Source organism: Kitasatospora sp. NPDC085895, from assembly GCF_040702125.1.
Lineage (GTDB): Bacteria > Actinomycetota > Actinomycetes > Streptomycetales > Streptomycetaceae > Kitasatospora > Kitasatospora arboriphila.
Genome location: NZ_JBFBJY010000032.1, coordinates 1 through 55,279 on the forward strand (window position 1 = coordinate 1; position 55,279 = coordinate 55,279).

The following is a 55,279-nucleotide window of genomic DNA, read 5'->3' on the forward strand; positions in this document are numbered from 1 at the left end:
ACGGCGTGTGGCCCCCGTGGATTGGATCCACGGGGGCCACTCGCCGTACGGGGGTGGTTTGTTCACCGGTGGCCGGTGAGGGCGTGGACGACGGCGGCCATGACGCGTTCGGCGGTCGCGCCGTCGAACAGCAGCCGCCGGTAGACCAGGTCGATGAGCAGCCGGTTGCCGAGGTCGGTGACCCACAGGCTCATGTCGAAGAGGGCGTCGACGTGGTCCGGTCCGATCTCGCTGCCGGTCATGCCGGCCAGTCGTGGCGTCTGCCGGGTCTGGAAGGAGAGGAAGACCTGCGCCCGCTCGTGCGGGAACGGCGACGAGGAGGGGTCGGCAGCCTCGACGATCGAGGCGAAGGGGATCTCCTGGTGGTCGAGCAGCCAGGCGGCGCCCGACCGGACCTGCCGGACGAGCCCGGCGAAGTCGTCGGTCCGCGGCCCGGGCACCACGAGCGGCAGCACGTTGGTGAAGTTGCCGACGGTGTCCTCGAATCCGTCGATCGGGCGGCCCGCGCACGGCGTCATGAAGGACAGGTCCCCGTCGGCGCCCATGCGGCGGAACTCGGCGAGCAGGCCGGCGCCGGCCAGCACGAAGGGGCTCGCCCGCAGCTCCCGCATCCGCTGGCGCATGTCCCGGTGGCCGCCGGGGCCGACGACCGTGGTGAGCCGGCCGCCGTCGTTGGTCCGTTCCGAGGTGTCGAAGTCACGGGGGACGACCATCTCGGGGACGCCGTTCGGGAGGCGTTCCGTCCATGCCCGCAGGAGTGCCTCACCGCGGGCTCCGCCGACGAGGTCGCGCTGGTACGCCGCGAATTCGATCAGGGTTCCCTGCGGGAATTCCGGCTGCTTGTTCCGGAATGCCTCGGGATCCACATAGGCGGACACCAGGTCGGCCATCATCAATTCTGCCGATATTCCGTCGGAGACGATGTGGTCCGCAGACAGGGTGACGATGTGCGAGTTCTCGGAGTCGGTGAGGAGCTGCCCGCGCAGGAGTGCTCCGGAACTCAGGTCGAAACTCCGTTCGGTCTCCCGCTGCAGGTGTTCCCGCGCCTCCGCGGTGGGCGCCCCGTCGCTGCTCAGCGGCCGGCAGCGGACGATCTCCAGCGGGACGTCGACCTCCCCCTCGGGCAGCACGGACTGCTCCGGATCGCCGCCTTCGACCAGCCGGAACCGTGTGCGCAGGGCCGGATGGCGGTCGGACACGCAGCCGAGGGCGGCCCGGAGGCGTTCGACGTCCAGGTCGGCGCCCGTGAAGACATGGGAGAGCGAGAGCGTCATGGTGCGCCGGCGGTCGTCATTGTTGAGACCGAATCGGCGGAGCCGGCTCTCCATCCGGATCGTCACCGGGTGCCAGGTTGATTCGAGTTGATTCATTGTCTTTTCAGAGACCTTTCCCTGCCGGTATGATGAGGACATGGCAGAACAGTTTATTCAGAGTGGCGACGCCGTCATTTGGGCGGATATTTCCGGCGCCGGGGCGCCGATTCTTCTTTCGCACGGCGGCCCGGGCCTGTGCGACAACCTCGGCGGACTCGCCGGGATGCTGGACGGCATCCGGACGACCGTCCGCTACGACCAGCGGGGCTGCCACCGTTCGACGGCCGGCTCGGCCCCCTTGTCGGTCGCCGCCCTGATCGAGGACATGGAGACGATCCGGCGCAGCCTCGGTGTGGAGCGATGGGTCGTCGGTGGCCACTCGTGGGGCGCCAACCTCTCGCTCCTCTACGCGCTGGAGCACCCGGAGCGCACCGAGGCGCTGGTCTACCTCAGCGGCGGGGGGATCGACCCCAACCGCGTGGGGTCCTCGCTCGAACAGCGCAGGAGCCGCCTGACCGAAGCCGAGTGGGACGAGCTCCAGGCCGCGCTCGCCGACCCCGCGCCGGCCGGCTCCGAGGAGCACCGACAGAACCAGCTCACCGCCGCCCGGCTGTTCTGGCTCTCGGACTTCTCCGACCGCTCCGCGGCACCCGACTTCCGCACCGCGCCGCTGTTCCCCGTCCCCCGGGACGGCGCGGTCTTCAACGCCGTCATCACGGACTTCAAGGCCAGGGTGCGGGACGGGGGTCTCCCGGAGCGGATGGCCGAACTCGACGTTCCCGCACTGGTGCTGCGCGGCCAGGACGACCCCATCGATCCCGCCCTCGTCCGCGAGATCGCCGACCGGCTGCCCCGCAGCACCTACGTGGAACTCGAAGGGGTCGGCCACACCCCGTGGCTGGAGCGGCCCGAGCTGCTGGAGGAGGCCCTGCTCGGCTTCCTCGCGAAGCTGGGGTAGCGGTACGCCGACGCGGTTGCCGGCGGCAGTCGTCCTGCCGCCGGCAACCGCGTTCCCGACGCCGCGGGCGTCAGCCGAGCAGTTCGATCTCAAGGACGTCGCCGACCTCGGCACCGAGCTCGGGCAGCCCGTAGTGACGGACGCAGCCCAGCTCGAACATGCCGAGCGAGCTGCCCGGGAACAGCGACCAGGTGCCGGTGTCGAGACCGATCATCCGGTGCGCGTACACCGCCTCGACGCTGCGTCCCTTCACGGTCACCCGGTAGCGGGCGCCCTCCTCGGTGCTCGGCAGGCCGCCGGTGAACTTCATGCTGCCGAAGTTGTCGATGTGCGCGATCGTGCCGTCGGCCAGGTCGAGGCGCACGATCTCGGACTCGTCGAGCGGAGTGCCGAGGTCGCTCAGCGGGACGCCGAGCGCGGCCTGCGCGGCCAGCGGGGCGGTCACCGACCGGCCGGCGAAGGACACGAACTTCTTGCCCTCGCCGTAGTGGGCGGAGACGTCGTAGAGCTCGGCGCAGCCCAAGTCCCGGGTCAGCCAGTCGAAGATGCCGGTGTTGCGGCCGATGAAGACGAGGTCCTTCTTCAGGGTCCGGCCGATGATCGCCTTCGGACGCTCCTTCAGCGGGCCGAGCGTCGACAGCAGGACCGTCCCGTCCGGATAGCAGTCGGCCATCAGGCGCATGGCGAGGTTGCCGTTGATCGCGGAGAACGCGGGCAGGATCGGAACGAAGGGCTCGACGGAGACGTCGGCGTCGCCCACGGTGCTGATCAGCGTGCCGCGCAGCTCGTTCGCCGCGATGTCCACGCAGTCCGTGACGGTGACGATGTGGTTGGTCATTTTCTCTGTTCCTCGTTCGTGGCGGGTGGTCAGGCGGACTGGCGGGTCTTGCGGAGCGCGCCGGTGAAGGTGATGCGGTCCAGGTCGATCCGGTGGTTTCCCTGCTCGCGCTTGGTGAACAGGTAGTCCCGGGCCTTGACGTCGACCTCGTACTCCAGGGGCACGAGCTCGGTGGCCCTGATGCCGTGCCGCTCCAGCTCGCGGCGCTTGTTCGGGTTGTTCGAGATCAGCCGGGCCTCGCCGGTGATCCCCAGGTCGTCGAGTGCCTCCATCGCCGCCGTGTAGTCGCGCGGGTCGGGCTCGTGCCCGAGGCGGGCGAAGGCCTCGTACGTGTTGATGCCCTCGGTGCGCTGGAGCTCCATCGCCTCGGTCTTGCCGGCGATCCCCAGGCCGCGCCCCTCCTGGTACAGGTAGACGACGACGCCGTGGCCGTCCTTGCCGATCAGGTCGAGGGCGCTGGTGAGCTGCTGCTTGCAGTCGCAGTCGCTGGAGCCCAGGGCCTCGCCGAACAGGCAGGACGAGTGGATCCGCACCAGTGGCGGAGTGCCGGAGACGTCCTTCAGCCGCCCGATCGACAGGCAGGTGCCGGCCGAGGTCTCGTGGACGCTCACCTTGAGCGAGTGTTCGGCGATGTCCAGCACGGTGGACGCAACGATGGTCATTCTCTCTCCGAGACAGGTGTGCCACATGCGTGGGGTTGGGTCGGCAGCGCCCCCGGGGGCTGCCGGTTCGGTTCAGCGGACGAGCCGCTGCAGGAGTTCGAGATCGATCCGGTGCAGCGACGGCAGGACGGTGCGCCCGGGACCGTGCGCGATCGGCGCCACGGACGGCACCACGATCACCGGGCATCCGGCCGCCTCGGCCGCCAGGACACCGGTGATGGAGTCCTCCACGGCGACGCAGTGCCGCGGCTGCGCACCGAGGTCCGTGGCGGCGGCGACGTACGGATCCGGGCAGGGCTTGTTCCGCCGGACGTCGTCGCCCGAGACGGACACCGCGAAGCGGTCGCGCCCCAGGGCAGCCAGGACGAGGTCGGCGACGTCGCGCCGCGAGGCGGTGACGAGGGCGACCGGGATGCCGGAGTCGGCCAGCAGCGACAGGAGTTCCACGGCGCCCGGCATCAGAGGGATCTGCTCGTCCAGCCGGCGCAGGAACCGCTCGCCGATCAGTGCGGCGAGTTCGGACGGGCCGATGTCGACCCCGGTCGTGCGCAGCAGGTACTCGACGACCCGCTCCATCGGCCCGCCCGTCACGTGGCCGCGGGCCTTCTCGTCGAGCCGGTGGCCCCACTCGGCGAACAGGGCGACCTCGGTCTGCCACCAGAGGTCCTCGGTGTCCACCAAAGTGCCGTCCATGTCCACCAGGACGGCGCTGGGGACGCCGCGCAGCGCGGTGCGGACGCCGGCCGGGGCGCCCGTCACCACAGCGGATAGACGTTGCCCTGGTTGGCGCGGCGGTCGGCGGCGCCCCCACCGCCTGCGGCGGCGCCGGACGCGCGGGCGGTCAGTCCGGCGTGCAGGACCAGGATCCAGTCGAGCACTCTCAGCATCACAGTTCCTCCGTGATTCGTCGGGCGGCCTGTTCGTAGCCGTCGTCGGTCAGGTGGACGCGGTCGACGAAGGACCAGCCCTCGAACGACGCGGCCTCAAGGTCGAGGAAGCGCACGCCCAGACCGAGGCAGGCCGCCTCCATCGAGGCCGCGAACCAGGGCCACGAGGCGAGCGCGAAGTCACGCACCCGCTCCCACCGGGGGCCCTGCCGCCGGTCGTGCACGCCGAGCAGCTGCTGCTCCTGCGGCACCGCCGTGCGGGAGCGCGCCTCGGCGAACGGCTGGAGGCAGAACAGGACCTTCTCCGGGCCGGTCATCCGGACGAGCAGCGACAGGTCCCGGACCTGCCGGGCGAGCGCGCGGTCCCGCCGGTCCGCCAAGGTCGGCCCGTGCGGGGCGGGAGCGGCCGGGGAGGGCCGCCGGGCCTGCGCTCCACGCCCGAACGCGCTACGGAGCCGGTCAAGGGCGGCCCCGCCTCCCGGGCGCTCCCCGTTCAGCTGCTCCACCAGGTCGTGGACCGGAACGGAGCCGACTGCGGCCACCGCTTCCTCGAAGAACAGCGGACCGTAGACCTGGTCCGGGCCGGTGCTCTGCAGCTCCGCCACCAGGTTGTTGACGCCGCTGCAGAGCACCACGACTGGGGCCTGCGCCGCGAACGGCAGCACCGACGACAGTTCCTGGCCGGAGTTGCCCGCCCTGATGCCGAGGTTCAGCCACGGCTCGGACCTGCTGCGTGCCAGGTGCGCGGCGATGGTGGTCCCGTCGCCGCTCGCCCCGACCCCGAAGCTGAACGACCCCCCCAGCAGAATCCCGGCCAGTGCGGACGGGGCACTGGCGGTGTCCGTCCAGCCGCCGCGCCACGGGGTGCGGCGGAAGCCCTCGGCGTCGGTGCTGACGACCGTCCCCCGCGCGCCCCGCGGCGCGGAGAGCCCGACGTACGGGTGCACGTGGGGTTCCAGCGCGTCGTAGGCGCGCATCTGCGGGGCCAGCGCGTAGCGGGTGTGCAGGACGGCGGGATCAGTCCTTCGAAACGACATGGTTACCCATCACCAGCAGGTCGAGGCCGCTGCGCATGAAGGTCGACAGGGCGTCCTCGGGCGCCGCGACCATCGGCTCGCCCTTGAGGTTGAAGGAGGTGTTGAGCACCACGGGGGTGCCGGTGTGGGTGCCGACCTCGTCGACCAGGCGGGCCAGCAGCGGGCTGGAGTCCTCGTGGACGGTCTGCACGCGTGCGGTGCCGAAGTGGCTGGCCGCCGGCAGGACCTTCTCGCCCCGCTCGCTGACCGGCATCACCATGAGCATGAACCGTGCCGGGTCCTGTTCGACCGGGCCGTCGAACAGCTCTGCCGCGGCACGCTCGGCCACCGCCGGGGCGAACGGGCGGAACTGCTCGCGGAACTTCACCTTCTCGTTGATCAGGTGCTTCATCTCGACCCTGCGCGGGTCGGCGAGGATCGACCGGTTGCCCAGGGCCCGCGGGCCCCATTCGAACCGGCCCTGGAACCATCCGACGACCTTGCCCGCGGCGATCTGCTCGGCCACGGCGACGGGCAGCTTGTCGTCGTCGTAGACGGTGGATTCGACGCCCCACTGGCGGACGGCCTCGGCGATGGCGCCCTCGCCGTACTCCGCGCCCAGGTAGGCGTCACGGCCGACGTAGCGGCGGCGTCCGCCGAGGACCACGTTGTAGACGTGGAGAGCGGCACCGAGCGCGCCGCCCGAGTCGCCGGGGGCCGGAGGGATGTAGAGGTTCTCGAAGGGCGTCCGTTCCAGGACCGCGGTGTTGGCGAGGCCGTTCAGGGCGACGCCGCCGGCGAGGGCGAGGTTCTTCGACGGGTGTGCCCGGTGGGCGGCGTCCGCCATCGCCACCACGGCGTCCTCGCAGAGCCGCTGCACGCTCGCCGCCACGTCGGCGTAGAACCGGCTGTACCGTCCGGCCGAGCCCTCGGCGGCGGTGTTGAACGGAACGGCAGGGTCGCGGGGGTCGGAGCCGAGCAGCTCGATCAGCCGGGGCGAGAAGGAGCGGAGGCTGGAGCGGTGGAACTCGAAGTACCGCATGTCCAGCCGGATCGAGCCGTCGTCGCCGATCCGGCAGATCCGGCTGAGCTCGTCGACGTACCTGGCCTCCCCGTAGGCGGCCATGCCCATGACCTTGAACTCGCCCTCGTTCACCTCGAACCCGAGGTAGTCGGTCATGCTGGAGTAGAAGAGGCCGAGCGAGTGCGGGAACTCCAGGCCGTGGGTGATCCGCAGGGAGTTGCGGCCACCGTCGAAGTCGGAGCGTGCACTGCCGAAGGTCGCAGTGTTCCACTCGCCGACGCCGTCGATGGTCAGCACTGCCGCGTCCTGGAAGGGCGAGGCGAAGAAGGCGCTGGCGGCGTGCGATTCGTGGTGGTCGCAGAAGAGCACGGAGTCCGGCTTCACGCCGAGTTCCCGGACGATGGTGGAGCGGATCCACAGCCGCTCGGAGGCCCAGGAACGGAGGCTGCGGGCAGTGGTCGCGGCGCTGGCCGGCAGGGTAGCCGCGGCCGTCGCCAGGGTGCGCCCGAGCTTGGTCAACGGCCGCTCGTAGAAAGCGACGTGGTCGAGGTCCGCGGCCTTCATACCGGCCTGGCGCAGGCAGAACTCGATGGCCTTCGAGGGGAACGAGGCGTCGTGCTTGCGCCGGGTGAACCGTTCCTCCTCGGCGGCGGCGACGACCTGGCCGTCGACGACCAGCGCGGCGGCGGCGTCGTGGAAGTGGCACGAGATGCCGAGTACAGCTGTCATGACATCCTCCTCATGCGGCGGACGGTCGGCGGGGTGTGGGGCAGCGGCTTCCATCCGCTGCCGGCGGGCGAACCGGCGCTGTCGGCGGACAGCCGCAGCCGCTTCACCGACCGCGTCCTCGCGATCAGCCCGCAGGTCGCCAATGTTCCTGTGACCAGCACGAATGTGACGGCTACGCGTCGCACTGCACTCTCCTGTGTCGACTTCACTGTGTTGTCCGGCCGATGGGGACGGCGTTGTCGGCCATGGCAGTCAGGAGGTCGGGGTAGGACCACCCGATAGCCTCCGCCGCCATGCCGGCCAGGTTGGTCATGTGCTCTCGGCCCGGGCGGCCCGGACCGGTCATGTTGGGTTTGAGGTTGATGTCGAAGAGCCGGACACGGCCCTGCGCGTCCTGCCGGCAGTCGATGCGTATCGGAGCGGTGATCCCGATGCGGTGGGCGGCCTCCTCGCACGACCGCAGGGCTTCGCCCAGTGCGTGGGTGGTCCGGACGGGAGTGCTGTTCGACGAGACGGGCACCCGACCGCTGTAGGGAAGCACGCCGTCCTGGTGGCCGGTCCGGCCGATCGGCGGCAGTGCCCACGGCTTGGCCACCTGACCGGTGCCGTCCGGCGTGCGGTATCGGCCCGGGGGCATGACCGTGACGGTCCACTCGTCGCCGGGCAAGAACTCCTCGATCAGATAGCGGTTTCCGTAGCGGGAGACCGGTCGACCGTCCGGGGCGGTCGCACCGGACGCGGCCAGGGCCTCGATGTGCGCGACCGCCTCCGCGGCCGAGCCGACGACCAGGACGCCGTCGCTGCCGCGGCCGCGCAGCGGCTTGACCACGACCGGGAACGTCCAGTGCCCGTCCGTCAGCACGGATTCGACCGACCGCGCGGCCGAGCCGGCCGCCGGGCCGAGGTCCACCACTGACTGCCGCGGCACCGGCAGGCCGGCCTCCCGGCACATCAGGTGGCAGACGCGCTTGTCCTCGAAGCGCTCGACCGTCCGAAGCCCCTGGCCGACGACCTTCAGGTCGGTCCGTGCCGCGAACCCGGACAGCGGATGGGACCGGAAGAGGGTGGTGTTCGCCCAGACGACGCGGGCACCGGCTGCGACCGCGTCTGCGATACCGGCCGCTGCATCCGGATAGGCCCAGTCGCCGTCTTGGCCGGGTCGCGGACTGGAGCACGGGGTTACGACGGCGTGGCCGCGCCGGAGGAGTGCGTGGGCGATGTCCGCGGCGGAGTCGAGGTAGCCCTGCGGGTTCGCCGGCTTGACTGCGCCGTCCAGGACAGGGGGCGCGATCGCCTGGTGAATCACGGCCACCGGTTCGCCGACCACGGATGCGGGGGCGACAGAGCCCCACAGAAGTTCACCCCGCGAGGCGGACATCGCCCACCTGTCGCGTCGCCGTGAAACCGAACTCGAGCTGCTGGTCGCCGTTGCCCATGAAGTTCGCCCGCAGCATCCGTCGCCGCCCGGTGGTGGCGTCGAATGCCGTCCGGCCGTGCAGGATCGCGCAGTTGTCGATCAGCAGCACGTCGCCGCGGCGCAGGGTCGTCGTGAGCTGCAGGTCGGGGGTCGAGACGATGTCCGAGAGCACCCGGACGGCGTGCGCCGCGGCCCCGGTCGCGTGCGTGGTCGAGTGGTCGTCCTTGCGGAAGCAGATCCCCACCTGGCCGGCGACGCCCGAGAACGCGGCCTTGCGTGCGATCGCACCGTTGCGGGTGATCGTCAGGGCGTCCGGCTCATAGAGCGAGTCAAGGAGGTAACCTCCCTTTTCCAGAACGCGGTTGTGCGCGGTCGCGGCGCTCACCAGGATCGAGTCCCCGCCGGACGCTTCGGCGTACTCGCAGGCCAGAAGAACGATCCGGGGCGGGTCGTCGCTGTACGCACCGTCCGTGTGAGGTGGGTGCTCATCAGGCATGGTGCCCAGAAAACCCGGCGGATTGCCGGTCGGCTCGATCACCGAAATACCGTTCGGTTCAGAACGCTGGTGATGCCAGATCGTCCCCAGCGACTTCTCCAGCCCCAGGATCTCTTCCACCGTGGGCGGCTCCGGGAGCTCCAGGATCACCGCGCCGTAGGTGTTGAAGCGGTGTACGGCCTCCTGCGGCAGCCTGCTGCCCAGCCGGCCGACCCGGACCCGAAGGGCGGTGTCCGTCAGAGAGGAAGCGTCAAAAGCGACTGATCCACCCATGTTCTCGTTCTCCTCAACGTGATCGCGGCAGGGCCAGACGGGGCCGTACGGCCTCCAGTCACTGGCCCCAGGTCAGGTCCTCGGCCACAACGGCCGATGCCAGCCCCACCCGGGACCCGTCGGAATTCGAGAAATGGCCGGCAAGAAACACGGAAGCCGCAAGAAAGGTAAGGACTGCGGCGCGGATCATGCGGGGGGAGAACATCGTGGGCTCCTTCCTGATTTCCCTTTCGGCGCTTCTCTCGCTCCGAACGGGTCTTTCCTTCGGTGCCCATCACTATGGACCGCCGGCTAGAAGGGGTGGAAGGGATCCCGGCTGGCCGAATCCGTCCATGGCATAACGTGTCCACGGCCCGACGCGGCGATGAGAGGGACTTCCGATCGGACGAGCGACCACCCGCGCAGTGCGGGCACGGACTCGATTGCCCGCCGGCAGACCGCGGCGGCGGTCCGCTCGGCAGCGACCAGCGAGGACGCAAGGACGTAGAGGCCAAGAACCGGCCCGCCTGCAGCGTCCGCGTGGACGCTCACATGCTCGACCGCTTCGTCCGGTCCGGCACCACGCGCGACCAACTCGCCGATGTCGTCGGGGAACGTGGCGTGCGGTACCGGAAGAAATTTTGCATGAACGAGATACATGCCCCTCATACTGTCCGGCGGCAATCCTGTACACACCGACCCAAGCTGGACAATTTATGCAGTTGCATAAACCGGCCTCCCGCGTGACACTCCTGCCCGAGTATCTTTGACACGCGCACGCCTAAGCACACTGCACAGCCGGGGGACCAATGCTCGACTCGCTGGGACTGGATCTGTATACAGAGCGGGTATATCGGGCGATGCTCCTCCGTCCCGAGGCGGGCTTGGCCGCACTCGCCGGCATGTTGAACCTGTCGGAGCAGGACGTCCGGCTCTGCCTCGACCAGCTCAGTTCCCTGGCACTGGTCACCCCGTCCAGCGGTCCGGCGATCGGCTTCCGGGCGGTCAACCCCGAGCGGGGCATGGAGCTACTGCTCGCGCGCCAGCAGGCGGAGATCGCAGCGCAGCAGATGAAGCTGGAGGCTTCGCGCGCTGCCGCAGCGCAACTCATCGCCGAGTGCTCCACGGCCGGTCCGCTCGTTTCCGGGCCCGACAGCGAGCACCTGAATGGTCCGGAGGCCATTCGGGACCGACTGGCGGATCTCGGCCGTACGGTGAAGGAAGAGGTGATGACCTTCGCGCCCGGGGGCGCGCACACGGCGGAAGACCTCGCCGCGAGCAGGGAGCCGAACAGCGCGCTGATCCGCCGCGGTGTGCTGATGCGCACCGTCTACCTGGACAGCGTCCGGAACCACCAGCCCACCCGGGACCACGTGAACTGGCTCCACTCCCTGGGAGCGCAGGTCCGGACGACAGTCACCCTTCCGGTCCGGATGATCATCCTTGACCGATGTCAGGCTGTGCTGCCCAACGACACCGCGGACGCGAGCGTGGGTGCGGTGGTCCTGCATGGGCAAGGCATCGTGGCGGCGCTCTGTGCGTTGTTCGAAAGCGTATGGGCCGCAGCCACCCCGCTCGGGTCATCGCCCTCAGCCGTCCAGGAGCCGTTGCCACCCCAAGAACGCGAGGTCTTGCGCCTTCTCGCCCAGGGGTTGACGGACGAAGCCATCGCCAACCGGCTGGGTGTCTCGCCGCGTACCGCCCGTCGCATCGCTGCCGACCTCATGACCCGCCTCGAAGCCCGCAGCCGCTTCGAAGCCGGCGTTCATGCCGTCCAGAACGGATGGCTGCCCGCTTCCCGGTGACGCCGGCAGCGGATGCCGGGCAGGATCTCCGGACGCCACTGCTCCCCGCCCGAGTACGCGCAGCCTGAGGCGCTGGTCTCACCGTACGTACGCCTACTCGGGCGCCACCACCATGCCACCACGCCGCCGAGCAGGCGGGGCCCGAGGTGACGCCGGATCAGCCGGCCCCGCACCACCGAGCAGGGTGCTGCCCCAGCAGGACGACCACGCCGAGCCGCACCTGGTTGTGCCTGGGAGGGTTCCTCCGCGCGGCTGGGCGCCCACAGCGGGTACCTGCGCCGGGCGACCGACTTCAAGGAGCCAGGTGCCGGGCCGCAGGCCGACCCTCGTACGTCTGACCGAACTAGGCCGGGGCGAGTTGGAGGACGGCGATGCCTGCCACCACCACCGCCCCGGCGGCCATCCGGGCCACCCCGAGCCGCTCCCGGAAGACCAGGGCGCCGATCACCGCGGCGATCACGATGCTGGTCTCCCGCAGTGCGGCGATCGTCGCCAGGTCGCCGTGCGCCTGGGCCCACACCACCAGCCCGTACGCGGCGAGGGAGAGCACCCCGCCGGTGACGCCCTGCACCCAGCCGGGGCCGGGCTCGCAGAACAGCGAGGGGCCGCGCAGCAGCACGGCGGTGAGCAGCATGCCGGCGCCCTGCAGGACGAACAGCCAGGCGATGTAGCCGAGCACGGTGGTGGAGGTCCGCACGCCCGTCCCGTCGACCACGGTGTACCCGGCGATCATCGCGCCGGTGCCCAGGGCCGCGGCCACCGCGGGCAGTTGGGCGCGGCCGGGTACGCCGTCGGCCAGCGCCAACCCGGCCAGTCCTGCGGAGATCACCAGGATGCCGGCCCACTGGCCGGTGCCGAGCGGGCGGCCGAGCACCAGCACCGAGAGGGCGGCCACCAGCCAGGGTGCGGTGCCGCGGGCGAGCGGGTACATCTGCCCGAAGTCGCCCAGCCGGTAGGCTTGCAGGAGCAGCAGTTGGTAGAGCACCTGGAGCACCGCGGAGGCGGCCAGGTAGGGCCAGGCGCGGGCGTCGGGCAGCGGGGCGAGGCAGGCGAGCAGGACGCCGCCGCCGAGGAAGGCCGCGTTGATGAGGGCGAAGCCGACCACCTTGTCGGGGAGGGCGTGGGCCAGGGCGTTCCACACCGCGTGGAGTGCGGCCGCCACCAGTACGACCACCGGCACCATTGTTGCGTCCATGCCCGCTCCCGTCCCCGTCGCAGACGTCCGAGGGTACCAACCTGTGCGAACGTGACGAATCATCAGCGCGGCTGCGGGAAGATCGCGTTACGGTCACGGTCCTGCCAGGATGGCGGCATGTCCACCACCACCGGGCCCGTTCCCGCCCTGCCCGCGCAGCCCGCCCCGGCGGACGGCGGCGCCGACCCGGCCGGCCGGCCCGCACCGGCCCAAGGGCCTGCCGAGGCCGAGCGGCCCGCCGCGGTCGAACGGCCGGACGAGGGCGGGCACATGATCGTCTGCGGTCAGGACACCCTCGCCCTCCGGCTCGCCGTCGAACTCACCACGCTGTACGGCCGCCGGGTCACCGTGGTGGTGCGCTCCCTCCGGGAGGGCCAGAGCCCGCAGATCGCCGCGCTGGCCGAAGAACGGCGGCTGCCCGTCCGGGTGGTGGAGGCCGCCGAGCCGAGCACCGCGGTGCTCGCCGAGGCCGGCATCCGGGAGGCCGCCGCGCTGGCGCTGACCGGCTCCGACGACCAGGCCAACGTGCAGGCCGCGCTGCGGGCCCGCCGGCTCAACCCCGGGGTCCGGCTGGTGCTGCGGGTCTACAACCGGCGGCTCGGCCGCCGGGTCGGCCAGCTGCTCGACCGGGCCGCCGCAGCCCGGACGCCGAACGGCGGGCCCGCAGCCGAGGCCTCCACCACCGTGCTGTCCACCTCGGCGACCGCCGCGCCCGCCCTCGTCTCCGCCGCCGTCTCCGGCCATCCGGCCGTGGTGCACGTCGACGGCCGGCTGCTGCGGGCCGCCGAACTGCCCCCGGACACCCCGGCCGCCGGCACCGAACTGGCCACCCTCGCCCTCCTCCCCGGCGGCCGGGGCCGCTCCCCCGTGCTGCTGCCCGGCCCGGGCGCGGCGCCGCCTCCGGAGGGCCGTCGGCTCGTCCTGGAACTCCTCGGACACCCCGAGGAACGGCGGCCGCGCCGCCGCCTGCCGGGCCTGTCCGGCCTGCCGGTCGCCGCGCTGTTCTCCCGTCGGCTGCGGCTCGCGCTGGGCTCGCTGACCGCCCTGCTCGCCCTGTTCGCCGGCCTCACCTCGGCCCTCACCGGGGAGAACCCGGTGCACACCGCCTACCTCGCGGTGCTGGACGTGATCGCGATCGCCGACCCGGCCACCGCCGACACCCCCGCCCGCAAGGTGCTGCAGATCCTCACCGCGCTCAGCGGCCTGCTGCTGATGCCGCTGCTCACCGCCCTCGCCCTGGAGGCGCTCGGCACCTTCCGGGCCGCCTCGGCGCTGCGCCGCCCGCCGCGCGGGATCTCCAACCACGTGGTGCTGCTCGGCCTCGGCCGGGTCGGCAGCCGGGTGCTGGACCGGCTGCGCGAGCTGGACCTGCCGGTGGTCTGCGTGGAGAGCGACCCGACGGCCCGCGGGGTCGCCCGGGCCCGCGCCTACGGGGTGCCGGTGGTACTGGGCGACGCCACCCAGGAGGGGGTGCTGGAGGCGGCCCGGGTGGGCCGGGCCCGCGCGATGCTCGCGCTCACCAGCAACGACTCCACCAACCTGGAGGCGGCGCTGTCGGCCCGCGAGTGCAATCCCGAGGTGCGGGTGGTGATGGGCCTGTTCGACGACGACTTCGCCGCCGACGTGTACCGGGCGCTGCGCGACTCGTACCCGTCGGCGGAGACCCGCAGCCACAGCGTCTCGTTCCTGTCGGCGCCGGCCTTCGCCTCCGCGATGATGGGGCGGCAGGTGCTGGGCGCGTTCGCGGTCGGCCGGCAGGTGCTGCTGCTCGCGGCGGTGGACGTCGGCGGCCATCCGGAGCTCGCCGGGCGGACGGTCGCCGCGGCGCACTGCCCCGGGCACTGGCAGGTGCTCGCCCTGGACGTCGCCGAGCCGGAGCGGCGCGCCCGGGACCTCGGCCTCGCCTACCGGGCCCGACCGGAGCTGCGCTGGAACCCGCCCGCGGAGCACCTGCTCGACGCGGGCGACCTGGTGGTGGTCGCGGCCACCCGGGAGGGCCTCGGCCGGCTGCTGCGCCACTGACCCGGACGCGGGGACGCCGCGGGCCCGGCCGCACCGGGGGCGTCCCCGCGCGGCCGGGCCCGTCGGCCGGGCGTCAGCCCTTCTGGATCGCCCAGAACTCGTCCCAGTTCAGCAGGCCGTCCTTGCTGGTGTCGGCCTTGGCGATGACCGCCTGGGCCACCGGCACGGTCACGTAGGGGTCGCCCATCTCGGCCATGACCTTGGAGTACTCCTCCGGCGAGATGAACCCGTCCCCGTTGATGTCGAACCGGCTGAAACTCGCCTTGGCCTTGTCGATGTCCATCTCGGCAGGTGCTCCTTCTGGGTGATGCGATGACGCCCGTACGATACCGGCGCCCGGTGGCCGCGAGGAGCCCCACCACCCCTGCGGGCGATCCGATGGCCGCCCGGGCCGGGCCCGGCCAGACTGGGGAGGTGCCCGAACTACCGGAGGTGCAGGCGCTGGCCGAGCGCATGACCGAGGCCTGCGCGGGCCGCTCGCTGGCCCGCGTCGAGGTCCTGTCGGTGCAGGTGCTGAAGACCTTCGACCCGCCCCCGCAGGCACTGCAGGACCGGCCGGTCGCCGGGGTCGGGCGGCACGGCAAGTTCCTCGACCTCGCCACCGACGGCGGCCCGCACCTGGTGCTGCACCTCGCCCGGGCCGGCTGGGTGCACCGGCGGGCGTCCTTCCCCGCGAAGCCGCCCGGCCGGCGCGGACCGCTGGCCCTGCGGCTGGTCCTCGACGACGGCTCCGGCTTCGACGTCACCGAGCAGGGCACCACCAAGCGGCTGGCCGCGTACGTGGTCGCCGACCCGGCCCGGGTGTCCGGCATCGCCCGGCTCGGCCCGGACGCGCTCGCCGTCACCGAGGAGCGGCTCGCGGGGCTCGCCGCCGGCGCCCGGCAGCGGCTGAAGACCTTCCTCACCGACCAGGCCGTGATCGCCGGGGTCGGCAACGCCTACTCGGACGAGATCGCGCACCGGGCGAAGCTCTCGCCGTACGCGAGGGCGGCCACCCTCACGCCCGAGCAGCTGACCGCCCTGCACGGGGCCCTGCACGCGGTGCTCGGCGAGGCGCTGGAGCACGCCAGGGCGGTGCCCGCGGACGGCCTGAAGGCGGAGAAGAAGGCCGGGCTCGCGGTGCACGGCCGCGAGGGCGAGCGCTGCCCGGTCTGCGGGGACACCGTGCGGTCCGTCAACTTCGCCGACTCCTCGCTGCAGTACTGCCCGACCTGCCAGACCGGCGGACGGACGCTCGCCGACCGCAGACTCTCCCGCCTGCTCAAGTAGTGTGCTTGAATCTGCTCGATCAGAGTCGATTGCAAACATCTTTGCGCAGAGTGGGGGATCGACCGTGCTGCTGGTGGTCACACCGAACCCGGCCCTGGACGTGACGTACACCGTGCCGGCGCTGCGCCCGCACACCACCCACCGGGTCGGCGCGGTCGCCGCGCAGGCCGGCGGCAAGGGCGTCAACACCGTCCGGGTGCTCACCGCACTCGGCCACCGGGCGCTCTGCGTGCTGCCGCTCGGCGGCCCGACGGGCACCGCCGTCGCCGCCGACCTGACCGCCGCCGGACTGCCCCACCGCGCCGTGCCGGTCGCCGGGGACACCCGGCGCACCGTCGCCGTCGCGGACGGCGACGACGCCACCCTCTTCAACGAGCCCGGGCCGCGGATCTCCCCGGCCGAGTGGCGACGGCTGGCCGCCGAGGTCACTGCCGCGCTCCCCGCCGCCGGCGTGCTGGTGCTCTCCGGCAGCCTGCCGCCCGGCGCCCCCGGGGACGGCTACCGCGAACTCGTCGCCCTCGCCCGGGACCACGGGGTGCCGACCGTCCTGGACGCCGACGGGCCCGCGCTCACCGCGGCGCTCCCCGCCGGGCCGACCGCCGTCAAACCCAACGCCGCCGAACTGCTCGCCGCCACCGGCCGCACCGACGTCCCCGCGGCCGCGGCCGAACTCCACCGCCGCGGAGCCGGCGCCGTGGTCGCCTCGCTCGGCCCCGAGGGCCTGTACGCACTGACCGGCGAAGGAGCCTGGCGGTGCGCGCCGCCCGAGGCCGTGGCCGGCAACCCCACCGGCGCCGGCGACGCCGTGGTCGCCGCACTCGCGGTCGGACTGCTCACCGGAACACCCTGGCCCGCCGTGCTCGCGGAGGCCGTCGCCCTCTCCGCCGCCACCGTGCTCGCCCCACGCGCCGGCCACTTCGACCGGGCCGCGCACCTGCGCCTCCGGGAGACCACCACCGCCACGGCGGTGCCCGCCTGACGGGCGGTCAGCGGGAGCCGGCCTCGCCCAGCCAGCCCAGCGCGGCGACCTGGATGCCCGCCTGGAAACGGCTGCGGGCGTCCATCCGCACCATCAGGTCGGCCATCATCCGCCGCACCGTCCGCAGCGAGACGCCGAGCCGCTGCCCGGCCCGCTCGTCGGTCAGCCCCTCCGCGAGCAGCCGCAGCAGTTCGCGCTCCTGCGCGGTCAGCCCGTGCGAGTCGCGCTGGACGCTCTCGCCCAGCGGCCGGGCCTGCTCCCAGACCTGTTCGAACAGGGCCCGCAGCGCCGCGATCACCCCGGGGCTGCGCAGCAGCACGGCACCCTTGCGGGCGTCCTCCGGGTCGATCGGCACGATCGCGGTCGCGTTGTCGACCAGGATCATCCGCAGCGGCAGCGTGGGCACCGTGCGGACGGCCCCGCCGAGTCCGTGCAGCCAGCGCGCGTAGTGCACGGTGGCCGGGTCGTTGCGGACGCTGTCCTGGTAGACGGTGCGCATCCGGACACCGCGCTGCAGGGTCTCCTGGTCGAGGACCCGGCTGGCCTCCATCACCTGCGGCGGCTGCGGCCCGCCCGGCGCGAACGACAGCACCTCGGCGGCGGCGTCGGAGGCGAGTTGGACGAGGCGGTCGCGCACCTCGTCGAGACTGCTGATGAGCTCGATGCCCGGCTGGTTCGCCGGCGCGTGGACGCTGGCGTACTCGGCGATCAGGCCGGCCATCGCGGCCCTGCTGCGTTCGATCTCCTGCTGGCGGCGGGCGGCCTCGGCCTCCTGCCGGGCGAGTAAGGTCGCCAGCCCCAGCTCCGGATTGACGGCCCGCCAGCGGTCGCTGGCGCCGGTGGGCCTGGTGAGCGCCAGGTCGGCGAGCCGGTCGAGCGCGGCCCGCACCTCGGACTCGGCGCACTCCAGCCGCTCCGCGATGCCGCGGGTGTCGAGCTCCGGGTGCAGGAGCATCGTTCTGTAGACGGCTTCGCCGAACGGATCGAGGCCGATCGGCGCCACCCCGCTCAACAGCCCGCCACCACAAGTGCGAACACCATCACACCCTCCCCCGAGCGGGTCGACCGGCGGATCCGACAGGGCGCGAGCATATCGTCACCGGCTCGAACACAGAACACTCTTGCGGGCAATCCCGACGGTCCGATGGATGAACTGTGAACGGACGCGGACCCCCGTCGCGCGTTCTCCACGGTAGCGCCGCCACCGGGGCCGCCGACCGGCGGTGGCATGTTGCTGCCATGCGGAGATCTGACACCGGCCGTCGCAGCCAAAGGTGTTGTGCATCCGTCAGGCTGGACGACGTGTATGCGATCCGCGTCCACCTGGCGGCGCGGAGCGGCCGGCCGCTCCGCGCACCGGTGGAAGCCGCCGTGCGGGCCGGGCTGGAGCGCGCGCTCCGGGGCCCCGCCCGGCTCAGCCACGCGCGCATCCGGCAGTCCGCCGACACCCTGGACGCGGTCGTCTTCGTCGACGCCGGATCACTGCTGGAGGCCGAGGACCGGCTGCGCGACGCCTGCCGTGAACTCCTCGCCGAGGACGGCGGACTGAACGGCTGGGAACTGCGCTGCTGCGAGGCCGACCCGTGGATCGCGCTCGGCCTGCACGCCCTGCCCAGCCGCCCCTGACCGGCGGCCCCACCGCCGCGGGCGCCGCCGCCCCCGCGACCCGGCGAGCTGGCCTCAGGGTGTCACGGCACTGTGGTGCCAGCTCCGGCTGCTGACACGGACCGGCCGGAGCGGCCACTCTCATGGTGTCGGCGGAACGACGGACCGCGACCGGGACAGCAGCCCCCACCGGGGCCCGGAACGGACCACCCGTCACTCCGCCCCTGACGCCACCGCACCCCGGAAGCAGCCCGGGGTACAGCCGAACGCGAGAGGATCGGGCATCCCCATGACGCAGAAGGTCCGTTTCATCACGATTGTCGCCCTGGGTCTCGGCGTGCTCACCGGCGTGGCCACCACCGCGCAGACCGGCGGCACCGGCACCGCCTACCGCGCCGACGGCGACACCACCCCTGCGCCCACCTCCACCGGCACCCCGCTCCCCCCGCTGCCCACCGGCCACCAGGACACCTGGGGCTGGGGCTGAACCGAACCCCGGCACCGCCCGCGACCGCCCCGCACCGGCGCCGGCCCCGCGACCCGGCCGGCCGGCCCCACCCGCAGACCGAGACGACGACGCCCACGAGGTAGCCGGATGACCACCGTCCTGGAAAGCCCGCTCCACCCGGCGGCCCCCACCGCCCACGGCGCCACCGCCGCCGTCCGCGTCCTCCTCGCCGACGGACACCACCTGTTCCGCAGCGGGCTCGGCGCCCTGCTCGACCGGGAGAGCGACCTCGCCGTGGTCGCCGAATCCCCCACCGCCGAGGAGGCCGCCGCCGAAGCCGCCCGCACCAGGCCCGCCGTCGCCGTCCTCGACCCCGACCTGCCCGGCCCCGGCGGCCCCGCCGCCGCCGCCCTCATCCGCGACCGGGCACCGGCCACCGCCCTGCTCCTGCTCACCACCCAGGCCCGCACCGCCGACCTGCAGCGCGCGGTCGCCGACGGGGTCGCCGGAGTCCTGCTCAAGGACGTGCCGCCCGCCGCACTGATCGCCGCCGTACGGGAACTCGCCCGCGGCGGACGGGTCTACGACCCCCGGCTGGTCGTCGACGCCGTCCGCGGCGACGCCTCCCCGCTCACCCCCCGGGAGGTCACCGTGCTCGGCCACGTCGCCGACGGCTCCACCATCCACGAGGTCGCCGCCGCCCTCTCCCTCTCCCCCGGCACCGTCCGCAACTACGTCTCGGCCGCCATCGCCAAGACCCGCGCCCGCAATCGCTGCGACGCCATCCGCATCGCCCGCGAACGCGGCTGGCTCTGACAGCCACCTGCCGTGGGGGCAACTGCCTAGGGGCGCGTGGGGGGCACCTCCCGGCCGAAGGCTGGGGAGAACTGCGCAACCCGGGCTGCGGGCCAACCAAACAGGGGCGCGGGGAACTGCGCAATTCGGATGTGGTCCACCTGCCAGAATCGCGTCGGCCCGAAAATGGGCCGGCCCGACTCGACAGGTACACCTTCTCCGGATTGCGCAGTTCCCCGCGCCCCTGTTGGGCTCGGCCCTACCCCCTTGCCTCGGCGACCATGTCGGCGAAGCCGTGGGCGGTGCGGGGGACGTCGGACGGGCGGCTGCCGATGAGGAATTCACCGACGGAGGACTCCGCCGTCCAGTCCAGGCCGAGCGCGCGGGCGGCCGCGTCGGTGTCACCCGAGCCGAGGCCGCAGGGGGCCAGCCCCATGGCCGTCGCCACCAGGTACAGCGTCTGGTAGACCACGCCGACGTGCTTGAGCGTCAACGCGTACGCGATCTGGCTGTACTTCCAGGAGAGCCGGCCGAACCGCGAGGTCACCGTCAGGAGCACCTGCGGGTCGACGCTGCAGCCGGTCGCCCGCCAGGCCGCCGTCATCAGCTCACGGAAGGCGGTCTCGTCCCCGGGCCCGGAGAAGGGCCGCGGGCGGAGCCGGTGTGCGGCCGCGTCGTACCGGTAGACGCCGGGCACCAGCCCCTCGCAGCGGACGACCGAGAGGTAGACCTCGAGTTCGCCGGTGGCGCCGCCGGCCGGGTAGGGCCGGTCGACGATGTCGTAGCCGTGCGGGTCGGCCGGGTCGCCGGGGATCACCCGTCGGACCCGGGCCACCCGGTAGAGCAGTTCGCCGAGTTGGTCGAGGGTGACGGGCCGCTCGGCGTAGGTGCGCACCGAGCGGCGGCCCTCCAGGACTTCGGAGAGGGCCGGGTCGCGGGCGAGCACCTCGTCCCAGTCGGGGACGGGCAGGTCGATGCCGGCGCCTTCCTCGCGCGGGCCGGTGCCGGGGATCGCCGGCAGCTGGGCGACCTCGGGGTGGGCGAAGACGCCGCCGCTCGGGTAGTCGTGGCGGCCCGGGCGGCTGCGGGCGTGGAAGAGCAGGTCGTGGAAGTCCCAGAGCGGGGGTTCGCCCTGGGCGGTGTCGTCGAGGAAGCCGGCGCCGGCGAGCAGTCCGGCGAGGATGCGTCCGGCGGCCGGGGCGAGGCCGGCCAGCAGGGCGGCCTCGTCCACCGAGCGGGAGGCGGTGACCGCTGCGACGAAGGCGCCCGCGGCCGGCCGGTGCAGGGTGAGCCGGAACGGCGCCATGGGCGATTCGAGGACGCAGGCCCCGGCGTGCTCCTCGGGCAGCCGTCGCAGGTAGGCGAAGCGGGAGAGCACCGCGGTGTCGGCGGACCGGCCGAGGCCGGGCAGGCCGGCCGAGCGGGCGATCGGGACGGCGGTGGCCAGCGGCACGCCGAGCGGGTCGGCGAGGGTGGTGGTGACCAGGTACGGGAAGCGCCGCAGCAGGTGCAGCAGCCTGCCGCCGGCGGGGAGTTCGTCGAGGTCGACCTCGGTGCGGGTGAGTTCGGCGAGCCGGTCGACGGTGTCGGCGCCGAGGGCGTGGACCCTCTGGCGGCCCCAGGGGTGGCTGAGTTCGAGGTCGTCGCCCTGGGCGGTGACGACGACCTCGGGGCGCAGCCGCAGCAGGGTGCGCAGGGGGCCGCCGCCGGCCGCGAGGTCGGGCGGGAGCTGTTCGGTCACGGTCATGCGGAGTTCCTCCTCCGGGAGGGGCGGGCCGCCGAGCAGCACGGCGGCCCGCACGTCGTCAGATGAAGATCGGGACGGGGTTGAGGTCCTCCTCCCGGGTCGGCCGGTCGAGCCAGCCGAGGGCGAGCGGCACGTCGTAGAGGCGGCCGGGGGCGAAGCGGGCCCAGAAGTGCCGCATGCCGGGGACGATCACCTTGGCGACCGGCAGGCCGACGTCGGGGCGGGTCTGGTCGAGCACCAGGAACTCCATGCCGCGTTCTTCGACGAGGTGCTGGGCGAGCCGCAGGTCGTCGGCGAGGTCGGTGCCGGCGAGCTCCGCCCAGCGGCCGGGGCCGGCGGCCGCGGCGGCCGGGTCGGGCAGCAGATGGGGGTTGCCGGCGACGGTGGCGGTGGTCCACCAGGCCTTCTGCTCGGGGTCGGCGCCGGCGTAGCTGACCCGGCCCTCGGCGTCGCCGGCGACGGGGCCGAGGAACTGGTTCATCTCGGTGAGCGCCCGGGTGAGGGCGATGTGCGGGTCGAGGTGGGCGCCGAAGGCGATCAGGATGTCCTCGGCGGGCTTGTCCAGGCGCCGGGAGAACGCGCCGACCACCGGGATGCCGAAGTCCGAGGTGAGGTCGAGCGCCCAGATCTCTCGGCGCAGCCCCCGGTAGATGTCGCGGAGTTCGGCGATGTACGGGTCGCCGAAGGCGTCCAGGTCGACGGCGGGCCGATGGACCCGGTTGTACCACCAGAGGGCGACGGCGTCGCGTTCGACGAGTTCCAGGAAGCCCTGCAGGGCGGCGTCCTCGAAGGAGGTCCCTGCCGCGCAGCCGTTGGAGTCGCCGGCGGCGAAGAAGCCGTGGCGGTGCCGGTAGCCGTAGTAGAGCGACATGGTGGGCAGCCAGCGGGTGCGCTGCTCGGTGAGCGACCAGGCGGGCGACCATTCGATCCGGTCGTCCTCGCGGAACCGCTCGGGGACGGTGTTGAACATCGAGCGGCGGGCGTTCCAGCGGGCCCGCTCCTCGTACTGGCGGTCGCTGTAGAGCAGGGTGCGGGCGGGGTGGATCGCGGCGTCGCCGAGTTCGGTGTAGCTGGCGGTGCGGCGGGCCTCGTCGCCCTGGAAGACGCCGGAGTAGCGTTCCATCGCCTCGCCGAGTGCGCTGGCCCGGGCCTGGACGTCGGTGCGGCCCTTGCCGCAGCTCACCGAGCGCAGGCCGGTGCGCAGTTGGCGCAGGTCGCCGCTCTGCCGGGAGAGGTTCTGCCCGGAGACGTACACCCGCAGGCCGGTGGGGGTGCGGGCGGCGGGTACCAGGGAGGTCACCACGCCGGTCACCGGGGAGAGTTGGGACCGGTAGCGCTCCAGCATGTCCTCGGGGGAGGCGGAGCGGTGGCCGCCGTCGGCGGTGAAGGCCTTCGGCCGGGAGGTGAACTCGACCGGGGCGAGCTGGCGTTCGGCCATCAGGCCGGCCTCGCCGCAGGCCGGGCACTGCGGGCGGCGGACCAGCTTGTGGCGTTCGGCCTCCAGCAGCACGGTGTCGAAGGTGAGCACCACCGGCTCCGCGGGGCGCACCCCGGCGAGCCACTTGGCGGCCTCCAGGGCAGCGAGCTGGGCGCCGGTGCCGAGGGTGGGGGCGAGGTGGGCGCCGGCGGTGGAGATCGGGGTGTCCTGGCCGAGCCGGTGCTGCAGGTAGCTGAGCGACTGGCGGTTGGCGGAGAGCCGGTGGGCGAGGCACTCCCAGCAGGCGGTGGCACCGTCGGAGGGGCCCGGGACGAAGACCGGGCCGACCCAGACGATGGAGCCGACCGGGCGGGCGAGCAGCCAGGGGCGTCCGCTCGCGCGGGCGGCGCGGTCCCGGTCGGCGAGGCCGGGGTGCAGGTAGTCCTCGGTGAGGGCGACGGTGAATTCGGCATCCTCGTCGACGGTGACGCCGGCGGCGGCGAGGGCGTCGAGGAAGGGCTGCGGGTCCAGGTCGCCGTACACCTCGACCCGGGCTCGGGAGGTGCGCAGGGCGGCGGAGGAGGCGGCGCCGTCCAGGCCGGCCATCTCCAGGTAGGCGGCGCCGGCCGGGTCGTCGACGGGCCCGGCGGGGGCGAGGTAGCCGCGGTCGCGGAGGGTGCCGACGGCGCCGAGGACCTTGTCGGCGGGCACGGTGCCGTCCAGCGCGGCGCCGATCTGCTCGGGGGTGCGGGTGCCGTCCAGCAGCGGGGCGAGGCGCTGGGCGAGGGCGCCGTCGACCACACAGACGCCGCGCTCGGAGACCAGGTAGACGGCCTCGCCGTCGACGACGTACGGGGTGTAGTGGCGTTTGAAGCCGATCGCGGTGGTGTCGGACATGGCGGTCCCTCGGGTCTCGGGCGGTCAGCGCAGGGTGGCGAGCGGGGCGGTGGCGGGGTCGAGCAGGCGCAGCAGCAGCAGTCCGACGGCGGCGGTGCCGTCCAGGGCGCCGAGGTTGATCCGGTCGTCGGCGGCCCGGTCGGGGTGCCAGCGGCCGGTGGCCGCGCGGCGGGCGATCAGCTCGCCGACGAGCAGCCCGGCGGCCTCCCGGCCGTCGTAGAACGGGCCGGGCAGCAGCGCGTCGGCGCCGTCGGGGACGGTGTGCAGCAGGCCGGCCTCGGCGGCGGTGAGCGCCTCGCCGGCGGTGGCGACCAGGTCGCGGGTGGTGCGGCCGGCGATCTGCGCGGCGCCGACCGGCGGGGTGAGGGCGCCGAGTTCGGCGGGGTCGACGGTGCCGGCGCCGAGCGAGACGGCGGTGTCCAGGCAGGCGAGCCGGCCGGCCCGGGTGGCGGTGGCGAAGCGGTGGCCGCGGAGGCGTTCGCGGACGGTCTCGGGGGCGGCGAGCAGGCCGGGTGCCTCGGCGAGGGTGCGGGCGAGGGCGGCGGCGACCGAGTCGGGGCCGGCCGGGACGAGGTCGAGGAAGCCGTTGTCGGCCGGCTCCTCGTCCGGACCTGCGGCGAGGTGGTCGAGGGCCGCGGCGGCCAGGGTGCGGATGCCGTCCTCGGTCGGCGCGTGGCCGGGGCCGGTGGCGCGGCGCAGCCGCAGCAGGTTGAGCAGCAGGCCGGCGGTGCCCATCGGGGTGTCGGGCCGCGGGGTGCGGGCGGGGCGTCCGGGGCGGGGGTCGGCGGGGGTGGCGACGGCGAGTGCGCCGGGCACCAGGGCCTGGGCGCGGGCGAGGAGTTCGGGTTCGCCGAGCAGGACGCCGGCCCGGGCGAGGGCGTGGATCAGCGATCCGGGGCCGGCCAGTCCGCCGGGGACGGGGGCGCCGGCGGCGAGCCGGGTGTCGGCGGCGAAGGCGAAGCCGCGCGGGGAGTCCGGGTCGATGAGGTCGGCGGCGGTGGTGAGGGCGTGCAGGGCGGCGCGGTGGAAGCGGGGTTCGCCGGTGGCGGCCCAGAGTTCGGCGAGCAGGACGGCGAGGCCGGGGGTGCCGGTGACGAGGTCGAGGCCGAGCACCTCGACCTGGCGCAGCCCGGTGCCGGGGTACCAGCTCTGGCCGAGCCAGCCGTGGCCGCGCCGGTCGGCGAGGATGCGGTCGCCGACGGCGACGGCGTGGCCGAGGAGTTCGCCGGAGCCGGGGGTGGTGCGGCGGGGCCGGGCCGCGAGCGGGGCGGGCAGTTCGGTGCCGCCCCGGGCGGCGTCGATGCAGCCGGTGAGGACGGCGAGGTGGGTGTCGAGGTCGAAGGTGTCGAGTTCGGCGACCCGGTGCTGGAGGCGCTGCCAGCCCGTGCCCTGGAAGTGCCCGGGGATCTCCCGGCCGTCGGCGGTGAAGACCGAGGTGGAGGTGGTGAGCGAGCGGAAGAACGGGATGTCGAGGACGCGGTAGGAGTCGAGTTCGGCGAGGACGACGTCCAGCAGGTCACCGCGGCCGGGGTCGCCGGCCCGGGCGGTGACGGCGCCGTGCAGGGCTCCGGCGATGACCGTCTCGCGGGTGGCGCCGCTGTCGAGGGCGAGCGGGCTGGTCGAGGCGCGGACGATCTTGTAGCCGTCCCAGGTGTGCCGCCAGATGTAGCGCACCCAGATGCCCCGGAAGGGCGCCAGCGGGCCGTCCGCGGAAGCGAGTTCGCCGCGCAGCGCGTACAGCGCGGCATGCATCTCGCGGTAGCCGGCGGTCAGCTCCTCGGTGTACTGCCACGGGTCGGCGGTCTCGCCGTCGTGGACGGGCCGGTACGGGGGCAGCGGCAGTGCGGGTACGCCGGGGGCGACCTCCAGGCTGCCGATCCGGGAGAGGCAGCCGATGTCGAGGGCGCCGGAGTGCTTGGCGGGTGTCCACGCCTGGAAGGCCATCGCGGTGCGCACCACGGTGGACTCCAGCTCGTCCAGCAGGCCGTGCTGGCCGGGGCCGAGCACCGGTGGCGCCTGCACCCGCGGGTAGAGCAGGCACTCCAGGTCGATCAGGGCGGGGTGCTCGCCGTCGGCGATCAGGTTGTCGGCCCACAGGTCGCGGCCCTCCAGCAGCTGGACGAGCCGGATCGTCATGCCGAGCCGCCGGTAGAAGCGGGCGAAGCCGCCGCGGTCCGCGCAGGGACGGTGCGGGACGAGCTCCTCCCAGCCGTAGTCGCTCTCGCAGTCGGCGGCGAGCGAGGCGCCGTGGCCGTCGTCGCCGCGGTCGCTGCGCAGCAGCACGGTGCGCTCCGGCAGGTCGAGCGGGAGGTCGCGGTTGAGCCGGCGGACGAGGTCGAGGTAGGCGGCGGCGTGCCGCATGTCCTTGGGCTTGTAGACGACGGCCGGGCCGGTCGCGAAGTGCAGCAGGGCGACCGAGCGGCCGCCGGCGTGCCGGTCGCCGGCGTCGCCGCGGACCTGGTCGAGGGGGCCCGGGTCCTCGCCCTGCCAGAGCTGCTCGACGAGCAGCGCCCGGTCGGCGGCGAGCCGGGCGAACAGCTCGGTCTGCACGTGCTGCCACTGCCGGCAGACGGTGCCGACCAGGTACGCGAGGGCGGGTAGCCGCTCCAGCCGGGCGAGCCAGCCCTCGACGGAGGTGTCCAGGCCGCCGGCGGCGTCCCAGTCGGTGGCGCGCGGCCGGCCGGTGGCGGCCTGCAGTTCGTGGCAGAGCGAGAGGTTGCAGGCTTCGGTGAGCCGGGCGGTCAGGGCGCCGGCCAGGTCTCCGCGGGCCCGGTCGGTGACCGGGACGCCGAGGATCCCGCCGGGGCCGTCGGGCAGCAGCGCCCGGGCGGCGGCCCCGAAGGCGGCGGTGAGGGCGCCGGGCGCGGTGGTCTCCGGGCCGGGTGCGGCGGGCAGGGTACGCAGGAAGGCGGCGAGGGCGAGCGCCCAGGGCGGCAGCGCGGCCGGGTCGGCGAGGACGACCGGGCGCAGGCCGTCGCCGAGCGGCCGGCCGGTCTCCGCGAGGTGGTCGAGCAGGACGCCCGCGCCGCCGTGGCCGCCGGCGGCGCGGCGCAGCCAGGTGTCGACGGCGGCGGCGCGGGCCCGCCGGTCCTCGTCCGGGTCGGGGGCGAAGTGCGCGGTGCCGTCCGGCCGGGCGGCTGCGCGGTCCTCGAAGGAGGCCGCGGCGGCCACCACGGCGCGCAGCCGCTCGTCGCCCCGGGCGGTGCCGGGGAGCAGCCGGGCGGGGCCGGCGCCACCGTCGGACGGGGTGTCGGCGGGGCGGAGCCAGGTCTGCAGGTCGAGCGACATCTCACATCTCCTGGAGTCGGGCGAGGCGGGTGAACAGCGGGTCGGTGCCGAGCAGTTCGTCGTACGTGCCGGTGGCGGTGACCCGCCCGCCGGAGAGCACGTGGATGCGGTCGGCGGTGCGGACGGTGCTGAGCCGGTGGGCGATGACGATGCGGGTGGTGTCAAGGCCGGCGACGGCCTCGGCGACCTTGCGCTGGGTGGCGTTGTCGAGGGCGGAGGTGGCTTCGTCGAGCAGCAGCACGGCGGGCCGGCGGACGAGGGCGCGGGCCAGCAGCAGCCGCTGGACCTGCCCGCCGGAGAAGCCCTGGGCGTCCTCGCCGATCCGGGTGCCGAGGCCGAGCGGCAGGCGGCGCAGGTCGTCGGCGATGCCGGCGAGTTCGGCGGCCTCCCAGATGCGGTCCTCGCTGACCTCGCTGTCGGTGCCGGCGAGGTTCTCCAGCAGTGAGCCGCGCAGCATCCGGCCGTGCTGGAGGACGGCGCCGAGCCGGCGGCGGACCAGCCGGGCATCGAGGCCGGCGAGGTCCCGGCCGTCGTAGCGGACGGTCCCCGACTCCGGCTGCTCGAAGCCGAGCAGCAGCCGCACCAGGGTGGACTTGCCGGCGCCGGAGGGGCCGACCACGGCGACCAGTTCGCCGGGTGCGGCGTGCAGCGAGACGCCGTCCAGGGCGGGGGCGGCGGTGCCCGGGTAGCGGAACACCGCGTTCTCCAGGGCGACGTCGCCGCCGAGCGGGCCGGGGTCGGCGAGCGCCCCGCGGCGCTCGCCCGGTGCGGACTCGGCGAGGATCGGCCGCAGCCGGTCCAGCACGGGGGCGATGCCGTAGGCGCCGGCGGCGGCGTGGGTGACCTGGCCGAGCGCCATGGCGACCTGGCCGGCGGCGACACCGGCGGCCATCAGGTGCCCGGACGGGGTGTCCCCGGCCGCCGTCGCGCCCGCCAGCAGCACCGCCAGCAGCAGCGGTTGCAGGGCGGCGGTCAGCGCACCGGCCGCGGCGTCGGCCCGCTGGGCGGCGGCGTCGGCCCGCTTCTGCGCGGCGAAGGGCACCGCCCAGCGGGCGAAGGCCTGGATCTCCCGGCCCGCCGTCTGGATCTTGTCGATGCCGAGCAGCAGCCCGTACAGCACGCCCTGCAGCCGGCCGTGCAGGGCGAACACCTCGCTCTCGTACCGCTGCCGACGGCGGCCGAGGGCCAGCAGAAGTCCGGTGACCACCAGCACGGCGAGCAGCAGCAGCGCGCCGAGCCACGGGTCGACCAGCAGCAGCACGGTCAGCCCGGAGGTGGCGAACACCGCGCCGAGCACCGCGCCGACCAGCACCTCGGACATCGCCTGGCGGGCCTGGGCGACCGCGTTCGCCCGGTGCACCAGGTCGCCGGTGGTGAAGTCGCGGAAGAACCGGGCGTCGTGGCCCAGCAGCCGGTCCCAGACGGCCGGTTCCAGCGCGGACTGCACCCGCCCGGTCAGCCGGACGGCCGCCGTGTTGCGGACGAGCACCAGCAGCCAGGACGCCGCCACCGCCGACCCCAGCAGCAGGGCCAGCCAGCGGACGGGGTGCCGGTCCGCCGCGAGCAGCTGCGGCAGCAGCACGCCGGTGCTGAGCGGCACCAGCAGGCCGAGCAGGGCCGCGGCCAGGCCGGCCGCGGTGAGCCGGGCGAGGTCCCGGCGGGCACCCGGGACGGCCAGCACGAACCGGGCCAGCCCGGCCGGACCGAGTGCACCGGGCGGCAGCGGCGGGTACAGCAGCAGTGCCCGCCGCTGCAGCGCCACCCGGTGCCTGCGGCCGGCGGGTCGGGCACCCGCCGGGTCGTACCGCCGGTGGCCGCCGGACGGGCGCGGCACCAGCGCGATCGGACGGCCGTCGTCCGCGGCGAACCCGACCACCGGGCCGGCCAGCCCGGCCGGGTCGCCGTGCCCGTCCGGGCCCTCCGGCAGGGTGATCGGGCGGGACCGCACCCCGGCCGACCGCAGCAGCGCGGCCAGCGGGTCACGGGCCGTCCGCACCGCGGCGGGCAGGTCGGCGGGCGGTCGGCCGTCCTCGCCGCGGAGCCCGAGGCCGAGCGCGTCGAGGACGGCCCGGGCCCGGTCGGCCGGGTCGGTGGCGGCGGGCGGCGGCGCGGCGGCCGACGGGCCCGCGGTGTGCAGCTCGCCGAGGGCGGCGGCCAGCGCCGCCCGGTTGGCGGCGGCGGTGGCGGCCGGGCCCGCCGTTGCGGGGGCCGCCGGGGTGGTCGCGGTGGTCATGCGGTCTCCTGGGTGCCGGTCGCCCGCTCGGCGAGCGGGGTGTCGGCGCGCGCGGTGCCGGTGGGCGCGGTGTCGGCCAGCAGGGTGCGGTACGGGCCCGGGACAGCGGCGAGTTCGGCCGGGGTGCCCTGCTGGACGATCCGGCCGTCCGCGATCACCACGACCCGGTCGGCGGCCTGCACGGTGCTCAGCCGGTGGGCGAGCACCAGACAGCTGGTGCCGCGGCGGCGCAGGTGCGCGTTGACGGCGGCCTCGGTGTGCGCGTCGAGCGCCGAGGTGGCCTCGTCCAGCACCAGCAGGGCCGGTTCCAGGGCGAGCGCCCGGGCGAGTTCCAGGCGCTGGCGTTCGCCGCCGGAGAGGTTGCGGGCGTCCTCCTCGATCCGGGCGCCGTCCGGGCCGCCGCGGCGGCGCACCAGTTCGGCGGCCTCGGCGTCGGCGAGCGCCCGGTGCAGGGCGTCCTCGGGCAGGGCCGGGTCCCAGAGCGTGAGGTTCTCCCGGACGGTTCCCTCGAAGAGCCGCAACTGCTGTTCCACGTAGGCGACCTGGGAGGTCACCACGGACCGGTGCCAGTCGTCGCGGGGGCGGCCGTCGAGCAGCACCCGGCCGCTCCACGGGCGGAGCACCCCGGCGGCGAGCCGGGCCACGGTGGACTTGCCGCTGCCGCTGGTCCCGACCACGGCGACCCACTCCCCCGGGCGGATCCGCAGCGAGATGCCGGAGATCGCCGGCGGCCGGTTGGGGTCGTAGCCGAAGGAGACGTCCTGCAGCTCCAACTCGCCGGTCAGCCGGGCGGGTTCGGCTGATTCGGCGGGGACCTCGAGGACGGGGACGAGAAAGGGGTCCGGCTCGGTGGTCTCCACGTCCTCCAGCAGCGCGTTCTGCGCCCGGGCGACGGTGAACTCCGATCCGGTGCCGACCAGCTGGCCGACCGGCAGGAGGAAGCCGTTGAGCAGCAGCAGGAAGGCCACCAGGGTGCCCAGGGTGAGCGAGCCGCCGAGCAGCAGCGCGGTGCCGGCCACCACCACGGTCGCGGTGGCGGCCGAGTTGAGCGCACCCGGCAGCGACAGCGGCACGATCACCGCGGCCGTGACCTTCTGGCCGGTCTCCATCGCCCGGGCCTGCCAGCCCGCCCAGGAGCGGAAGAAGGAGTCCTCGGCGCCCTCCGCCTTGACCGTCTCGATCGCCGACACCCCGGCGAAGGCGACGCCGTCCCGCTTGTACTGCTCGGCGTGCAGCCGGTGCACCAGGCCGCCGCGGCGCCGGTCGGCGACCCTCAGCGCCAGTACGTCCAGCACCGCGACGGCGACCGGCACGGCCACGAGCCGGGGTTCCAGCCAGGCCAGCGCACCCAGGTGGACGGCGGCCCCGGCGGCGGAGGCGGCGGCGCCCGCGGCCCGGTACGAGAGCAGCGCGGCCAGGCCGTCGTTCATCTGCACCCGGGTCACCAGGCCGCCGAGCTGCCGCCGGTGGAAGAACGAACCCGGCAGCCGCAGCATCCGCCAGAGGAAGCCGGACGAGCCGCGGGCGGCCATGGCCTCCAGCACCCGATTGACCAGGCTCTGCTGCAGCCAGGTGCCGAGCAGCACCGTCACGGCGACCGCAGCCGCCGTCAGGGTCAGCGGCAGCGCCCAGGAGGCGGTGCCGGCCAGGGTCACCGAGGCGAGGTAGGCGCGCAGCAGGAACGCCGCCGCAACCCCCGGCACCGCCAGCAGCACCGCCAGCAGCACGGCGAGCAGCAGCGGGCCGGCGAACGGCCGCATCCGGCCGGCCAGGGCGTGCAGCAGCGGGAAGCGGCGGCCGCCGCGCTCGAAGTCCGGGCCCGGCTCGAAGCCGACCGCGATCCCGGCGAAGGACTCCCAGAACTCCCCGGGTGAGGCCGAGTAGGTGCCCAGCGAGGGGTCGTTGATGTGCACCCGGCCGCGCCGGACGCCCTCGAAGACGGCGAAGTGCGGGCCGGTGACCAGCACCATCGACGGCACCGGTACCTTCTCCAGGCCGAGCAACCGGCCCTCGGCGCGCACCACCCGGCGGCCGCGGGCGATCAGCCCGTACCGGCCGGCGGCGCGGGCCACCGCGGCGGCGCTCACCCCGTCCCGGCTCACCCCGCAGGACCGGGACGCCTCCTGCAGGGTCACCCGCCGGCCGAAGGCGCCGAGCACCACGGCCAGGCAGGCGGCGCCGCAGTCCTGCTCCTCCATCTGCGGCACGACCGGGGTGCGCAGGTAGCGGCGCGGCCTGCGCCGTCGCGGAGCCTTCGCGGGCTCCTCCTGCGCGGCCGGACGGGGCGTGTCGGCGGCCGTGGCCGGACTCTCCCGGACGTCGAGGCTCATCGCGCGGCCCCCTTGCCGAGCACGGCCTGGTACGGGTGGCGGGCGCCGAGGTCGAGGTTCACGGTGACCGGCAGCGGGCCGGGCAGCGCGGCCGCCGACCGCTGCACTGCGGGCGGGAGTTCGGCGTACGCCGTCCAGACCGGGGCCGCGCCGGCGGGCAGGCCCGGCAGCGCGACGGGCAGGGTGCCGTCCAGCGAGTCGGCGCGGGCCGGCAGCGGGTCGACGGCGGTGATCACGGCCCGGACGGGTGCCCCACCGGGGACGGGGACGAGCACCGTCCGGCCCGGCCGCAGCTCCCCGGCCCGCGTCGGGTCGGTGGCGAACAGCCGGACGGTCAAAGGGAGTCCGGCCGGGTCGAGGGTGAGGACGGGGGCGCCTGGGGCCAGCAGCCCGCCGGGGGCGGCCGCCAGCGCGGAGACGGTGCCCGCCCGGTCGGCCCGCAGCTCGGACTGCCGTCCGTCGGCGCTCCGCAGCACGGCCACGGCCTGCCCGGCCGCCACCCGCTCACCGGGCGACACCAGCAGCCGGACGAGCGTGCCCGCCTGCTCGGCCCGGACGGTCGCCGGGGCCGAGCCGTGGGCCACCACCGCGGGCAGGGCCACGGTGTGCGGCAGCGTGCCGAACACCACCCAGGTCGTCCCGGCGCCGACCGCGAGCAGCAGCGCCGCCGCAGCGGCCGACAGCCGCGCGCCGACCAGCCGCACCGGCTGGTCCAGCCCGGGTTCGAGGACGGCGGCGGCCCGCCCGGCGGCCGCCGCGGTGGCGGTGGGCGCGGTGGGCGCCGCGGTCACGGTGGGCGCCGCGACCGTGCTCACCGCGCCGGGCGGTGCGGGCTCGGGCGGTGGCGTCGACGTCGGGCCCCGCTCCCCCGCCGCGCTGGGCGTCGGGGTCGGTGCGGCGCTCGTGCCGCCGCGTCGGGTGCGTTTCCTGGTGGCGGTGCCGCTCATGCCTGCCCCACCTCCGTGAGGACCGGTCGGGGCGGGCAGTGCAGCGGGAGCTCGCGCAGGCCGCCGAAGACGAACTGGGTGCTCCACGGGGCCGTCCGGGTGGTGAGCGGGGTGCTGAGGGTGCGGTGTTCGCCGGCTGCGGCGAGGCCCCGCAGGACGGCGGCCCCCGCCATCAGGGAGAGCGGGGCGCCGAGGCAGTGGTGCGGACCGTGGCCGAAGGCCAGGTGGCGCAGTTCGGCCCGGTCCGGGTCGAAGCGGTCGGGGTCGGCGAAGCGCCGCGGGTCCCGGTTGGCGGCGGCGTACAGCAGCAGGACGACCCGGCCGGCGGGGATGACGGTGCCGGCGACCTCCACCTCCCGGGTGAGGGCGCGGGCGCTGGCCCGGACGGGGCTGCCGAGCCGCTGCGCCTCGTCGAAGACGGCGGCGGCGTCGGCGGGCCGCTCGCGCAGCCGCTCGGCGAGGCCGGGGGTGTGCAGCAACTGCCAGACGGCGAAGGAGAGTCCCGAGGTGAGTGTCTCCAGGCCGTTGGCCAGCAGCATGACGACGAAGGCCAGCAGGTCCCGGTCGTCGAGCCGGCCCTCGCCGCGGGCAACGGCGAGCCGGCTGATCAGGTCGTCGCCGGGCCGGGCCGCGCGGGCCGCGCAGAGTTCCTCCACGTAGCCGCGGAACTCCTCGAACTCCGCATCGAGTTCGGCGATGCGGGCGGCGCCCTCGGTGCCGTCGAAGTCGTCGAGCAGCGAGCGGGCGACCAGGCGGGCCCAGCCGGTGACGCGTTCCTGCTCGGTGTCGGGGATGTCGAGGATCGCGCAGGAGACGGCGACCGGCAGCGGCACGGACAGGTCGGCGACGACGTCGAACGAGCCCGCGGCGAGCAGGGGTTCGAGCATCCGCTCGACGGTGCTCTCGATGCGCTCCCGCATCTGCTCCAACCGGCGGACGCTGAAGGCGGTGGTGGCGAGCCGCTTGAGCCGGGTGTGGTCGGCGCCGTCGCGCATCGGCAGCATCCGGTCGACCACCCGGGAGAGCGCGGTGGCGCCGGCCCGGGGCAGGCCCACGGCGGTCGGGTCGACGGCGGTGCCGGGGTGCACGAGGACGGTGACGATCTCCTCGTAGCCGGACACGACGTGCACCCGGCCGAGGTCGAGGACCGGCGCCTCGGCGAGCAACCGGCGGTAGAGCGCGGGTGGGTCCTGCTGTGCGGCGGGCTGTTGGATGAACCGCGTCAGCTCGTGCCGGAGGCTGTCCATGCCCGGCTCTCCTCAACTGGGTCGGTGGGGTGCTGAGTTGGGGGAGGAAACAGGGGTGCCGCGGTGGAACCCGCGAGGCGGGCCCACCGCGGCACAGGACCCGTTACTCCGCGGCGGTCTCGGCGACCGAGTTGGACACGGAGCTGAAGCTGGAGACCGGGCAGGCGGCGCAGGCCAGCGAGCTGACGCTGATGCCACCGTTGACGGTGTCGAGCTCCTCGACCTCGATGTCGAACTGCTCGTTCTCGGTGATCTCGTTCTCGGCCATGGTGGTCTCCCTCCGATGGTCGGCGCCGCTCCCCGGCCGGGGCCCGGTCACCGTTCTCCGCCTCCGTTCGCCGGCCTTTTCTCCGGCCCGCTCTCGGCGACGAGAAAAATATGCACCGGGGGCACAGGAGTGCGACAGTAAGGGATGTAAGGAATTCACCCGTGGAAAATGACACACCCCCTCGCATGACATTTTGCACCCATTCTGAGCTGCACATATGTGGACTCTTGCCTTGACCCTCCACCACCCCTCACGCTGTATTCCATGACATCCACCATCAGCTCCAGAATTCCCGGGACGGCAGCCGTGGAGGTGCGGGACCTGCACCGCCGATACGGCGATTACGAGGCGGTGCGCGGCGTGTCCTTCACCGTCGCCCGCGGAGAACTCTTCGCCCTGCTCGGCACCAACGGCGCCGGCAAGACGACCACGCTGGAGGTGCTGGAGGGCTACGGCCCGCCGAGCTCCGGCACGGTCCGGGTGTTCGGCCTGGACCCGTACGCGCAGGGCCCCGAGGTCCGACGGCGCACCGGCGTGATGCTCCAGGAGGGCGGCTTCTTCAAGGAGTTGACCGTCTCGGAGACGGTCGACTCCTGGCGGGGCTTCCTCACCGGGCCACGGCCGACCGCCGAGGTGCTGGCCCAGGTCGGCCTCACCGAGCGGGCGGGCACCCGGGTCGCCCAGCTGTCCGGCGGCGAACGGCGCCGGCTGGACCTCGCCCTGGCCGTGCTGAACGCCCCCGACCTGCTCTTCCTGGACGAGCCCACCACCGGCATGGATCCGGAGGCCCGCCGCACCACCTGGCGGATCGTCAAGGAACTGCAGGACTCCGGCACCACCGTGCTGCTCACCACCCACTACCTGGAGGAGGCCCAGCAGTTGGCCGACCGGGTGGCCATCATGGACAAGGGCCGGCTGGCCGCGGTCGGCACGGTAGAGGAGGTGCTCTCCGGGCACGGCACCAGGATCACCTTCCCGCTGCCGAAGGGCGTCAGCGAGACCCAACTGCCGCAGGTGACGGGTGGGTCGGCGATCGTCACGGACGGCGTCGCGGTGTACACGGCGGCCCGAACCGCCCCGGCGCTGGCCGCGCTGCACGCCTGGGCGGCCGAGTGGTCGGTGGAGCTGGACGGCATCGAGGTGCGGCCCGCCTCCCTGGAGGACGTCTTCCTGGAACTGGCACACGACGGCCGCGGCACCGACGCGGCGCACGAAGGGGCAGGTGCACGATGACCACCACCGACACGACGGGCGCGCTCGCGGCCCGCCGCACCGAAGCCGCCCCCGTGGTGGCCGCACCGCACGGCCGGCCGGGCTACGCCCGAGGCCAGTTCCTGCTCTCCTGGCGGGTGTTCTGGCGCAACCGGCGTTCCACCTTCATCGGCTTCCTGCTGCCGGTGCTGCTCAACCTGGTGGTCGCGGCCCCGCTGCGCGGCAAGGAGATCGCCGGGGTGAACGCGGCCGGCTACACCACCGTCGGCTTCATCGGACTGGCCCTGGTGACCTCGTTCATCAACCTGCTGAACGGGGTGGTCGCCCGCCGCGACGACCTCGTCCTCAAGCGGCTGCGCGGCACCGAGGTCCCGCCGACGGCGATCTTCGCCGGTCAGATCGGCGCGGGCGGCGCCGTGGTGCTGCTGCAGGTGCTGGTGCTGGGCGCGGTCTCGGTCGGCTGGTTCGGGGCGGAGCTGCCCGCCGACCCGCTGCTCTTCCTGCTCACCGTGGTCGGCGGCTACCTGCTCTTCGCGGTGCTCGCCGTGGCGCTCTCCGGGGTGACCCCCAGCGCGGAGGCGGCGCCGATGGTGGCCACGCCGGTGCTGCTGCTCTGCATGTTCGGCAGCGGCGTGGTCGCCCCGCTGGCCTCGATGCCCGACTGGCTGCGGCCCGCCGCGCACGTGCTGCCGCTCGCCCCGGTCGTGGAGACCCTGCGGACGGCCTGGTTCGGCCGCGGCTTCGGCCACGAGACCTGGGCGGGCGCCCCGCTGGAGCGGCTCGACCTGCTGCACGGCTGGGCGCACGCCGCCCCCTCGCTGCTGATGATCGCCGCCTGGGTCGCCGCCGCGGCCGTCCTGGGCCGCCGGCTGTTCCGCTGGGAGCCCCGCCGCGGCTGACCGCCGCACCGCCCGGCGCGCACCCCCGACCGCCCGGGGGTGCGCGGGGCCGCCGCCCGGGTGTGCGAGAGTGCGGACGGACGGATCGTCAACGGGCGGGTACGAGGAGCGTGGGCGCGGTGGCAGGGCGGGCTTCCGGCAGCACGGCGGACGGCGGCCGGGGCGGCGGCGGGGGCGGCCGGGTCGACGCGGTGGTGGTCGGCTCCGGGCCGAACGGGCTCGCCGCCGCACTGCTGCTCGCCGCGGCCGGCCTGGAGACCGTCGTGTACGAGGCCGCCGACACCGTGGGCGGCGGAATGCGCACCGCCGAGACCACCCTGCCCGGCTTCCGGCACGACCTCTGCTCGGTCGCCCACCCGATGGCCCTGGCCTCGCCGTTCTTCCGCGCCTTCGGCCTCGCCGACCGGGTCGACCTGCTGCAGCCCCCGGCGCCGTACGCGCAGCCGCTGGACGGCGCCCCGGCCGGGATCGCCTACCGCGACCTGGACCGCACCGCCGAACGGCTCGGCCGCGACGGCCGCGCCTGGCGGGCCCTGTTCGGCCCGCTGGTGGACCGCTGGCAGGGCACGGTCGACGCCGCGCTCTCCGACCAGCGCCGGCTGCCCGCCGACCCGCTGACGGCGATTCGACTGGGTCTGCGGGTCGCCGAGTTCGGCACCCCGGCCTGGGGTGCGCGGTTCCGCGACCCGGCCGCCCGGGCGATGCTCGCCGGCGTCGCCGCGCACGCCGTCGCCCCGCCGCGCGCCCTGGCCCCGGCCGGCGCCGGCCTGCTGCTGGCCGCCCTGGGACACGCCGTCGGCTGGCCGGTGCCGCGCGGCGGCAGCCAGGCGATCGCCGACGCCATGACTGCCGAACTGGTCCGCCGCGGCGGCCGGATCGTCACCGGCCACCGGGTCGGATCGCTCGCCGAACTCCCGCCCGCCCGGGCCGTCCTGCTCGACCTCACGCCCGCCGGCCTGCTCCACCTTGCGGGGCCCGCGCTGCCCGAGGGGTACGCCCGGCGGCTGCGCGCCTTCCGGTACGGCTCGGCCGTCTGCAAGGTCGACTTCGCGCTGGCCGGCCCGGTGCCGTGGGCCGACCCGGCCTGCGCCGAGGCGGGCACCCTGCACCTGTCCGGCACCCGCGAGGAGACCGTCGCCGTCGAACGCGAGGTCGCCGCGGGCCGCCACGCGGCACGGCCGTACGTGCTGGCGGTGCAGCCGGGGGTCGTCGACCCGGGCCGGGCGCCCGCCGGGATGCACACCCTGTACAGCTACGCCCACGTGCCGCACGGCTCGACGGTGGACGTCGGCGAGGCCGTGGAACGGCAGGTCGAGCGCTTCGCCCCCGGCTTCCGCGACCTCGTCCTCGCCCGGTCGGCCACCACCGCCGCCGACCAGCAGCTGCACAACGCCAACCACGTCGGCGGTGACATCGGCGGCGGTGCGATGTCGCTGTGGCAGACCGCCTTCCGCCCCGTCCCCGCCCTCGACCCGTACGCCACCCCCCTCGACGGCGTCTACCTCTGCTCCTCCTCCACCCCGCCCGGCCCCGGCGTCCACGGCATGGCCGGCCTGCACGCCGCCCGCCGCGCCCTGAAGCACCGCTTCGGCCTCACCGGCGACCCGCTGCGCCGCCTGGCGGAGGGCTGAGGAAGCCCGGGATGCGGAATCGCCGTTGACGAGTCCGCCGGCGCTGCCGGAGGCTGTCCCGGACCGGTCGTCAGAAGGCCGCCCAGGAACCACCGCTCAGGGAGGGGACCGTGCAGCCACGGACCCGGACCGTACCCGCCCGCCTCGGTGCGGCCCTCGCCGCGGCGCTGCTCCTCGCCGGCTGCACGTCCGGGGCACGGCACACCGCGGCTCCCGCGCCGTCCGACGGCGGGCCGACCCACGGCAACCGGATCCACACGGGCAGCGAGGCGAGCCCGTCGTACTGGGTGCGGTCACCGACGGACCGGTTCGCGCTCCTGGTGGAGGAGACCGGGTCGAGGAGCGATCCCGGCGGCACCCGCCGCCGGGCGGTGATCAGGTCCTACACGCCGTCGCCCTCGGCGACCGGCGAGGGGACGCTCGGGGCGGTGGTGTGGCGCGACACCGCGGAGTACGGCACCTTCGCCGACAGTCCGTCCTTCCTGTGGGAGGAGGCCCGGGACCGCGTCCGGATCGTCCTCACCCCCGGCGGCGCGCCGCACCCGTCGGTGGCGTTCCACGTGGTCACGGAGGGGCCCGGCGGCGCCTGGTCGCCGCGCACGGTCGACGGGTCGGAGTACCGGGACGTCCCGGTGTAGGTCCGCGGGAGGATCCCGCAGCCGGTGCGCGGGGAGCTCGGGCTGTCCTGACCGCCGGTGCTCAGTCCGGGCCGGACGGCGGTTCGGCGACGACGACCTCGGCGGGGCGCAGCATCTGGTCGCCGACGCGGTAGCCGGTGCGGACGACCTCGATGCAGATCGGGCCGGTGACCACGGCGGACCGGGTGTAGCCGACGGCGAGGTGCAGCACGGGGTCGAAGGCTTCGCCGGGTTCGCCGAAGGACTGCAGGCCGAGGGCGCCGAGCTCGCTCTCCAGCAGGTCGGCGACGGCGCCGAAGCCGTCGACCACCTCGCCGGCGGCGCGGGCCCGGTCGAGGGCGTCGAGCACGGGCAGTAGCCGGGCGAGCACGTTGGAGACGGCGATCTCGCGGACGGCCAGGCGGTCGCGGTGGACGCGGCGGCGGTAGTTGTCGTACTCGGCCTTGAGGCGGCGCAGGTCCTCGTCGGGCCCGGCGTTCGGGCCCTCTCCGTCGCCTGCCGAGTGCGCCATGGACCGGACTCCCTCCGGGCGGTATCCGCAGCCCCTGAAACCGGGATAATTCTGGATAAAGGGCTTGTCAAGGGCCGAGGCAGGGAGGTAGACGCGATGATCACCGAACTGGCCGTGGAGCGGGTCGAATTCACCTGCGGACAATGCTGGCACCGCTGGTCCGTGGACTACGACGTCCAGCACTACCGCGACGACGACGGCACCGACTGGGAGTACTTCTCCCGCGACGGGATCGGTGCGGCGTCCCCCTACACGCCGGACGGCGGGGTTCCCTGTCCGCAGTGCGGGCGGCACTGGGTCGGCCACCTCGTGGCCCGGCGGCTGGTGCCGCTGGCCGGCTCCGGCGGGTCCGCGCCGCGCCACCTCGTCGAGGACCGGGAGAGCCACCGCCCGGAGCGGCACGAGGCGCCGTTGCTGTCCGGCACCGTGCACCGCGAGCCGCACCCGGCGCCGCCCAGCTGACCACCGGCCGCCGACCCACCGACCGCGCTCAGCGCTGCGCGGCGACGGTGGCGTCGATGCCGGCCAGGGCGATGTCGAGCCCGGCCTCGAACTGGCTGTCGCGGGAGGCGCGCAGGCCACCGTCCTCGGTGGGCGGCAGCAGGTCGGCGCTGTCGAGGAAGCGGGCGTCGGCCCGCTCGGCGACGCCGCGGACGACGCGGTTGAGTTCGTCCTCGTGGAGGCCGGAGGCCCGGACCCGCTCCTGCCACTGCGACTCGGCGAGCGCGAAGCCGTAGACGAACTGCAGCACCAGGCCGAGGGCGCCGCCGAGCCGCTCGCCGGTGAGCCCGGTGCGGCGGATCGCGCCGATCGCGCTGGTCGAGAAGAAGAGCGCGTTGGGGCCCAGGGCGAGGAACTGGCCGGCGAGTCGGGCGGCCCAGGGGTGTTCGTGCAGGCAGCGGCGGTACTCGCGGGCGAGCAGCCTGAGGTGGGCCCGCCAGTCGTCGCCGTCGCCGAGCGGCGGGATCCGCATGTCGCCGAAGGCCTCGTCGAGGGCGAGTTCGAGGAGTTCGTCCTTGTTGTCGACGTACCAGTAGACCGACATGGGGGTGACGTCCAGGGCGGCGGCGAGTTTGCGCATGCTGAAGGCCCGGACGCCGTCGGCGTCGAGCAGGGCGACGGCGGTGCGCACGATCCGCTCGCGGCTGAGGCCGGCGGGCGCGCTGCCGCGGCGCCGCTCGCGGGGCGGCGCCACCCAGATGCTGACGGCCGGGTCGCGGGGCTTGTCCGCCATGCTCGTCCTTCGTGCTCGCTGCACGGCCGCCGGTGCTGCGGCCGTGCAGCGATCGTAGGGCCGGATCAGCCCGCCTGGGCCACCGGCTCGGCGGGGGTGGACGCGGCGGGCGGCGCGTCGGCGGCCCGGCCGAGCAGCCAGGCGGCGACCAGGCCGCCGGCCAGCACCGCGGCGGCGCCGATCAGCTGTCCTGCGGTGAGGCTGTCGGCGAAGGCCGACCGGATCGTGCCGGCGGCGGAGGCGCCGCCGGCGGCGAGGGCGTCGGGCAGCGAGCGGGCGGCGGAGTCCGGCAGCCCGGCGGGCAGTGCGGCGGCGAAGTTCGCGGCGAGCACGGCGCCGAGGACGGCCACGCCGAGCGAGTTGCCGAGTTCGCCGAGGGTGCCCATCAGGCCGGAGCCGACGCCGGCCTTCTCCGGCGGGATGGAGGTCATCACCGCGCCGGCCATGGCGGGCTGGGCACAGGCGACGCCGGCGCCCATCATCACCAGGCCGAGCAGGATGCCCGGGTAGGAGCCGCCGTGGCCGAAGAGGGCGATCGCGGCGAGTCCGCCGGCCAGCAGCGAGAGACCGGTGGCGATGGCGGCGGGCGGTGAGAGCCGGGCGGTGAGCCGCATGCCGGTGCCGGTGAGGTTGAGCGCGACGACGGTGAGGGCCATCGGGGCGGTGCGCAGGCCCGCGTCGAGCGGCCCGTAATGGAGCACGAACTGCAGGTGCTGGGTGAGCAGGAAGAGCGAGCCGCCCATGCCGAAGCTGACCAGGACGCCGCCGGAGACGGCGCCGCGGAAGCGCGCGTTGCGGAAGAACGCGAGGTCGAGCAACGGGTGTTCGATCCGGCGCTCCCAGAGGCCGAAGGCCAGCAGGAAGAGCGCGCCGAGGCCGCCGGCGAGCAGGGTGCGGGGCGCCGTCCAGCCGTAGCCGGGGCCCTGGATGACGGCGTGGACGAGGCCGGTGAGGCCGGCCGTGGAGAGCACGGCGCCGAGCAGGTCGGGGCGGTCGCCGCGCGGGTCCTTGGACTCGGGCACCAGCCGGCCGACGGCGATCAGGCCGAGGGCGGCGACCGGCAGGTTGACCAGGAAGGTGGAGCCCCACCAGAAGTGGTTCAGCAGCAGACCGCCGATGACCGGTCCGAGGGCGACGCCGAGCGAGGCGACGGCCGTCCAGGCGGCGATCGCCTTGGGCTGCTCGTCGGCGTCGAAGGTGCGGACGACGATGGCGAGGCTGGTGGCGAGCAGCAGGCTGCCGCCGACGCCCATGCCGGCGCGGGCGGCGATCAGCTGGCCGGGGTCGCCGGCGAGGGCCGCGGCGAGCGATCCGGCGCCGAACAGGCCGAGGCCGATCATCTGGACCTTCTTGCGGCCGTACCGGTCGGCGAGGCCGCCGGCGGCGATCAGCAGGCCCGCCTGGGCGAGCGAGTAGGCACCGATGACCCACTGGGTCTGGGAGGTGGTGGCGCCGAGTTCCTCGGCGAGGGAGGGCACGGCGACGTTGAGGATGGTGTTGTCGAGGATCACGACGAGTTGTGCCAGACAGATGACCGCGAGGATCACCCATCGGTCCGGACGGCGCTGGGGATCGGCCACAGCCGGCTCCACTCTCTCTTCTACGGTGTACAAGGCTTGTACACCGTAGAAGAGAGTCCGCGCGGGGCGCCACCGGTTTGCGGCAACGCATCCGCCCGGCGGGGCGTCAGAGTCCGGCGCGGATCTCGTCCAACGACTCCTGCATCAGCGTCCGGGCCCGGGTGAACCAGTCGGCCAGCACGGCGACCTCCTCCGGGCCGTAGTCGGCGAAGAGGGCGCCGAGGCGCAGGTAGAACGGCCTGTAGGCCTCCATGATCCGCTGCCGGGCCGAGGGGTCCATCGCGATCCGGACCTTGCGGCGGTCGTCCGGATCGGGCGCGCGGCGCGCGTAGCCGGCCTTCTCCAGGCGGTTGAGCACCCCGGTGACGGCGCCGGTGGTGAGGTTGGCCCGCTCGGCGAGGTCGCCGGCGGCCAGCGACTCGCCCGCCAGCTCGGCCTCGACGAGGAAGCCGATGCAGGTCAGGTCGGTGGTGTTGAGGCCGAGTCGCGCCGCGATGTCCTGCTGCCCGAAGTGGGCGAGGGCGATCATCCGGTCCATCGCCTGCAGGGCCTGCTCGGGGGTCGCAGCCGGGCGCGGCTTGCCTTCCACGGACAGTCTCCTTAGCATCTAAGTTACTTAGCTCGTGAGATAAAAGGTCGTCGGCGCGGGCCTGCTCCGACGACGGCATCGTACGAACGACATCACACCAAACGAGGAGACATGAGCGCACACGGCGACCACGACATGGGGCACACCGTCGCCGGCTGGACGGGCTCCCTGCTCGCCGTCGCCGGCATCGCGGTGGCCGGCACGGCGTTCGCGGCGGGCTCCACCGCCGTCCTGTGGGCGGGCCTGGCACTGCTGCCGGCCGCCGCCCTCACCACCTGGCTGCTGCACCTCGCCGGCTGGGGCAAGGCCACCGGCCCGCGCCCACCCGGCCGCCGCGACTGGCGGCTGCGCGACCCGCACGCCCGGCACGGCCACCCCGACTGCCTCGGCTGCCGGCTGGCCGGACGCGGACACCGGGCACCCGCTCCCGGGCGGGCCGTCCCCGCGCCGGGGCGGGTGCGCGTTCAGGCGCCGCGGACCGGCACCGAGCCGGTCAGGGCAGCGTCCAGAACTGCGTCGTGATCAGGTAGAAGACCGCGACCCAGAACGCGGTCGCCGCGGCGACGATGCCGAGGCCGATGCGGTTGGTCCTCGCCGCCGGCTCGTCGGGCTTCGGCCGCAGCCACCGTTTGAGCAGCCGGTTCACGTAGTAGGGCATCGTGAGGAAGGTCATGATGAAGCTCGACAGCAGGTTGCCGACGAGCAGCCCGAGCCAGAGCGGCATGTGCGCCGGCGACAGCGCGAGCGTCAGCAGCACCACGGTCGGGTAGAGGCCGACCCAGACCGCGAGGGCGGTCTTGGCCTCCGAGGGCGGCGGCGCCTCCCTGCCGTTCTCCTCGAACGCGAACCAGCTGCCGAACGAGTTGTCGATCGTGTGCAGCTTGAACTCGTCGAACTTCCGGCCCTCGGCGAGGATCTCCCGCCGCTCGGCCGAGGTCAGCCAGGCGTCGAGGTGCTCGGCGCTGTCGAACCGGTACAGCGTGGTCCACTCCTCCTGCAGCCCCTCGATCGGGCGGAAGATCTCGGTGCCGCGGTAGCCCTCGAAGGTGCTCTCCTCCTGGCTCAAGCGGCGCTGCCAGGCGAGGAAGTCGTCGACGTGGTTCGGGTGGACGCGGTGGGTGACCACCATGGTCACCAGCGGATCCGGCTGCCTGGCACCGCCGCTGACCACCTGCTGGGTGGCGGGGCCGTCGAAGTAGCCGCGTCCGTCGTCGAGCATCGCCTGCCGGGTGGCGCTGTTGATCCACGCCTGCAGGTGGGCGATCGAGTCGAACCGGTACACCACGACCCAGTCGGGCTGCAGGGGCGTCGGCGGGGAGATCTCGGCGCCGAGGTACCCGGCGTAGTCGGCGGCGGCGCTGTTGACGTCCAGCTGCCACGTCGCGTACTCCCGGTCCAGTCCGGGCCGGACCTTCTGGCCGATGATGGCCGTGGCTGCGGCGCCGTTGCGCTCCTCGGTGCCCATGTCGCTGCTCATGTCGTCCGCCCCGTCGGTGCCTGCCTGCTCCCGGCGAGCCGGCCGTAGATGCGTTCCGGGGTGAGCGGCAGCGCGCGGTGCCGGACGCCCGTGGCGTCGTGGAGCGCGTTCGCCAGCGCCGGGGCCACCGGGTTGATGCAGCACTCCGCCATCCCCTTGGACCGCATCGGCCCGAAGGAGTCCGAGGACTCCACCAGGAGCACCTCGGTGCGGGGGACGTCGGCGTAGGTGGGGATGCGGTAGTTGCGGAAGTTGGGGTTGACCATGACCCCGTCCGCGTCGACCTGGTGGTTCTCGGTCAGTGCGAAGCCGATCCCCTGGGCGACGCCGCCCTCCACCTGCCCGCGGACCTGCGCGGGGTTGATCACCACGGCGGCGTCGGTCGCCTGGACGCTGCGCAGGATCCGGATCTCGCCCGTCACCCGGTGGACGGCGATCCGGAACCCCTGCGTGTTGGAGGTGACGCTCCGGGGCGACCCGTAGGCCCGGCGGGCGGCGGTGAAGCGGATCCCGCGCGCCCGGGCCAGTGCGACGAGCTCGGCCAGGGAGACCCGCCGGTCGCCGCAGACGACGCCGTCGTCGTCCATCGAACACAGCACGACGTGGACGCCGGTGTGCACGGCGGCGAACTCCAGGATGCGGTCGCGCACGGCGTTGGCCGCCCGCAGGACGGCGTTGCCCGCCACGAAGAGGCCGGCGCTCGCGAAGGCGCCGGTGTCGAACCCGGTGCGGTCGGTGTCGGACTGGACCAGGCGGATCCGCTCCGGCGTGGTGCCCAGCTGGTCGGCCGCGATCTGCACGTGGGCGGTCGAGGTGCCCTCGCCGAACTCGACCGTCCCGACGGACAACTCGTAGACGAGGTCGTCGCCGAGCGTGACCCACGCCTCCGAGACGTGGTCGGTCGGTGGCGCGGTCTCGTGCAGCGAGCTCGCCACGCCCGTCCCGACCAACCACTCCGGACCGGGCGGCTCGTCGGCCGTACGGGCCAGGGCCTCGTCCACCAGGTCGATGCACTTCCCGAGCCCGTCCTCGGTGAACATCACGTCGTCGGGGCCGTCGTGCATCGCGACCAGCGGATCGCCCGGACGCACGATGTTGCGCCGCCGCAGGTCGAGCGGGTCCATGTGCAGCGCACGGGCCAGCTCGTCCATCGCCGACTCGACGGCGAACGCCGGCTGCGTCATCCCGTAGCCGCGCAGCGCCCCGCTCGGAACGGTGTTGGTGTACACGGAGTAGGCGTCGTACTTCTTGTTGGGACAGCGGTAGATCATGACGGCCGCGCCGCCCGCGAACAGCGTCTCGCCGCCGTGGTTGCCGTAGGCGCCGGTGTTCGACACGTTGCGCACCTGGAACGCCGTGAGCGTGCCGTCGGCCTTCGCGCCGAGCCTGACCGTCAGCGTCATCGGATGCCGGGGCGAGGCGGTGGTGAACTCCTCCTCGCGGGTGTACTCGAAGCAGACCGGCCGGCCGGTGTCCAGGGTGGCGAGCGCGACGAGGTCCTCCGAGATCACCTCCTGCTTGCCGCCGAAGCCGCCGCCGACGCGCTTGCAGAACACCCGGAGCTGGTCCGGCCGCAGCGCGAAGAGGTAGGCGAGTTTGACCTTCGCGATGGACGGCGACTGCGAGCTGGTGCGGACGTTCAGGCGGCCGTCCTCCATCCAGGCGATCGATCCGTGGGTCTCCAGGTGCGCGTGCTGCACCCGCGGTGAGGAGTACGTGCCCTCGTGGACGACGTCGGCCTCGGCGAACCCCGCGTCGACGTCACCGATGTGCGAGTGGAGCTCGAAGAGGATGTTGTGGACGGGATCGCGGACGAAGGGGTCCGCCGTGCCGTGCAGCTGCGGCGCCCCCTCGGCCATGGCCTCCTCGGGGTCGAACACCGCCGGCAGGGGCTCGTACTCGACGACGACCCTGCGGCAGCCCTCCTCGGCCGCCGCGACCGTGTCGGCCAGCACGGCGACGACGCGCTGGCCGACGAAGCGCACCGTGTCGTCGAGGACGAAGGTGTCGTCCGGATCGACGAGGTGGTCGGTGTGGATCGCGGTGGTGAAGCGCTTGCGCGGCACGTCCTCCCAGGTGTAGACCCGCTGCACGCCGGGGACGGCGAGCGCGGCGGTCCTGTCGATCGAGACGATCCGGGCGTGCGCGTGCGGCGAGTGCAGGACCTTGAGGTGCAGCATGCCGTCCATGTACGTGTCCATCGTGAACTCGGCGCGGCCGGTGACCACGTCGTCGGCCGCCGGCGCACCGACGCTCGTCCCGACGGCCTTGCCGGGCGCGGCCGTCTCCACGCCGGCGACGCCCCGTACGGCGTCCTCGATCGCCCGGTAGCCCGTGCAGCGGCAGAGGTTGCCCTTCAGCGCCCTCGGCAGGTCCTCCTTCTGGGCCTCGGTGAAGGCGGCCGAGGTCATGATCATCCCTGCGGTGCAGAAGCCGCACTGGAAGCCCGGGGCGTCCCGGAACCGGCGCTGCACCGGATGCAGGTTCCCCGGTGACCCGAGGCCCTCGATCGTCGTCACCTCACGGCCCTCCGCACGGAAGGCCGGGGTGATGCAGCTGTGCACCGGAGTGCCGTCCACCCACACCGTGCAGGCGCCGCAGTCGCCCGCGTCGCAGCCCTTCTTGACGCCGTGGTGGCCGAGTTGCCGCAGGAAGGTGCGCAGGCACTGGCCGGGGGCCGGTTCCTCGTCGAAGCCCCTGCCGTTCACGATGTAGGTCATGCCGGGCCCCCGGCGGTGAGTTCGCGGCGAATCTCTTCGGCGAAGTACTGGGTCAGGTGGCGGCGGTGCTCGGGGGTCCCGTTGGGATCCGCGAACCAGACGCCGTCGGGGATCGCGTCGACGGCGCGCCGCAGCGCGTCGGCGTCGGGCATCGTGTCGAAGGCCAGGCGCACGGGCCGCGTGGTGCCGGCGGTCACGGTGAGCAGCAGGTCGCTCGTGCCCGGCGTCCGGGTGCCGATGAGGAAGACCGTCGAACGGCCGAGGCGGGTCAGCGAGAAGCGGCGGTGCGCGGTGCGTTTGCGCAGGGCGCGCGCGGGGATGTCGATGCGCCGCAGGATCTCCCCGGGCGCGAGGACGTTCCGGTTGTTGCCGGTGACGAAGTCGTGGGCGTCGACGGTGCGCACCGACCCGTCGGCGGCCCACAGTTCGTACGTCGCCTCCAGGGCGACGGTCAGGGTGATCATCGGGCCGGCCGGCAGCGACATGCAGATGTTGCCGCCGACGGTCGCCGAGTTCCAGACCTTGAACGAGGACAGGAACGCCTCGCAGCTCGTCGCCAGGAGGTGGCCGGCCGTCCACTCGCCGGGCGGCTCGAAGGCGTGGAGGTCACGGACCGTGCACGTGGCGCCGATCGCGAGACCGGTGTCGCTCGGGACGAGCGGCTCCCAGCGTAACGACGTCAGGTCGATCAGGCGGTCGAGGTGCGGCTGCTCCACGGAGTACAGCCAGGTCCCGCCGGCGAGCCAGGCGTCGCCCTCGCGCCAGTCCGCACCCGGCAGGTCGGCCGGTCGCCGCACGACTTCGGTGATGGTGTTGAGGTCCATGGCAGTTGATCCCGCCTCGGTGGACTCGCCGAATCCGACGGGTCGCGACGTGCGCCGGGAGCGGGCACAACCTCGAGCGACAGAGTCATGTTCCGGCCGCTGCGGTCGAGCTGTTCGAGGAAGGACCGGCGGGCGCTGGATTACCTTTCGAGCGTATACCGGAACGGGCCGGCAGGTGCGGCCGGACGGCCGCGGCCGGGGGCCCGGCCCGGGGGCGCCGGGCCGCCCCGGGAGTCGCGGGGCCCACGGGGCTGCCCTGCGTCGCGGGCCCGTGGCAGGCTGGGCCGGTGGACGGATTCCTGGGGTGGGCCGCCCGGCTGGGTGCGGGCGAGGTGGTGGCGGGGGCGCTGCTGCTCAACGCGGTGCTGTTCGTCGCGGCGGTGGCCGCCGGACGGGTGCTGGTACGGCGCTACGGGGACCGCCGGGTGGCCCCGCCGCCCGGCCCGGTGACCGGGGCGGAGGTCGCCCTGACGGTGGTCGCCCTGCTGATCAACAGCGGCGTGGGGGTGGCCGGGTGGGCGCTGTGGAAGGCCGGCCTGGTCACCCTCTCGGCCTCGACCGGTCCGCGGGTGCTGCTCGAACTCCTGGCGTTCACCCTGGTCATGGACGTCCTGGCGTACGCGGCGCACTGGATCGCGCACCGCCGCCGGCTGTACCGGCTGGCCCACGAACTCCACCACCGCTACCCGGATCCGCGGCCGTCGACGCTGTTCGTGCTGCACCCGCTGGAGGCGCTGGGCTTCGGCGGCGCCTGGCTGGCGATCCTGACGGTGTGGGAGCTGTCGGCGCTCGCCCTGGGCGGGTTCGTGCTGCTCAACCTGGTGTTCGGGCTGCTCGGCCACCTCGGGGTGGAGCCGCTGCCGGCCCGGGTCCGGCGCCGGCCGGTGTTCCGCTGGGTGGCGCTGCCGATGTTCCACGTCGGCCACCACCTCGACCCGGGCGTGAACTTCGGTTTCTACACCACCGTGTGGGACCGGCTGTTCGGGACGGTCGACCCCGCGTACGACCGGATGCGACACGCCGTCGACCCTGCCGCCGCCCGGCTGCCGGATGCCCTTCAATCACCGGCATGAGCTGCATCTTCTGCGAGGTCGTGGCGGGCGGGGCGGACACCCACCGGGTGTTCGAGGACGAGGCCGCGGTCGCCTTCCTGGACCACCGTCCGCTGTTCCCCGGCCATGTCCTGGTGGTGCCGCGCCGGCACGTGCCGACGCTGACCGACCTGCTGCCGGAGGAGATCGGGCCGTACTTCGCCCGGGTCCAGCGGATCGCCGCGGCCGTCGAGTCCGCGATGGCGGCGGCCGGCAGCTTCGTCGCCGCGAACAACCGGATCAGCCAGTCGGTGCCGCACCTGCACGTCCACGTGGTGCCGCGCAATCCCAAGGACGGCCTGCGCGGCTTCTTCTGGCCGCGGACGCGCTACCGCGACGAGGCGCACGCCGCGGAGACCGCCGCCCTGATCACCGCCGCACTGGCCCCCGGCTGACCGGCTCCGGGGCGGCCCTGTCAGAGCGGTACGGCATGCTCCCGGCCATGGACGAGCAGCAGTTCTGGGACCTGATCGAAGCAGCGCGCCGGCCGGGCCCGGACGACGCCGGGGCCGTGGTCGAGCGGGCCACCGCCCTGCTCGCCGTCCGGCCGCGGCAGGAGATCCTCGCCGCACAGCAGTTGCTGTGGGACGCGATGGCGCAGTCGTACCGCGGCGACCTGTGGGGTGCCGCGTACCTGATCAACGGCGGCTGCTCGGACGACGGTTTCGACTACTTCCGCGGCTGGCTGATCGTCCAGGGCCGGGAGGTCTTCGAACGGGCCGTCGCCTCGCCGGACTCGCTCGCCGAGCTGCCGTCCGTCCGCGAAGCGGCCCGGAACCGCGCGGACCTGGACTGCGAACGCACGCTCGGCCTCGCCTGGGACGCCCATCTCGCCGCCACCGGCGAGCAGATGTCCGGCGACTGCTACACGATCGCCTACCCGGAGATCGTCTTCGACTGGGACTTCGACGACCCGGTGGAGACCGCCCGGCGCCTTCCCCGGATCGCGGCCCTGTACGGGGAGTGAAGCCGGCATCCGCGCCCAACACGCGTACCCGACACGCGCCTCGGCACCGGCCGCCCGCACCCGGCCCCGCGCACAATGACGGTATGACAGTTCCCTTGAAGTTCAGCGGGGCCTCGAAGAACCTGACCTTCGACGAACTGGAGAAGTTCGTCCACGCCGCACGCAGGGCGGGGGTGGTCGGCAAGCAGCCCGTCACCGCCGTCGTCTCCACCACCGGCAAGCTCAAGCAGCTCCAGGTCCTCCTCGACGAGGAGTGACCGGCCCGGGGTCGGGGTGACGGTCGGGGTCCGGGTCCGATCGGCGAGAATGGTCGGGTACCCAGCACGTCCGCACCGAGGAGACGACCCACGTTGGCCAGCCGGCAGCCCTCCCCCGCGCCCGCCCCGGACCGTCCCGACCTGCGGTCCGACTGCTCGCGCTGCTTCGGCCTGTGCTGCGTGGCCCTGCCGTTCGCCGCCTCCTCGGACTTCGCCGCCACCAAGGACGCCGGCACCCCCTGCACCAACCTGCAGGCCGACTTCCGCTGCGGCATCCACACCCGGCTGCGGGAGGCGGGCTACCGCGGCTGCACCGTCTTCGAGTGCTTCGGCGCGGGCCAGAAGGTCTCGCAGATCACCTTCGGCGGCGAGGACTGGCGGCAGGACCCGGGCTCGGCCCGGCGGATGTTCGCCGTGTTCCCCGTGCTGCGGCAGCTGCAGGAGCTGCTGCACTACCTCGCCGAGGGCCTCGCCCTGCCCGCCGCCCGGCCCGTCCACGAGGAGCTGCAGCGCGCCTTCGACGCCACCGAGCGGCTCACCCTCGGCACCGCCGAGGAGATCACCGCGCTGGACGTCCCCGCCGTCCGCCAGGAGGTCAACGCCCTGCTGCTGCGGGTCGGCGAGCTCGTCCGGGCCGGCGTGCCCGGCCGCACCCGCAACCACCGCGGCGCCGACCTGATGGGCGCCCGTCTCAAGGGCGCGAACCTGCGCGGCGCCAACCTGCGCGGCGCGCTGCTGGTCGCCGCCGACCTCCGCAGGGCCGACCTGCGCAGCGCCGACCTCATCGGGGCCGACCTGCGGGACGCCGACCTGAGCGGAGCCGATCTCACCGGCGCGGTCTTCCTCACCCAGTCGCAGGTCAACGCCGCCCGCGGCGACGCCGCGACCCGGCTGCCGGCCGGCCTGGACCGCCCGGCCCACTGGGCGCCGGCCCGCTGATCCCGTGGGCGACGTCGTGGACGATCCGGTGGACGATCCGGTGGAGGCGCTCTGCGTCCGGCTGCACCGCGGTCTGCGCGGCGAGGGCCCGTTGGCGGCGGCCGACGCCGCCGCGCTCGGCTGTGCGCTGCTGGACCTCGGCCACCAGGGCCCGACGGTCCGCGAGGCGGTGGAACGCCGACCGGCCGACGTCCCGCCGGCCGATGCCGCCGACCTCGCCGCACGGCTGCTCGCCGAGGCCGGCTTCGAGCCCGGCTTCGACCTGGTGCCGGAGCGGCTGGAGACCCTGCGCCGGGCGCTGGAGCCCGTCCTGCGCGACCTCCCCGGGGCCGGGGGTCCCGGGGCCCGGCTGGTCGTCCAGGACGCCTGGTACCCGCCCTCCGCGGGCGTCGTCCTGGCGGACGGCCGGCTGCACGGCGGCGGCCTGCCCGTCTGTGCCGGCGGCGACCCGGTCACGGCGGTGGCGGCCGTCGCCGCGCACGTCCAGGAGAGCCTGATGGAGCGCGACCGCCGGGCCCTGCCGCTCTGCCCCGACCACGGCCTCGGCCTGCACGCCGTCCGGCACTCCGACGCCGCCGTCTGGTGGTGCGCGGCCGACGGCGGCCACCCGGCCGCCGCGATCGGCCGGCTGCCGCGGACGGGCCGAAATCGGGATGACCGCCCGGGGCGCCGCGCATAGGCTCCGCGGGATGTCCGCGCACAGCCCTGGAGTCCGAGTGACCGATCAGCCGTTCCGCGCCGTCCGGGCCGCCCACGACGACCGGAGCCTGACCGTCTACCAGGCGTACCCGGTGGAGATCGCGGAGGCGGCGCTCGCGGCGGGCACCTTCGTGCCCCCGTTCAAGCGGGAGCGGATGACCTGGATCAAGCCCTCGTTCCGCTGGATGATGTACCGCTCGGGCTGGGCGTCCAAGCCGGGCCAGGAACGGGTGCTGGCCGTCCGGATCAGCCGGGACGGCTTCGAGCAGGCCCTCGCCCTGGCCTGCCCCAGCCATCACGACCGGCGCTGCCACGCCACCGCGGAGGAGTGGCGCGCGGAGCTGGCGACCAGCCCCGTCCGGGTGCAGTGGGACCCGGAGCGCTCCACCCGGCTCGGCGCGCTGGAGCACCGCGCCCTGCAACTCGGCCTGTCCGGACGGGCGGTGGCCGGCTACGTCGACCACTGGATCCTGGGGATCACCGATGTGACCGCGCTGGCGCACGAGGCCCGGGCACTCGTCCGCGACGGCCGCACCGACCTCGCCGACGCGCTGATCCCGGCCGAGACCCCGTACCCGCTGCCCGAGCACCTCGCCGCCCGGATCGGCGCCGACCGCTGAGCCGGGCCGTCTCCGGTCAGCCGACGGGCTCCTGACGGCCGGTCGGAACCTCGCGACCCTGCGGCGGCACCGGACCGGGCAGTAGCGCCACCTGCAGCTCGGAGGCGCTGCGCACCCGCGTCCAGGAGTCGTGGTCGGCCTGGACGATCTCCTCGTACGCGGCCAGGAACTCCGCCACCCGCTCCGGCTCGGGCTCGGCCCCGGCCAGCCCGGCGCGGTGGAAGGCGAGCCGGCGCTCCAGCGCGGCCAGCCGGTGCACGGTGTCGGAGCGCTGCAGCCAGAGCGCACGGTGCGAGAAGAAGGCCTGCCAGGCGGCGAGCACGGTGATCGCCGCTCCGAGGCCGAGGGCGACGTCGGACAGCCACTGCCGGGCCGGCTGGCCGACCTGGACGCCGAGCAGCACGGTGATCACCGCCGACAGGCCCACCGTGGAGATCTGCAGCCCGAAGGCGCGCCTGCGGTCCGCGTCCCGACGCCGGGTACGGATCCGCAGCTGGCTGTGCACCTCGGCTTCCACGAAGGCCAGTTGACGGCTGACCGGACTCGCGTCCGCACCGTCCGCAGTGTTCCCCGCCATGGCCCGCGTTCCTCTCCCCCGCCTTCAAAGCGGCCAGTCTGCCAGCCCGCCCGGACATCCGTGCGGAATCCGGTGGGACGCGGTGCCCGCCCCACCGCGTTAGAAGGTCATGGACCGCACAACGACGACGCGATCGGCGCCCACCGAGCCGCCGGCCTTCCTCGACTTTGCTGCGGCGAGGGGGCACCACCTGGTCAGAACGGCCTATCTGCTGACCGGCGGTGACGCGCACCTCGCCGAGGACCTCGCGCAGGAGGCGCTCGGCCGGCTGTTCGGCCGGTGGCGCAAGGTGTCCCGGATGGCCAACCCGGCGGGGTACGCGCAGACCGTCCTGGTCAACACCTTCCTGTCGCACCGCCGTCGGCGCAGCAGCAGCGAGCACGTGACGGACACCTTCGCCGAGACGGCGCAGCCCGCGCCGGACCCGGCCTTGCGGGTCACGCTGCTGCAGGCGCTCGGCGAACTGCCGCCCCAGGACCGGGCGGTGCTGGTGCTCCGCTACTGGGAGGACCGCAGCGCGGAGGAGACCGCGGCGGTGCTGCGGCTGAGCCCCAGCACGGTGCGCTCGCGCAGCAGCCGGGCGCTGGCCCGGATGCGGACGGTGCTCGGCGAGGACCTCGACGCGCTCGTCCACCCCTGACCGACCACCGGCAGTACGAGAGGATGCGGAGAACGACGATGCCCGTCGAGGAGAGCTTCACCACCGCCCTGCGGTCGGCGGCCGAACTGGCCCCCGAGCCGAACGCCCTGGCCTTCGCGCAGGGTGCGGCGACCCGCGGGGCGCGCCGGCGCAGGCGGCGCCGGGCCGCCGTGCTGGCCGCGGCGGCGGCGGTCGCCGCGGCCGTGCTGGCCGCCGGTTCGCTGCCGGCCCTGCACGGCGGCCGGGCACCGGCCGCACAGCCCTGGTCCTCGGTCAGCGGGGAGTACATGCGCGACGCGCTGGTCTCGCTGCTGCCGAACGGCCACGTCACCAGCGCCATGGGCTTCACCGGGAACGAGGGCGACGTGAAGACGGGGCCGTCCGCCGTCGTCGAGATCGCCACGGCCCGCGGCGCGGGGCAGGTCACGCTCTCGCTCGACCGGGTGACGACCCCGGTGAGGGAGTCCTCCCTCGGTACGCACTGCTTCGACCCGTCGGAGCGGCCGACCGAGAGCTGCAACCGCACGGTGGAGCCGGACGGATCGGTCCTGATGGTCAACGTGCTGCTGCCCGAGCAGGCCGGCATGGGCAAGACCATGGTCGCGAGCTGGACCCACCCGGACGGCCGCCAGGTGCGGATCGACTCGTTCGACCGGAGCGGCCGGGGCGAGCCGCCGCTCACCGGCGAGCAGGCGGTCGCGGTACTGCGGGGCACCGCCTGGGACGTGGGCTTCGGCGGTGTGCAGGCGACCGACGCGCCGCGCCCCGGGGTGACCCTGCCGGCAACGGCAGCGCTGCACGACGCGGTGGCGAAGCTGCTGCCGGCCGGCGCGGCGGCGGGCCCGGCCGACGGCCTCGCGATGCCGGGCCGGGTGCGGCTGCAGGTCTCGCTGGAGGGCCGGACGAGCTGGGTGGCCGTCGAGGTCGAGCCGCACTGGCAGGAGGGCGAGCAGTCCGATCCGCGAAAGACGTTCGAGTCCGGTCGCGGCCCGGAGCTGACGCACACCGCGGACGGCACCTCCGTGGTGGCCGGCGGCCACCGGGAGTCCGACGGGACGGACGGCCCGGAGGTGCAGTGGGGCGCCGAGGCCCTGCACCCGGACGGCACCCGGGTGACCGTCGACGAGTGGAACGGCCCCGACGCCCGCACCTTCCTGCCGGGCGCCCCCGCCCTCACCGTCGAACAACTCCGGGCCCTGGCGACGGCCCCCGCCTGGCGCGGCTGACGCACCGCTGACGGGCGGGGCCGACGGGCCGGCTCAGCCCTCGGCCGTCCGCAGCGATCCGCGCACCCGTTCCCGCGCGGTCGCCGCGTCGGGGGCGCTGCGGGCGAGCCCGGCGAGGTGGCGGCAGTCGGCGAGGGTGTGCCCGGCGAGCGCGGCGCGGACCTCGGGCAGGCAGGAGGGTGCGGCGGACAGCCCGGTGACGCCGAGGCCGACGAGGACGAGCGCGAGGTCCGGGTCGGCCGCCGCCTCCCCGCAGACGCCGACCGGGACGCCGTGCGCGGCGGCGCCCCCGGCGGTGGCCGCGACCAGGTCGAGCAGGGCCGGCTGCCAGGGGTCGAGCAGCTCGGCGAGGGCGCCGAGGGTGCGGTCGGCGGCGAAGGCGTACTGGGCGAGGTCGTTGGTGCCGATGCTGAGGAAGTCGCAGACCTCGGCGAGCCGGTCGGCGCGCAGTGCGGCGGCCGGCACCTCGACCATCGCCCCGGCGAGGGCGAGGCCGTGGGCGCGGACCCGGCCGGCGAAGGCGGCGGCCTCGGCGGGCAGCGACACCATGGGGGCCATCACCCGGACGTCCGCGCCGCTGCCGCGGGCGGCGGCCGCGATCGCGGCGAGCTGGGTCTCCAGGAGCTGCGGGTCGCGGGCGGCGGTGCGCAGGCCGCGGACGCCGAGGGCGGGGTTCTCCTCGTCGGCGGCGGTGGCGAAGGGCAGCGGCTTGTCGGCGCCGGCGTCCAGGGTGCGGACGGTGACGCGGCGTCCGGCGAAGGCCTCGAAGACGGCCCGGTAGGCGGCGGTCTGCTCGGCGGCGCCGGGGGCCTCGGCCCGGTCGAGGTAGAGGAACTCGGTGCGGAAGAGGCCGACGCCCTCGGA

The 55,279-nt window shown here is 74.4% G+C and carries 54 protein-coding genes (1 of these 54 cut by a window edge); 23 read left to right on the plus strand and 31 right to left on the minus strand.

The features are described 5' to 3' along the window. Positions 1-62: 62 nt before the first annotated feature. Complete coding sequence (locus AB0442_RS20570) at positions 63-1,340, minus strand: condensation domain-containing protein (RefSeq protein WP_366164369.1); 1,278 nt, start codon at positions 1,338-1,340, stop codon at positions 63-65. 70 nt (positions 1,341-1,410) lie between these two features. Between AB0442_RS20570 and AB0442_RS20575 the strand changes: the two genes are divergently transcribed. Beyond that, a complete protein-coding gene (locus AB0442_RS20575; RefSeq protein WP_366164370.1) occupies positions 1,411-2,271 on the plus strand; it encodes an alpha/beta hydrolase in 861 nt (286 codons plus the stop codon). Positions 2,272-2,341: 70 nt separating this feature from the next. Here AB0442_RS20575 and AB0442_RS20580 read toward each other — a convergent pair whose 3' ends face one another. From AB0442_RS20580 to AB0442_RS20625, 10 genes are all read right to left on the minus strand, one after another. Further along, on the minus strand, positions 2,342-3,109 hold the full coding sequence (locus AB0442_RS20580; protein ID WP_366164371.1) for an SAM-dependent chlorinase/fluorinase: 768 nt from the start codon (positions 3,107-3,109) through the stop codon (positions 2,342-2,344). Between the two features lie 29 nt (positions 3,110-3,138). Next, complete coding sequence (gene ribA / locus AB0442_RS20585; RefSeq protein ID WP_366164372.1) at positions 3,139-3,771, minus strand: GTP cyclohydrolase II RibA; 633 nt, start codon at positions 3,769-3,771, stop codon at positions 3,139-3,141. Positions 3,772-3,843: 72 nt separating this feature from the next. After that, positions 3,844-4,530 (minus strand): HAD family phosphatase, encoded by a 687-nt coding sequence (locus AB0442_RS20590; RefSeq protein WP_366164373.1) that lies wholly within the window; start codon positions 4,528-4,530, stop codon positions 3,844-3,846. Further along, the gene (locus tag AB0442_RS20595) at positions 4,527-4,658 is read right to left on the minus strand and encodes a hypothetical protein (RefSeq protein WP_366164374.1); all 132 of its coding nucleotides are present in this window, start codon (positions 4,656-4,658) and stop codon (positions 4,527-4,529) included. Before AB0442_RS20595 ends, AB0442_RS20590 begins: the two co-directional genes overlap by 4 nt. Continuing rightward, positions 4,658-5,695, minus strand: coding sequence for a hypothetical protein (locus AB0442_RS20600; protein WP_366164375.1), 1,038 nt, complete (start codon positions 5,693-5,695; stop codon positions 4,658-4,660). Before AB0442_RS20600 ends, AB0442_RS20595 begins: the two co-directional genes overlap by 1 nt. Then, the gene (locus AB0442_RS20605) at positions 5,676-7,427 is read right to left on the minus strand and encodes a carbamoyltransferase N-terminal domain-containing protein (protein ID WP_366164376.1); all 1,752 of its coding nucleotides are present in this window, start codon (positions 7,425-7,427) and stop codon (positions 5,676-5,678) included. Before AB0442_RS20605 ends, AB0442_RS20600 begins: the two co-directional genes overlap by 20 nt. 205 nt (positions 7,428-7,632) lie before the next feature. Beyond that, positions 7,633-8,739, minus strand: coding sequence for an ATP-grasp domain-containing protein (locus AB0442_RS20610; RefSeq protein WP_366164377.1), 1,107 nt, complete (start codon positions 8,737-8,739; stop codon positions 7,633-7,635). 46 nt (positions 8,740-8,785) lie between these two features. Beyond that, complete coding sequence (locus AB0442_RS20615) at positions 8,786-9,613, minus strand: TauD/TfdA family dioxygenase (RefSeq protein WP_366164378.1); 828 nt, start codon at positions 9,611-9,613, stop codon at positions 8,786-8,788. Positions 9,614-9,671: 58 nt separating this feature from the next. Next, the gene (locus AB0442_RS20620; RefSeq protein ID WP_366164379.1) at positions 9,672-9,818 is read right to left on the minus strand and encodes a hypothetical protein; all 147 of its coding nucleotides are present in this window, start codon (positions 9,816-9,818) and stop codon (positions 9,672-9,674) included. Between the two features lie 86 nt (positions 9,819-9,904). After that, positions 9,905-10,252 (minus strand): hypothetical protein, encoded by a 348-nt coding sequence (locus AB0442_RS20625; RefSeq protein ID WP_366164380.1) that lies wholly within the window; start codon positions 10,250-10,252, stop codon positions 9,905-9,907. Between the two features lie 149 nt (positions 10,253-10,401). On the opposite strand from AB0442_RS20625, the gene AB0442_RS20630 reads away from it, so the two are divergent. Beyond that, positions 10,402-11,397 (plus strand): LuxR C-terminal-related transcriptional regulator, encoded by a 996-nt coding sequence (locus AB0442_RS20630; protein WP_366164381.1) that lies wholly within the window; start codon positions 10,402-10,404, stop codon positions 11,395-11,397. Between the two features lie 343 nt (positions 11,398-11,740). Here AB0442_RS20630 and AB0442_RS20635 read toward each other — a convergent pair whose 3' ends face one another. Beyond that, positions 11,741-12,592 carry an EamA family transporter gene (locus tag AB0442_RS20635; RefSeq protein WP_366164382.1) on the minus strand — a complete coding sequence of 284 codons (852 nt, stop codon included), beginning with the start codon at positions 12,590-12,592 and terminating at the stop codon, positions 11,741-11,743. 117 nt (positions 12,593-12,709) lie between these two features. Here AB0442_RS20635 and AB0442_RS20640 point away from each other — a divergent pair, with 117 nt between their 5' ends. Next, positions 12,710-14,614: an NAD-binding protein gene (locus AB0442_RS20640; RefSeq protein WP_366164383.1), complete on the plus strand. Its 1,905-nt coding sequence runs from the start codon at positions 12,710-12,712 to the stop codon at positions 14,612-14,614. A gap of 73 nt (positions 14,615-14,687) precedes the next feature. On the opposite strand, the gene AB0442_RS20645 is transcribed toward AB0442_RS20640, so the two are convergent. Then, positions 14,688-14,897, minus strand: coding sequence for an EF-hand domain-containing protein (locus AB0442_RS20645; RefSeq protein ID WP_344623649.1), 210 nt, complete (start codon positions 14,895-14,897; stop codon positions 14,688-14,690). Between the two features lie 131 nt (positions 14,898-15,028). Between AB0442_RS20645 and AB0442_RS20650 the strand changes: the two genes are divergently transcribed. After that, complete coding sequence (locus tag AB0442_RS20650; protein WP_366164384.1) at positions 15,029-15,883, plus strand: DNA-formamidopyrimidine glycosylase family protein; 855 nt, start codon at positions 15,029-15,031, stop codon at positions 15,881-15,883. 64 nt (positions 15,884-15,947) lie between these two features. Then, complete coding sequence (locus AB0442_RS20655) at positions 15,948-16,862, plus strand: 1-phosphofructokinase family hexose kinase (protein ID WP_366164385.1); 915 nt, start codon at positions 15,948-15,950, stop codon at positions 16,860-16,862. 7 nt (positions 16,863-16,869) lie between these two features. On the opposite strand, the gene AB0442_RS20660 is transcribed toward AB0442_RS20655, so the two are convergent. Then, entirely contained in the window at positions 16,870-17,865 is a 996-nt protein-coding gene (locus AB0442_RS20660; RefSeq protein ID WP_366164437.1) for a LuxR C-terminal-related transcriptional regulator, read from the minus strand. A gap of 299 nt (positions 17,866-18,164) precedes the next feature. Between AB0442_RS20660 and AB0442_RS20665 the strand changes: the two genes are divergently transcribed. From AB0442_RS20665 to AB0442_RS20675, 3 genes are all read left to right on the plus strand, one after another. Beyond that, positions 18,165-18,488: a hypothetical protein gene (locus AB0442_RS20665; RefSeq protein WP_366164386.1), complete on the plus strand. Its 324-nt coding sequence runs from the start codon at positions 18,165-18,167 to the stop codon at positions 18,486-18,488. Between the two features lie 268 nt (positions 18,489-18,756). Continuing rightward, positions 18,757-18,954 (plus strand): hypothetical protein, encoded by a 198-nt coding sequence (locus tag AB0442_RS20670; RefSeq protein WP_359982929.1) that lies wholly within the window; start codon positions 18,757-18,759, stop codon positions 18,952-18,954. A 108-nt stretch (positions 18,955-19,062) separates the two neighbouring features. After that, positions 19,063-19,731 carry a response regulator transcription factor gene (locus AB0442_RS20675; RefSeq protein WP_366164387.1) on the plus strand — a complete coding sequence of 223 codons (669 nt, stop codon included), beginning with the start codon at positions 19,063-19,065 and terminating at the stop codon, positions 19,729-19,731. A gap of 238 nt (positions 19,732-19,969) precedes the next feature. Here AB0442_RS20675 and AB0442_RS20680 read toward each other — a convergent pair whose 3' ends face one another. The 8 genes from AB0442_RS20680 to AB0442_RS20715 all read right to left on the minus strand — a co-directional run bounded on the left by AB0442_RS20680 (position 19,970) and on the right by AB0442_RS20715 (position 34,084). Next, the gene (locus tag AB0442_RS20680) at positions 19,970-21,457 is read right to left on the minus strand and encodes a SagB family peptide dehydrogenase (RefSeq protein WP_366164388.1); all 1,488 of its coding nucleotides are present in this window, start codon (positions 21,455-21,457) and stop codon (positions 19,970-19,972) included. 58 nt (positions 21,458-21,515) lie between these two features. Further along, positions 21,516-23,771 carry a TOMM precursor leader peptide-binding protein gene (locus tag AB0442_RS20685; protein WP_366164389.1) on the minus strand — a complete coding sequence of 752 codons (2,256 nt, stop codon included), beginning with the start codon at positions 23,769-23,771 and terminating at the stop codon, positions 21,516-21,518. 24 nt (positions 23,772-23,795) lie between these two features. Then, entirely contained in the window at positions 23,796-27,059 is a 3,264-nt protein-coding gene (locus AB0442_RS20690; protein ID WP_366164390.1) for a type 2 lanthipeptide synthetase LanM, read from the minus strand. 1 nt (position 27,060) lies between these two features. Further along, positions 27,061-29,292 carry an ATP-binding cassette domain-containing protein gene (locus tag AB0442_RS20695; RefSeq protein WP_366164391.1) on the minus strand — a complete coding sequence of 744 codons (2,232 nt, stop codon included), beginning with the start codon at positions 29,290-29,292 and terminating at the stop codon, positions 27,061-27,063. Then, complete coding sequence (locus tag AB0442_RS20700) at positions 29,289-31,622, minus strand: ATP-binding cassette domain-containing protein (protein ID WP_366164392.1); 2,334 nt, start codon at positions 31,620-31,622, stop codon at positions 29,289-29,291. The genes AB0442_RS20695 and AB0442_RS20700 overlap by 4 nt, the downstream gene beginning before the upstream one ends. Further along, entirely contained in the window at positions 31,619-32,569 is a 951-nt protein-coding gene (locus tag AB0442_RS20705) for an acetyl-CoA carboxylase biotin carboxyl carrier protein subunit (protein ID WP_366164393.1), read from the minus strand. Before AB0442_RS20705 ends, AB0442_RS20700 begins: the two co-directional genes overlap by 4 nt. After that, on the minus strand, positions 32,566-33,816 hold the full coding sequence (locus AB0442_RS20710) for a cytochrome P450 (RefSeq protein ID WP_366164394.1): 1,251 nt from the start codon (positions 33,814-33,816) through the stop codon (positions 32,566-32,568). Before AB0442_RS20710 ends, AB0442_RS20705 begins: the two co-directional genes overlap by 4 nt. A gap of 103 nt (positions 33,817-33,919) precedes the next feature. Beyond that, positions 33,920-34,084 (minus strand): hypothetical protein, encoded by a 165-nt coding sequence (locus AB0442_RS20715; protein ID WP_179419324.1) that lies wholly within the window; start codon positions 34,082-34,084, stop codon positions 33,920-33,922. Between the two features lie 264 nt (positions 34,085-34,348). On the opposite strand from AB0442_RS20715, the gene AB0442_RS20720 reads away from it, so the two are divergent. The 4 genes from AB0442_RS20720 (at position 34,349) to AB0442_RS20735 (ending at position 38,464) form a co-directional block, all read left to right on the plus strand. Next, on the plus strand, positions 34,349-35,317 hold the full coding sequence (locus AB0442_RS20720) for an ABC transporter ATP-binding protein (protein WP_366164395.1): 969 nt from the start codon (positions 34,349-34,351) through the stop codon (positions 35,315-35,317). Beyond that, a complete protein-coding gene (locus AB0442_RS20725) occupies positions 35,314-36,195 on the plus strand; it encodes an ABC transporter permease (RefSeq protein WP_366164396.1) in 882 nt (293 codons plus the stop codon). Before AB0442_RS20720 ends, AB0442_RS20725 begins: the two co-directional genes overlap by 4 nt. 119 nt (positions 36,196-36,314) lie before the next feature. Continuing rightward, positions 36,315-37,826 carry an NAD(P)/FAD-dependent oxidoreductase gene (locus AB0442_RS20730; RefSeq protein ID WP_366164397.1) on the plus strand — a complete coding sequence of 504 codons (1,512 nt, stop codon included), beginning with the start codon at positions 36,315-36,317 and terminating at the stop codon, positions 37,824-37,826. Between the two features lie 110 nt (positions 37,827-37,936). Continuing rightward, positions 37,937-38,464, plus strand: coding sequence for a hypothetical protein (locus tag AB0442_RS20735; protein WP_366164398.1), 528 nt, complete (start codon positions 37,937-37,939; stop codon positions 38,462-38,464). Between the two features lie 61 nt (positions 38,465-38,525). Here the strand turns inward: AB0442_RS20735 and grpE are convergent, their stop codons facing one another. Next, on the minus strand, positions 38,526-38,975 hold the full coding sequence (gene grpE, locus AB0442_RS20740) for a nucleotide exchange factor GrpE (protein WP_363548294.1): 450 nt from the start codon (positions 38,973-38,975) through the stop codon (positions 38,526-38,528). A gap of 96 nt (positions 38,976-39,071) precedes the next feature. On the opposite strand from grpE, the gene AB0442_RS20745 reads away from it, so the two are divergent. Next, on the plus strand, positions 39,072-39,437 hold the full coding sequence (locus tag AB0442_RS20745; RefSeq protein WP_366164399.1) for a hypothetical protein: 366 nt from the start codon (positions 39,072-39,074) through the stop codon (positions 39,435-39,437). 28 nt (positions 39,438-39,465) lie between these two features. On the opposite strand, the gene AB0442_RS20750 is transcribed toward AB0442_RS20745, so the two are convergent. From AB0442_RS20750 to AB0442_RS20760, 3 genes are all read right to left on the minus strand, one after another. After that, entirely contained in the window at positions 39,466-40,209 is a 744-nt protein-coding gene (locus AB0442_RS20750; protein ID WP_366164400.1) for a TetR/AcrR family transcriptional regulator, read from the minus strand. A gap of 65 nt (positions 40,210-40,274) precedes the next feature. Further along, positions 40,275-41,789 carry an MFS transporter gene (locus AB0442_RS20755; protein ID WP_366164401.1) on the minus strand — a complete coding sequence of 505 codons (1,515 nt, stop codon included), beginning with the start codon at positions 41,787-41,789 and terminating at the stop codon, positions 40,275-40,277. A 106-nt stretch (positions 41,790-41,895) separates the two neighbouring features. Continuing rightward, complete coding sequence (locus tag AB0442_RS20760) at positions 41,896-42,378, minus strand: MarR family transcriptional regulator (protein WP_366164402.1); 483 nt, start codon at positions 42,376-42,378, stop codon at positions 41,896-41,898. A gap of 111 nt (positions 42,379-42,489) precedes the next feature. Between AB0442_RS20760 and AB0442_RS20765 the strand changes: the two genes are divergently transcribed. Then, on the plus strand, positions 42,490-42,900 hold the full coding sequence (locus tag AB0442_RS20765) for an HGxxPAAW family protein (protein WP_366164403.1): 411 nt from the start codon (positions 42,490-42,492) through the stop codon (positions 42,898-42,900). Here the strand turns inward: AB0442_RS20765 and AB0442_RS20770 are convergent. Genes AB0442_RS20770 through AB0442_RS20780 form a run of 3 tightly spaced genes read right to left on the minus strand, consistent with a single transcriptional unit; the run spans position 42,872 to position 47,399 of the window. After that, positions 42,872-43,855: an antibiotic biosynthesis monooxygenase gene (locus tag AB0442_RS20770; protein WP_366164404.1), complete on the minus strand. Its 984-nt coding sequence runs from the start codon at positions 43,853-43,855 to the stop codon at positions 42,872-42,874. The two genes, AB0442_RS20765 and AB0442_RS20770, sit on opposite strands and share 29 nt — an antisense overlap. Further along, entirely contained in the window at positions 43,852-46,575 is a 2,724-nt protein-coding gene (locus AB0442_RS20775) for a molybdopterin cofactor-binding domain-containing protein (protein ID WP_366164405.1), read from the minus strand. Before AB0442_RS20775 ends, AB0442_RS20770 begins: the two co-directional genes overlap by 4 nt. Then, complete coding sequence (locus tag AB0442_RS20780) at positions 46,572-47,399, minus strand: FAD binding domain-containing protein (protein WP_366164406.1); 828 nt, start codon at positions 47,397-47,399, stop codon at positions 46,572-46,574. The genes AB0442_RS20775 and AB0442_RS20780 overlap by 4 nt, the downstream gene beginning before the upstream one ends. A 287-nt stretch (positions 47,400-47,686) precedes the next feature. Between AB0442_RS20780 and AB0442_RS20785 the strand changes: the two genes are divergently transcribed. From AB0442_RS20785 to AB0442_RS20815, 7 genes are all read left to right on the plus strand, one after another. Beyond that, positions 47,687-48,472 carry a sterol desaturase family protein gene (locus tag AB0442_RS20785; protein ID WP_366164407.1) on the plus strand — a complete coding sequence of 262 codons (786 nt, stop codon included), beginning with the start codon at positions 47,687-47,689 and terminating at the stop codon, positions 48,470-48,472. After that, on the plus strand, positions 48,469-48,885 hold the full coding sequence (locus AB0442_RS20790; RefSeq protein ID WP_366164408.1) for an HIT family protein: 417 nt from the start codon (positions 48,469-48,471) through the stop codon (positions 48,883-48,885). The genes AB0442_RS20785 and AB0442_RS20790 overlap by 4 nt, the downstream gene beginning before the upstream one ends. A 47-nt stretch (positions 48,886-48,932) precedes the next feature. Continuing rightward, entirely contained in the window at positions 48,933-49,457 is a 525-nt protein-coding gene (locus AB0442_RS20795) for a DUF4240 domain-containing protein (RefSeq protein WP_366164409.1), read from the plus strand. 83 nt (positions 49,458-49,540) lie between these two features. Then, a complete protein-coding gene (locus AB0442_RS20800) occupies positions 49,541-49,714 on the plus strand; it encodes a hypothetical protein (RefSeq protein ID WP_199922877.1) in 174 nt (57 codons plus the stop codon). 93 nt (positions 49,715-49,807) lie between these two features. After that, a complete protein-coding gene (locus AB0442_RS20805) occupies positions 49,808-50,653 on the plus strand; it encodes a pentapeptide repeat-containing protein (protein WP_366164410.1) in 846 nt (281 codons plus the stop codon). 4 nt (positions 50,654-50,657) lie between these two features. Beyond that, complete coding sequence (locus AB0442_RS20810; protein WP_366164411.1) at positions 50,658-51,332, plus strand: hypothetical protein; 675 nt, start codon at positions 50,658-50,660, stop codon at positions 51,330-51,332. Positions 51,333-51,369: 37 nt separating this feature from the next. Then, positions 51,370-51,972: a DUF4291 domain-containing protein gene (locus AB0442_RS20815; protein ID WP_366164412.1), complete on the plus strand. Its 603-nt coding sequence runs from the start codon at positions 51,370-51,372 to the stop codon at positions 51,970-51,972. Between the two features lie 16 nt (positions 51,973-51,988). Here the strand turns inward: AB0442_RS20815 and AB0442_RS20820 are convergent, their stop codons facing one another. Further along, entirely contained in the window at positions 51,989-52,549 is a 561-nt protein-coding gene (locus AB0442_RS20820) for an SLATT domain-containing protein (RefSeq protein WP_366164413.1), read from the minus strand. Between the two features lie 109 nt (positions 52,550-52,658). Here AB0442_RS20820 and AB0442_RS20825 point away from each other — a divergent pair, with 109 nt between their 5' ends. Continuing rightward, positions 52,659-53,189, plus strand: a complete 531-nt coding sequence (locus AB0442_RS20825) for a SigE family RNA polymerase sigma factor (protein ID WP_366164414.1) — start codon at positions 52,659-52,661, stop codon at positions 53,187-53,189. A gap of 38 nt (positions 53,190-53,227) precedes the next feature. Continuing rightward, entirely contained in the window at positions 53,228-54,415 is a 1,188-nt protein-coding gene (locus tag AB0442_RS20830) for a hypothetical protein (RefSeq protein WP_366164415.1), read from the plus strand. Positions 54,416-54,448: 33 nt separating this feature from the next. Here the strand turns inward: AB0442_RS20830 and AB0442_RS20835 are convergent, their stop codons facing one another. Continuing rightward, positions 54,449-55,279, minus strand: the 3' portion of a protein-coding gene (locus AB0442_RS20835) for a putative PEP-binding protein (RefSeq protein ID WP_366164416.1). Its footprint extends 837 nt past the window's final position; 831 of the gene's 1,668 nt are visible here — the last part of the coding sequence; its start codon lies beyond the right edge, outside the window; its stop codon occupies positions 54,449-54,451.

Bases quoted from the DNA above. Each gene is read 5' to 3' on its own strand.
- AB0442_RS20710 (WP_366164394.1), bottom strand. From the start codon at position 33,816: ATGGACAGCCTCCGGCACGAGCTGACGCGGTTCATCCAACAGCCCGCC.
- AB0442_RS20645 (WP_344623649.1), bottom strand. From the start codon at position 14,897: ATGGACATCGACAAGGCCAAGGCGAGTTTCAGCCGGTTCGACATCAAC.
- AB0442_RS20830 (WP_366164415.1), top strand. From the start codon at position 53,228: ATGCCCGTCGAGGAGAGCTTCACCACCGCCCTGCGGTCGGCGGCCGAA.
- AB0442_RS20720 (WP_366164395.1), top strand. From the start codon at position 34,349: ATGACATCCACCATCAGCTCCAGAATTCCCGGGACGGCAGCCGTGGAG.
- ribA (WP_366164372.1), bottom strand. From the start codon at position 3,771: ATGACCATCGTTGCGTCCACCGTGCTGGACATCGCCGAACACTCGCTC.
- AB0442_RS20575 (WP_366164370.1), top strand. From the start codon at position 1,411: ATGGCAGAACAGTTTATTCAGAGTGGCGACGCCGTCATTTGGGCGGAT.
- AB0442_RS20820 (WP_366164413.1), bottom strand. From the start codon at position 52,549: ATGGCGGGGAACACTGCGGACGGTGCGGACGCGAGTCCGGTCAGCCGT.
- AB0442_RS20630 (WP_366164381.1), top strand. From the start codon at position 10,402: ATGCTCGACTCGCTGGGACTGGATCTGTATACAGAGCGGGTATATCGG.
- AB0442_RS20640 (WP_366164383.1), top strand. From the start codon at position 12,710: ATGTCCACCACCACCGGGCCCGTTCCCGCCCTGCCCGCGCAGCCCGCC.
- AB0442_RS20600 (WP_366164375.1), bottom strand. From the start codon at position 5,695: ATGTCGTTTCGAAGGACTGATCCCGCCGTCCTGCACACCCGCTACGCG.
- AB0442_RS20780 (WP_366164406.1), bottom strand. From the start codon at position 47,399: ATGGACCTCAACACCATCACCGAAGTCGTGCGGCGACCGGCCGACCTG.
- AB0442_RS20620 (WP_366164379.1), bottom strand. From the start codon at position 9,818: ATGTTCTCCCCCCGCATGATCCGCGCCGCAGTCCTTACCTTTCTTGCG.
- AB0442_RS20680 (WP_366164388.1), bottom strand. From the start codon at position 21,457: ATGACCGTGACCGAACAGCTCCCGCCCGACCTCGCGGCCGGCGGCGGC.
- AB0442_RS20685 (WP_366164389.1), bottom strand. From the start codon at position 23,771: ATGTCCGACACCACCGCGATCGGCTTCAAACGCCACTACACCCCGTAC.
- AB0442_RS20625 (WP_366164380.1), bottom strand. From the start codon at position 10,252: ATGTATCTCGTTCATGCAAAATTTCTTCCGGTACCGCACGCCACGTTC.
- AB0442_RS20795 (WP_366164409.1), top strand. From the start codon at position 48,933: ATGGACGAGCAGCAGTTCTGGGACCTGATCGAAGCAGCGCGCCGGCCG.
- AB0442_RS20705 (WP_366164393.1), bottom strand. From the start codon at position 32,569: ATGAGCGGCACCGCCACCAGGAAACGCACCCGACGCGGCGGCACGAGC.
- AB0442_RS20675 (WP_366164387.1), top strand. From the start codon at position 19,063: ATGACCACCGTCCTGGAAAGCCCGCTCCACCCGGCGGCCCCCACCGCC.
- AB0442_RS20775 (WP_366164405.1), bottom strand. From the start codon at position 46,575: ATGACCTACATCGTGAACGGCAGGGGCTTCGACGAGGAACCGGCCCCC.
- AB0442_RS20580 (WP_366164371.1), bottom strand. From the start codon at position 3,109: ATGACCAACCACATCGTCACCGTCACGGACTGCGTGGACATCGCGGCG.
- AB0442_RS20605 (WP_366164376.1), bottom strand. From the start codon at position 7,427: ATGACAGCTGTACTCGGCATCTCGTGCCACTTCCACGACGCCGCCGCC.
- AB0442_RS20615 (WP_366164378.1), bottom strand. From the start codon at position 9,613: ATGGGTGGATCAGTCGCTTTTGACGCTTCCTCTCTGACGGACACCGCC.
- AB0442_RS20595 (WP_366164374.1), bottom strand. From the start codon at position 4,658: ATGCTGAGAGTGCTCGACTGGATCCTGGTCCTGCACGCCGGACTGACC.
- AB0442_RS20690 (WP_366164390.1), bottom strand. From the start codon at position 27,059: ATGTCGCTCGACCTGCAGACCTGGCTCCGCCCCGCCGACACCCCGTCC.
- AB0442_RS20700 (WP_366164392.1), bottom strand. From the start codon at position 31,622: ATGAGCCTCGACGTCCGGGAGAGTCCGGCCACGGCCGCCGACACGCCC.
- AB0442_RS20765 (WP_366164403.1), top strand. From the start codon at position 42,490: ATGAGCGCACACGGCGACCACGACATGGGGCACACCGTCGCCGGCTGG.
- AB0442_RS20635 (WP_366164382.1), bottom strand. From the start codon at position 12,592: ATGGACGCAACAATGGTGCCGGTGGTCGTACTGGTGGCGGCCGCACTC.
- AB0442_RS20770 (WP_366164404.1), bottom strand. From the start codon at position 43,855: ATGAGCAGCGACATGGGCACCGAGGAGCGCAACGGCGCCGCAGCCACG.
- AB0442_RS20745 (WP_366164399.1), top strand. From the start codon at position 39,072: ATGATCACCGAACTGGCCGTGGAGCGGGTCGAATTCACCTGCGGACAA.
- AB0442_RS20695 (WP_366164391.1), bottom strand. From the start codon at position 29,292: ATGACCACCGCGACCACCCCGGCGGCCCCCGCAACGGCGGGCCCGGCC.
- AB0442_RS20825 (WP_366164414.1), top strand. From the start codon at position 52,659: ATGGACCGCACAACGACGACGCGATCGGCGCCCACCGAGCCGCCGGCC.
- AB0442_RS20790 (WP_366164408.1), top strand. From the start codon at position 48,469: ATGAGCTGCATCTTCTGCGAGGTCGTGGCGGGCGGGGCGGACACCCAC.
- grpE (WP_363548294.1), bottom strand. From the start codon at position 38,975: ATGGCGCACTCGGCAGGCGACGGAGAGGGCCCGAACGCCGGGCCCGAC.
- AB0442_RS20750 (WP_366164400.1), bottom strand. From the start codon at position 40,209: ATGGCGGACAAGCCCCGCGACCCGGCCGTCAGCATCTGGGTGGCGCCG.
- AB0442_RS20725 (WP_366164396.1), top strand. From the start codon at position 35,314: ATGACCACCACCGACACGACGGGCGCGCTCGCGGCCCGCCGCACCGAA.
- AB0442_RS20715 (WP_179419324.1), bottom strand. From the start codon at position 34,084: ATGGCCGAGAACGAGATCACCGAGAACGAGCAGTTCGACATCGAGGTC.
- AB0442_RS20670 (WP_359982929.1), top strand. From the start codon at position 18,757: ATGACGCAGAAGGTCCGTTTCATCACGATTGTCGCCCTGGGTCTCGGC.
- AB0442_RS20800 (WP_199922877.1), top strand. From the start codon at position 49,541: ATGACAGTTCCCTTGAAGTTCAGCGGGGCCTCGAAGAACCTGACCTTC.